General features: G+C 71.6%; 59 protein-coding genes and 2 pseudogenes (1 of these 61 running past the window's edge). 41 read left to right on the forward strand and 20 right to left on the reverse strand.

Annotation, left to right across the window (positions count from 1 at the left end):
- Window positions 1–110: 110 nt before the first annotated feature.
- The 4 genes and pseudogenes from ACPYO4_RS13305 to ACPYO4_RS13320 all read right to left on the reverse strand — a co-directional run.
- Window positions 111–452 (reverse strand): transposase, encoded by a 342-nt coding sequence (locus tag ACPYO4_RS13305; RefSeq protein WP_425709733.1) that lies wholly within the window; start codon window positions 450–452, stop codon window positions 111–113.
- Window positions 453–914: 462 nt separating this feature from the next.
- A pseudogene (locus ACPYO4_RS13310) lies at window positions 915–1,400 on the reverse strand (IS3 family transposase); the annotation flags it as partial.
- A gap of 7 nt (window positions 1,401–1,407) precedes the next feature.
- Window positions 1,408–2,715, reverse strand: coding sequence for an ISL3 family transposase (locus ACPYO4_RS13315; RefSeq protein ID WP_425709734.1), 1,308 nt, complete (start codon window positions 2,713–2,715; stop codon window positions 1,408–1,410).
- Between the two features lie 142 nt (window positions 2,716–2,857).
- Window positions 2,858–3,124: pseudogene (locus ACPYO4_RS13320) on the reverse strand (transposase); the annotation flags it as partial.
- A 433-nt stretch (window positions 3,125–3,557) separates the two neighbouring features.
- Here ACPYO4_RS13320 and ACPYO4_RS13325 point away from each other — a divergent pair.
- The 4 genes from ACPYO4_RS13325 (at window position 3,558) to ACPYO4_RS13340 (ending at window position 6,926) form a co-directional block, all read left to right on the forward strand.
- Window positions 3,558–3,905, forward strand: coding sequence for a DUF1801 domain-containing protein (locus tag ACPYO4_RS13325; RefSeq protein WP_425709735.1), 348 nt, complete (start codon window positions 3,558–3,560; stop codon window positions 3,903–3,905).
- A 105-nt stretch (window positions 3,906–4,010) separates the two neighbouring features.
- On the forward strand, window positions 4,011–4,823 hold the full coding sequence (locus tag ACPYO4_RS13330; protein ID WP_425709736.1) for an aminoglycoside adenylyltransferase domain-containing protein: 813 nt from the start codon (window positions 4,011–4,013) through the stop codon (window positions 4,821–4,823).
- Window positions 4,824–5,024: 201 nt separating this feature from the next.
- The gene (locus ACPYO4_RS13335; RefSeq protein ID WP_425709737.1) at window positions 5,025–5,606 is read left to right on the forward strand and encodes a DUF6357 family protein; all 582 of its coding nucleotides are present in this window, start codon (window positions 5,025–5,027) and stop codon (window positions 5,604–5,606) included.
- 3 nt (window positions 5,607–5,609) lie between these two features.
- Window positions 5,610–6,926 (forward strand): DUF6630 family protein, encoded by a 1,317-nt coding sequence (locus tag ACPYO4_RS13340; RefSeq protein WP_425709738.1) that lies wholly within the window; start codon window positions 5,610–5,612, stop codon window positions 6,924–6,926.
- A 112-nt stretch (window positions 6,927–7,038) separates the two neighbouring features.
- Here ACPYO4_RS13340 and ACPYO4_RS13345 read toward each other — a convergent pair whose 3' ends face one another.
- Entirely contained in the window at window positions 7,039–7,449 is a 411-nt protein-coding gene (locus ACPYO4_RS13345) for a hypothetical protein (RefSeq protein WP_425709739.1), read from the reverse strand.
- 32 nt (window positions 7,450–7,481) lie between these two features.
- Here ACPYO4_RS13345 and ACPYO4_RS13350 point away from each other — a divergent pair, with 32 nt between their 5' ends.
- A complete protein-coding gene (locus ACPYO4_RS13350; RefSeq protein WP_425709740.1) occupies window positions 7,482–7,628 on the forward strand; it encodes a hypothetical protein in 147 nt (48 codons plus the stop codon).
- Between the two features lie 120 nt (window positions 7,629–7,748).
- Entirely contained in the window at window positions 7,749–8,189 is a 441-nt protein-coding gene (locus tag ACPYO4_RS13355; protein WP_425709741.1) for a YtoQ family protein, read from the forward strand.
- A gap of 34 nt (window positions 8,190–8,223) precedes the next feature.
- Here the strand turns inward: ACPYO4_RS13355 and ACPYO4_RS13360 are convergent, their stop codons facing one another.
- Window positions 8,224–9,000, reverse strand: coding sequence for a DNA alkylation repair protein (locus ACPYO4_RS13360; RefSeq protein WP_425709742.1), 777 nt, complete (start codon window positions 8,998–9,000; stop codon window positions 8,224–8,226).
- A 160-nt stretch (window positions 9,001–9,160) separates the two neighbouring features.
- Between ACPYO4_RS13360 and ACPYO4_RS13365 the strand changes: the two genes are divergently transcribed.
- Window positions 9,161–10,231: an ankyrin repeat domain-containing protein gene (locus ACPYO4_RS13365; protein WP_425709743.1), complete on the forward strand. Its 1,071-nt coding sequence runs from the start codon at window positions 9,161–9,163 to the stop codon at window positions 10,229–10,231.
- 199 nt (window positions 10,232–10,430) lie between these two features.
- A complete protein-coding gene (locus tag ACPYO4_RS13370) occupies window positions 10,431–11,252 on the forward strand; it encodes an alpha/beta fold hydrolase (protein WP_425709744.1) in 822 nt (273 codons plus the stop codon).
- On the opposite strand, the gene ACPYO4_RS13375 is transcribed toward ACPYO4_RS13370, so the two are convergent.
- On the reverse strand, window positions 11,249–12,169 hold the full coding sequence (locus ACPYO4_RS13375; RefSeq protein WP_425709745.1) for an EamA family transporter: 921 nt from the start codon (window positions 12,167–12,169) through the stop codon (window positions 11,249–11,251). The two genes, ACPYO4_RS13370 and ACPYO4_RS13375, sit on opposite strands and share 4 nt — an antisense overlap.
- 51 nt (window positions 12,170–12,220) lie before the next feature.
- On the opposite strand from ACPYO4_RS13375, the gene ACPYO4_RS13380 reads away from it, so the two are divergent.
- From ACPYO4_RS13380 to ACPYO4_RS13405, 6 genes are all read left to right on the forward strand, one after another.
- Window positions 12,221–13,114, forward strand: coding sequence for a LysR family transcriptional regulator (locus ACPYO4_RS13380; RefSeq protein ID WP_425709746.1), 894 nt, complete (start codon window positions 12,221–12,223; stop codon window positions 13,112–13,114).
- A gap of 39 nt (window positions 13,115–13,153) precedes the next feature.
- Complete coding sequence (locus ACPYO4_RS13385) at window positions 13,154–13,699, forward strand: hypothetical protein (RefSeq protein ID WP_425709747.1); 546 nt, start codon at window positions 13,154–13,156, stop codon at window positions 13,697–13,699.
- A gap of 180 nt (window positions 13,700–13,879) precedes the next feature.
- Complete coding sequence (locus tag ACPYO4_RS13390; protein WP_425709748.1) at window positions 13,880–14,800, forward strand: alpha/beta fold hydrolase; 921 nt, start codon at window positions 13,880–13,882, stop codon at window positions 14,798–14,800.
- 136 nt (window positions 14,801–14,936) lie between these two features.
- Window positions 14,937–15,275, forward strand: a complete 339-nt coding sequence (locus tag ACPYO4_RS13395) for an ArsR/SmtB family transcription factor (RefSeq protein ID WP_425709749.1) — start codon at window positions 14,937–14,939, stop codon at window positions 15,273–15,275.
- Window positions 15,272–15,703 (forward strand): SRPBCC family protein, encoded by a 432-nt coding sequence (locus tag ACPYO4_RS13400; protein WP_425709750.1) that lies wholly within the window; start codon window positions 15,272–15,274, stop codon window positions 15,701–15,703. The genes ACPYO4_RS13395 and ACPYO4_RS13400 overlap by 4 nt, the downstream gene beginning before the upstream one ends.
- Window positions 15,696–16,091, forward strand: coding sequence for a hypothetical protein (locus tag ACPYO4_RS13405; RefSeq protein WP_425709751.1), 396 nt, complete (start codon window positions 15,696–15,698; stop codon window positions 16,089–16,091). Before ACPYO4_RS13400 ends, ACPYO4_RS13405 begins: the two co-directional genes overlap by 8 nt.
- Window positions 16,092–16,128: 37 nt before the next feature.
- Here the strand turns inward: ACPYO4_RS13405 and ACPYO4_RS13410 are convergent, their stop codons facing one another.
- Window positions 16,129–16,530, reverse strand: a complete 402-nt coding sequence (locus ACPYO4_RS13410) for a TraR/DksA family transcriptional regulator (RefSeq protein ID WP_425709752.1) — start codon at window positions 16,528–16,530, stop codon at window positions 16,129–16,131.
- Between the two features lie 64 nt (window positions 16,531–16,594).
- Between ACPYO4_RS13410 and cmtR the strand changes: the two genes are divergently transcribed.
- The 7 genes from cmtR (at window position 16,595) to ACPYO4_RS13445 (ending at window position 20,455) form a co-directional block, all read left to right on the forward strand.
- A complete protein-coding gene (cmtR, locus tag ACPYO4_RS13415; protein WP_425709753.1) occupies window positions 16,595–16,954 on the forward strand; it encodes a Cd(II)/Pb(II)-sensing metalloregulatory transcriptional regulator CmtR in 360 nt (119 codons plus the stop codon).
- A complete protein-coding gene (locus ACPYO4_RS13420; RefSeq protein ID WP_425709754.1) occupies window positions 16,927–17,634 on the forward strand; it encodes a cation diffusion facilitator family transporter in 708 nt (235 codons plus the stop codon). Before cmtR ends, ACPYO4_RS13420 begins: the two co-directional genes overlap by 28 nt.
- Window positions 17,635–17,656: 22 nt before the next feature.
- Window positions 17,657–18,118 carry a methyltransferase family protein gene (locus ACPYO4_RS13425; protein WP_425709755.1) on the forward strand — a complete coding sequence of 154 codons (462 nt, stop codon included), beginning with the start codon at window positions 17,657–17,659 and terminating at the stop codon, window positions 18,116–18,118.
- A gap of 217 nt (window positions 18,119–18,335) precedes the next feature.
- On the forward strand, window positions 18,336–18,590 hold the full coding sequence (locus ACPYO4_RS13430) for a type II toxin-antitoxin system Phd/YefM family antitoxin (RefSeq protein ID WP_425709756.1): 255 nt from the start codon (window positions 18,336–18,338) through the stop codon (window positions 18,588–18,590).
- Window positions 18,587–18,976, forward strand: a complete 390-nt coding sequence (locus ACPYO4_RS13435) for a type II toxin-antitoxin system VapC family toxin (RefSeq protein ID WP_425709757.1) — start codon at window positions 18,587–18,589, stop codon at window positions 18,974–18,976. The genes ACPYO4_RS13430 and ACPYO4_RS13435 overlap by 4 nt, the downstream gene beginning before the upstream one ends.
- A gap of 74 nt (window positions 18,977–19,050) precedes the next feature.
- A complete protein-coding gene (locus ACPYO4_RS13440) occupies window positions 19,051–19,512 on the forward strand; it encodes a VOC family protein (protein WP_425709758.1) in 462 nt (153 codons plus the stop codon).
- Window positions 19,513–19,588: 76 nt separating this feature from the next.
- The gene (locus ACPYO4_RS13445) at window positions 19,589–20,455 is read left to right on the forward strand and encodes an AraC family transcriptional regulator (protein ID WP_425709759.1); all 867 of its coding nucleotides are present in this window, start codon (window positions 19,589–19,591) and stop codon (window positions 20,453–20,455) included.
- A gap of 63 nt (window positions 20,456–20,518) precedes the next feature.
- Here ACPYO4_RS13445 and ACPYO4_RS13450 read toward each other — a convergent pair whose 3' ends face one another.
- Window positions 20,519–20,935: a GNAT family N-acetyltransferase gene (locus ACPYO4_RS13450; protein ID WP_425709760.1), complete on the reverse strand. Its 417-nt coding sequence runs from the start codon at window positions 20,933–20,935 to the stop codon at window positions 20,519–20,521.
- Window positions 20,936–21,466: 531 nt separating this feature from the next.
- Between ACPYO4_RS13450 and ACPYO4_RS13455 the strand changes: the two genes are divergently transcribed.
- The 3 genes from ACPYO4_RS13455 (at window position 21,467) to ACPYO4_RS13465 (ending at window position 23,721) form a co-directional block, all read left to right on the forward strand.
- Window positions 21,467–21,967 (forward strand): GNAT family N-acetyltransferase, encoded by a 501-nt coding sequence (locus ACPYO4_RS13455; RefSeq protein ID WP_425709808.1) that lies wholly within the window; start codon window positions 21,467–21,469, stop codon window positions 21,965–21,967.
- A 115-nt stretch (window positions 21,968–22,082) separates the two neighbouring features.
- On the forward strand, window positions 22,083–22,436 hold the full coding sequence (locus tag ACPYO4_RS13460; protein WP_425709761.1) for a YciI family protein: 354 nt from the start codon (window positions 22,083–22,085) through the stop codon (window positions 22,434–22,436).
- A 40-nt stretch (window positions 22,437–22,476) separates the two neighbouring features.
- Entirely contained in the window at window positions 22,477–23,721 is a 1,245-nt protein-coding gene (locus ACPYO4_RS13465) for an RNA polymerase sigma factor (protein WP_425709762.1), read from the forward strand.
- Between the two features lie 9 nt (window positions 23,722–23,730).
- Here ACPYO4_RS13465 and arfB read toward each other — a convergent pair whose 3' ends face one another.
- Complete coding sequence (gene arfB / locus ACPYO4_RS13470; protein WP_425709763.1) at window positions 23,731–24,168, reverse strand: alternative ribosome rescue aminoacyl-tRNA hydrolase ArfB; 438 nt, start codon at window positions 24,166–24,168, stop codon at window positions 23,731–23,733.
- 187 nt (window positions 24,169–24,355) lie between these two features.
- Between arfB and ACPYO4_RS13475 the strand changes: the two genes are divergently transcribed.
- Complete coding sequence (locus ACPYO4_RS13475) at window positions 24,356–26,149, forward strand: BCCT family transporter (protein WP_425709764.1); 1,794 nt, start codon at window positions 24,356–24,358, stop codon at window positions 26,147–26,149.
- Window positions 26,150–26,166: 17 nt separating this feature from the next.
- Here the strand turns inward: ACPYO4_RS13475 and ACPYO4_RS13480 are convergent, their stop codons facing one another.
- The 4 genes from ACPYO4_RS13480 to ACPYO4_RS13495 form a co-directional block, all read right to left on the reverse strand.
- Window positions 26,167–27,552, reverse strand: a complete 1,386-nt coding sequence (locus ACPYO4_RS13480) for a DHA2 family efflux MFS transporter permease subunit (protein ID WP_425709765.1) — start codon at window positions 27,550–27,552, stop codon at window positions 26,167–26,169.
- Window positions 27,553–27,659: 107 nt separating this feature from the next.
- The gene (locus ACPYO4_RS13485; protein ID WP_425709766.1) at window positions 27,660–28,310 is read right to left on the reverse strand and encodes a TetR/AcrR family transcriptional regulator; all 651 of its coding nucleotides are present in this window, start codon (window positions 28,308–28,310) and stop codon (window positions 27,660–27,662) included.
- A 90-nt stretch (window positions 28,311–28,400) separates the two neighbouring features.
- Window positions 28,401–28,679 (reverse strand): acylphosphatase, encoded by a 279-nt coding sequence (locus ACPYO4_RS13490; protein WP_425709767.1) that lies wholly within the window; start codon window positions 28,677–28,679, stop codon window positions 28,401–28,403.
- Between the two features lie 95 nt (window positions 28,680–28,774).
- Complete coding sequence (locus ACPYO4_RS13495) at window positions 28,775–29,536, reverse strand: MerR family transcriptional regulator (protein ID WP_425709768.1); 762 nt, start codon at window positions 29,534–29,536, stop codon at window positions 28,775–28,777.
- Between the two features lie 250 nt (window positions 29,537–29,786).
- On the opposite strand from ACPYO4_RS13495, the gene ACPYO4_RS13500 reads away from it, so the two are divergent.
- A complete protein-coding gene (locus ACPYO4_RS13500; protein WP_425709769.1) occupies window positions 29,787–33,398 on the forward strand; it encodes a metallophosphoesterase in 3,612 nt (1,203 codons plus the stop codon).
- A gap of 298 nt (window positions 33,399–33,696) precedes the next feature.
- On the forward strand, window positions 33,697–34,914 hold the full coding sequence (locus ACPYO4_RS13505; protein WP_425709770.1) for a multidrug effflux MFS transporter: 1,218 nt from the start codon (window positions 33,697–33,699) through the stop codon (window positions 34,912–34,914).
- A 96-nt stretch (window positions 34,915–35,010) separates the two neighbouring features.
- On the opposite strand, the gene ACPYO4_RS13510 is transcribed toward ACPYO4_RS13505, so the two are convergent.
- On the reverse strand, window positions 35,011–35,634 hold the full coding sequence (locus tag ACPYO4_RS13510) for an HAD-IA family hydrolase (RefSeq protein ID WP_425709771.1): 624 nt from the start codon (window positions 35,632–35,634) through the stop codon (window positions 35,011–35,013).
- 80 nt (window positions 35,635–35,714) lie between these two features.
- Here ACPYO4_RS13510 and ACPYO4_RS13515 point away from each other — a divergent pair, with 80 nt between their 5' ends.
- Window positions 35,715–36,170, forward strand: a complete 456-nt coding sequence (locus ACPYO4_RS13515; RefSeq protein WP_425709772.1) for an SRPBCC family protein — start codon at window positions 35,715–35,717, stop codon at window positions 36,168–36,170.
- A gap of 59 nt (window positions 36,171–36,229) precedes the next feature.
- Here ACPYO4_RS13515 and ACPYO4_RS13520 read toward each other — a convergent pair whose 3' ends face one another.
- Window positions 36,230–37,141, reverse strand: coding sequence for an SDR family oxidoreductase (locus ACPYO4_RS13520; RefSeq protein WP_425709773.1), 912 nt, complete (start codon window positions 37,139–37,141; stop codon window positions 36,230–36,232).
- A 127-nt stretch (window positions 37,142–37,268) separates the two neighbouring features.
- On the reverse strand, window positions 37,269–37,805 hold the full coding sequence (locus tag ACPYO4_RS13525) for a CarD family transcriptional regulator (RefSeq protein WP_425709774.1): 537 nt from the start codon (window positions 37,803–37,805) through the stop codon (window positions 37,269–37,271).
- A 234-nt stretch (window positions 37,806–38,039) separates the two neighbouring features.
- Here ACPYO4_RS13525 and ACPYO4_RS13530 point away from each other — a divergent pair, with 234 nt between their 5' ends.
- Both ACPYO4_RS13530 and ACPYO4_RS13535 read left to right on the forward strand, forming a co-directional pair.
- A complete protein-coding gene (locus ACPYO4_RS13530) occupies window positions 38,040–38,474 on the forward strand; it encodes a hypothetical protein (RefSeq protein WP_425709775.1) in 435 nt (144 codons plus the stop codon).
- A gap of 222 nt (window positions 38,475–38,696) precedes the next feature.
- Window positions 38,697–39,344 (forward strand): TetR/AcrR family transcriptional regulator, encoded by a 648-nt coding sequence (locus ACPYO4_RS13535; protein WP_425709776.1) that lies wholly within the window; start codon window positions 38,697–38,699, stop codon window positions 39,342–39,344.
- Window positions 39,345–39,377: 33 nt separating this feature from the next.
- On the opposite strand, the gene zupT is transcribed toward ACPYO4_RS13535, so the two are convergent.
- Window positions 39,378–40,178, reverse strand: a complete 801-nt coding sequence (gene zupT, locus ACPYO4_RS13540; RefSeq protein ID WP_425709777.1) for a zinc transporter ZupT — start codon at window positions 40,176–40,178, stop codon at window positions 39,378–39,380.
- 180 nt (window positions 40,179–40,358) lie between these two features.
- Here zupT and ACPYO4_RS13545 point away from each other — a divergent pair, with 180 nt between their 5' ends.
- The 4 genes from ACPYO4_RS13545 (at window position 40,359) to ACPYO4_RS13560 (ending at window position 45,832) form a co-directional block, all read left to right on the forward strand.
- Entirely contained in the window at window positions 40,359–40,793 is a 435-nt protein-coding gene (locus ACPYO4_RS13545) for a DUF4870 domain-containing protein (protein ID WP_425709778.1), read from the forward strand.
- A gap of 209 nt (window positions 40,794–41,002) precedes the next feature.
- Entirely contained in the window at window positions 41,003–42,937 is a 1,935-nt protein-coding gene (locus ACPYO4_RS13550; protein WP_425709779.1) for an ABC transporter family substrate-binding protein, read from the forward strand.
- A gap of 157 nt (window positions 42,938–43,094) precedes the next feature.
- Window positions 43,095–44,627 (forward strand): ABC transporter permease, encoded by a 1,533-nt coding sequence (locus tag ACPYO4_RS13555; protein WP_425709780.1) that lies wholly within the window; start codon window positions 43,095–43,097, stop codon window positions 44,625–44,627.
- Window positions 44,627–45,832 carry an ABC transporter permease gene (locus ACPYO4_RS13560; RefSeq protein ID WP_425709781.1) on the forward strand — a complete coding sequence of 402 codons (1,206 nt, stop codon included), beginning with the start codon at window positions 44,627–44,629 and terminating at the stop codon, window positions 45,830–45,832. The genes ACPYO4_RS13555 and ACPYO4_RS13560 overlap by 1 nt, the downstream gene beginning before the upstream one ends.
- Window positions 45,833–45,849: 17 nt before the next feature.
- Here ACPYO4_RS13560 and ACPYO4_RS13565 read toward each other — a convergent pair whose 3' ends face one another.
- Window positions 45,850–46,461 (reverse strand): PH domain-containing protein, encoded by a 612-nt coding sequence (locus ACPYO4_RS13565; RefSeq protein WP_425709782.1) that lies wholly within the window; start codon window positions 46,459–46,461, stop codon window positions 45,850–45,852.
- A 71-nt stretch (window positions 46,462–46,532) separates the two neighbouring features.
- On the opposite strand from ACPYO4_RS13565, the gene ACPYO4_RS13570 reads away from it, so the two are divergent.
- From ACPYO4_RS13570 to ACPYO4_RS13590, 5 genes are all read left to right on the forward strand, one after another.
- A complete protein-coding gene (locus ACPYO4_RS13570; protein ID WP_425709783.1) occupies window positions 46,533–48,488 on the forward strand; it encodes an ABC transporter ATP-binding protein in 1,956 nt (651 codons plus the stop codon).
- Between the two features lie 202 nt (window positions 48,489–48,690).
- Window positions 48,691–50,604, forward strand: coding sequence for a translational GTPase TypA (gene typA / locus ACPYO4_RS13575; protein ID WP_425709784.1), 1,914 nt, complete (start codon window positions 48,691–48,693; stop codon window positions 50,602–50,604).
- Entirely contained in the window at window positions 50,604–51,179 is a 576-nt protein-coding gene (locus ACPYO4_RS13580) for a hypothetical protein (protein ID WP_425709785.1), read from the forward strand. Before typA ends, ACPYO4_RS13580 begins: the two co-directional genes overlap by 1 nt.
- Window positions 51,176–51,730 carry a flavin reductase gene (locus ACPYO4_RS13585; RefSeq protein WP_425709786.1) on the forward strand — a complete coding sequence of 185 codons (555 nt, stop codon included), beginning with the start codon at window positions 51,176–51,178 and terminating at the stop codon, window positions 51,728–51,730. The genes ACPYO4_RS13580 and ACPYO4_RS13585 overlap by 4 nt, the downstream gene beginning before the upstream one ends.
- Before the next feature lie 105 nt (window positions 51,731–51,835).
- On the forward strand, window positions 51,836–53,563 hold the full coding sequence (locus ACPYO4_RS13590) for a VanW family protein (protein ID WP_425709787.1): 1,728 nt from the start codon (window positions 51,836–51,838) through the stop codon (window positions 53,561–53,563).
- 23 nt (window positions 53,564–53,586) lie between these two features.
- Here ACPYO4_RS13590 and ACPYO4_RS13595 read toward each other — a convergent pair whose 3' ends face one another.
- Entirely contained in the window at window positions 53,587–53,847 is a 261-nt protein-coding gene (locus ACPYO4_RS13595) for a hypothetical protein (protein WP_425709788.1), read from the reverse strand.
- Between the two features lie 118 nt (window positions 53,848–53,965).
- Between ACPYO4_RS13595 and fdxA the strand changes: the two genes are divergently transcribed.
- Together fdxA and dapC are read left to right on the forward strand one after the other, a co-directional pair.
- A complete protein-coding gene (fdxA, locus tag ACPYO4_RS13600; RefSeq protein WP_425709789.1) occupies window positions 53,966–54,307 on the forward strand; it encodes a ferredoxin in 342 nt (113 codons plus the stop codon).
- A 1-nt stretch (window position 54,308) separates the two neighbouring features.
- Window positions 54,309–54,980: the 5' portion of a succinyldiaminopimelate transaminase gene (dapC, locus tag ACPYO4_RS13605; protein ID WP_425709790.1), read on the forward strand. 450 nt of this gene lie beyond the right edge of the window; only the first 672 of its 1,122 coding nucleotides appear in the window; its start codon is at window positions 54,309–54,311; its stop codon lies beyond the right edge, outside the window.

Genomic DNA, 54,980 nt, shown 5'->3' on the forward strand with positions numbered 1-54,980 from the left:
AGGGCTGGCACTCTTCGAGCGATGCTCAGGGGCGTTGCTGTTTCGCCGAGGCGTCAATCTGCTGTCTCAATATCTGACGCGTCTCAAAAATCGGAGCCAGCCGTCGATGATCAGGTTTCGCCGAGCATTCGCATGATCTGCTCCCATCGGCCGTCGGTGACGAGCTGTCGATATCGACGCGCCACCGTCTGCCACGACCCGAATGACGGTGGGAGCTCACGCCAGGGGATGCCGTAGTGCGCGCGGTAGCGGATAGCGTTCACGATGGTGCGTGCGTCCGCACTGGGGCGGCCGCGGTGCGCTGGGTTCTCCGGCTGCACGATGCGCGCGACCCGTTGCCATTGCTCGTCAGTGAGCGGCTGAAAATGGGGACTGGCTGTCTCTGTGTTCTCAGCTGCCCCGGGCGAGGCGTCGTCGGCACGCTGATTGCTGCTGCGAGCGGCGACGATCACGCCGCGCGTCGTGTCGCACTCCGTGCATCGGGCTGTGTGTGGAGGCTCGTCTGCTCGACCGGTTGTCACGAACTCGGCGTGCTCGCACGTGAGCTCGACGTACCAGCTGAACAGTGGGCCAGATGAGGCGGGGGACAGGAGCTCGCGCAGAACGTCGATCTGGCGAGGGCTCAACGGTGGTGGAGGGCAGCATCGATGGCAATGGTCCGTCGAGCAGTCCTGAATCCTCCAGAACCCGAACCCGCACGCCGTGTGTGCTGAGCGGAAGGCGTCGTCGTCGGACACGGCGTCGAGTGTTGGCGGCTCTTCGGCCATGCCTTCCACATCGCGCAGTGCTCGGTGGCACGCGCGGCATGGCTCGCCGGCGGCGAAGGCGTCATACGGCTGGTACAGACCTTCCGATGACCATCGCTTTCGTCCGGCCTCGAACGGGTCTGCTGCACGGATACGTGACAGGTGTTCTCAGGCCGCGAGTGCGATCTGAGTGGTCATGATGGTCTCGTACTCGATGGGGGTCAGGCGACCGAGCCGGTCCTGTCGCCTTCGGCGGTGGTAAGTCCGTTCGATCCAGGTCACGATCGCGATCCGCAGCTCGGCCCGAGTGGCCCAACGACGGCGGTTCAGGACGTTCTTCTGCAGGAGCGAGAAGAAGGACTCCATCGCGGCGTTGTCCCCCGCGGAGGCGACCTGGCCCATCGAGCCCACGAGGTCGTGGCAGCGTAGGGCGGCCAGGAATCGGCGCGACCTGAATTGGGAGCCGCGGTCCGAATGCACAACGCAACCGGCGACATCACCGCCGCGGCGGGAGACCCCCGATACCAGAGCGTCGACCGCGAGGCGGGTCTTCATGCGATCGCTGATCGAGTACCCCACGATCCGTCCCGAGTAGACGTCCTTGACCGCGCAGAGATAGATCTTGCCCTCACCGGTGGGGTGCTCGGTGATATCGGGCTCTTCACAATCGAGGGTGTAGTTGGGGTCTGAAGCCGCCGGTCTCGAGGAGCGCGCGGGCGATGTAGTTGGTGAGGTTGCGGAAGCCCAGGGCGGAGCCGCGCAGGTGCTCGAGCCGCCCGTTGATGGCCTCCGTGGGACCGTTGCTCGTGCCGGGCCGGTCGAAGTAGGCCAGCACGTCAGCGGCCCGACGTTTGAGGGTCCGGCCGAGCCGACGGATCTCGGCCAGCACCGCCGGGACACCCCGGCTGAGCGAGTCGATCAGCTGAGTCATCAAGACGCGACCGCGAGCCCGGTCGGGCTCGCGGTAGGCAGTGACCATCTGCTGGTAGACGGCCCAGGTGGCCTCGACCTCGACGTGCGTGTCGCCGGCGAACAGTCTGTTCAGGCGCTGGTGCTGTCTCTCGGTGAGCAGGCCCAGACCGGTGTGCAACGTCCGGCGGGCGGCGTAGAGCGGGTCCCCGGAACGGCCCCGATGCCCATGAGTGTCCTGCTGGACACGGCGCCGGGCGTCATCGAGTGCCTCGCCGGCGAGACGGACCACGTGGAACGGATCCAGGACAGCGACCGCGTCGGGCAGCTCTTCGGTGGTTGCGGTCTTGAAGCCGGAGAACCCATCCATCGCGACGACCTCCACGCCGTCTCGCCAGGCCTGAGGGCGGCCGGCGAGCCACGTCGTGAACGCCTGCTTCGAACGGCCCGCGACCATCTCCAGGAGCCTGGCCGGCCCTGTCCCGTCACGGATCGGGGTCAGGTCGATGATGACGGTGACGTACCGATCGCCGCGCCTGGTGTGGCGCCACACATGCTCATCGACCCCCAGGACCTGCACGCCGTCGAACCGGGCCGGGTCGTTGATCAATGCCCGGTGTCCTTCGGTCAGGACCGCGGCGTTGGCGGTGTTCCACGAGACCCCGAGCCCCTCGGCGACCCGAGCGACCGTGAGGTGCTGGACCACGACGGCCTCCAGCGCCCACCGGAGCCCGCGGCGGGAGAGCCGAGCTCGCGGCTCCGCAGCCGCGGTGGTGTCCTGGCGCCACACGTGCCCGCACCCAGTGCACCGATAGCGACGCACCGTGACAAGCAGCGTCGTGGGGCGCCAACCCAACGGCTCATGGGCCAGCTCGCGGGTCACCGTGTCACGCGGGACGCCCTCGCAGCCGCAGCACCGGCACCACTGATCGGGCTCGACGACGCGGCAGGCGATCACCGCACGATCGGGCTCGAGACACTGCCCGACGGCCTCGAGGCCAAGCTCGTCGAGCCGAGCGAACGTGGTCAGGTCCGGGCAGGCGAAGGTAGCGTCAGACACGTCGAGGTCTTCCCGATGGGAGGCGTAGGAACCCCCATCATCGGAAGACCTCGACCCCTACCCAGGCACCGACGCGCCACCCCGCCCCCTCACGGCACTACACCCTCGATTGTGAAGAGCCTCATTTCCCCGACAGGTTCGCCTGAGAGAGGTAGGCCGCTGCGCGGCGCAGGACCTCGTTCTCCTGCTCGAGCAGGCGGACACGCTTCTTCGCTTCGCGCAGCTCGGCCGACTCGCTCCGGGTCACGCCGGGGCGGTTGCCGTCCTCGACATCGGCGGCCTGTAGCCAGTTACGCAGGCAGGACTCGCTGATCCCGAAGTCTTTGGCGATGTCCTTGATCGGAGCGTCCCCGCGGCGGGCCACGGCCACGACATCGTCGCGGAACTCCTTGGGATGAGGTCTGGGCACGATCGACATCCTTCCAGCAGCACCTTCCGGCACCACAGATCAGGTGTCACCTATCCGTGCAGCAGACCCGAACGTGGTGGAATTCCGGTTCAACGTCTGACCGGTCTCGCAGATGAGCGAACCGAAGGTGGGACGACACGCGGTGAGCGGGGCGGTTGTATTCGTTCGAGCCCGACGATCCGTGTCGTCGCGCACGACGGCCTGATCCCTGACGAGCAGCGGAGCCCGCGCGCAACGAATCGGACTGGACCCGCTGACTCGAGGGCAGGTACCTTTGCCGCTCGGTGGCATGCCACCGACTGCGCTTCCACGTGAGGACACGTGAATCATCGCGGAGAGGCCTGAGACGCTCAGGACATGTCCGGATGGGGTGCGGCGCACGATGCGCCAACTTCATTCCGCCGATGCGACATCGGCCACGAAAGGACATGACATGTCGTCGAAGGACGAGAAGAACCTGACTCAGGTCATCGACAGGATCTCAAGCATGGAGGAGCGGTCGATCGTGCGGCGTGTGCACGACATCATCGTGACTGCCGCCCCCGATCTCAAGCCGCGGATCTGGTACGGAATGCCCGCTTATGCGATGTCGGCGAGCACTCCCGCACTCGTGACGCTGCGCAACGACGAGCGATTGAACCTCGCGCTCACCGAGAAGGTCGACCACCGGCCGGCGGGAGGCGCCGACGGGACGCTGATGCCGGCCGCCTGGTACTTCGAGGCGGTGGACGCGCACACGGAGAAGCGCATTGCGGAGATCATCCGCTCGGTGGTCGGCTGAGGCTGGCACGCCCCTTCTCGGACTCTCCGAGGGAGAGTGTGCGCCCGTGGATCAGATCGCCGCGATGGTGCCTCTGGAGGTGGCGTGAGCAGTAGCCCCGTCGCGGTGGACGACGATCTCATCCGATCCGTACTCGGTCATCTGCGCAGCCAGGACCCCGGCGGCGTGGTCGGCGTGTACCTCTGTGGCTCGGGTGCGACGACCGGGCTGTATCCCGACAGCGATGTCGACCTGCTCGTCCTCACCCGCAGATCGCTGACCACAGCGGAGCGGGCCCCGTTGGTCTCGCTCCTGCTCGACGTCTCGGGGTGGAGTGGGCACGAGGGCGAGTTCCCCGCGGTCGTCGACCGTCGGCCGTTGGAAGTGACCAGCGTGGTCGTGGACGACGTGGTCCCCTTGACTGAGCAGCCGCGTCGCGACTTCCAGTTCGGGGAATGGATGCGCAGCGAGCTCGTCGACGGCGTCGTTCCCGTGCCGGAGCGTGATCCGGATGTGGTGGTCCTCCTGTCCGCAGCGCTGGGTGCGCACCGGGTGCTGCAGGGGGCGTCGCTGCGTGACGTCGTGCCTCGCGTCCCTCCTGCTCTGCTTCGGCAGGCTCAGCTCGATCTTCTCCCCGACGTGCTCGACGGCCTGGTCGGCGACGAGCGCAACGTCCTGCTGACCCTGGCGCGGATGGCCGTGACGGCTGAATCGGGACAGCTGCTTCCGAAGCGCGATGCTGCTGAGCGGATTCGCCATCGCCTGGATGAAGCTGGGGCCGGTCTGCTGGCGCTCGCCAGGGAGGAGTACCTCGGGCGGGTCCGGGTGGACTGGTCCCGGGAACGACACCGGACGCTCGGTGTCGTGCAGACACTTCGACGTCTCGTTCACGACGCCGCGGACGACCCGGTGCCGGGTTCGGCATCGGGCTCCACCTGACAGGTCGTGCATGGAGTCCGGTCTGCTGCACCCGAGGAGGTGCACACCTTTCGCGCGTACGCCACCTCAGGACGCTGCCCCCCAGCACCCCGAGCCGCCCTTGCGCTGAACGACATCCCAGGTCGCAGACCCGCGTCCATCGCGTGGTGGGAGCAGCGTCCTCAGTCGGTCATCCGTGACGGACCCGAGTACGTTGGCGTCATGACCGAGGTCGTGTTCGCTCGTGGCCGCTGGTTGCCCGACGTGCTGCGCGAGGACGGACGGCTGCGTCTGGAGATCATCGGCGGCGCCGATGCTCTCGGCGACGCTCGGCGGTTCACCATCCCCTTCTCCGAGGCGCACGTCGCGCGGATCCGGGAGGACCTGCCTCGACACGTGCTGCTGCGCGCTGCTCTGCTGCCGCTGTGCTACGCGGCAGGAAGCATGGGTCGTATGGACGAACCAGCGGCGGTCCGACTGCTGGAATCGGTTCTGTACGGCGACGAGGGCGAGGTCGACGCCGTGTTCGAGACCTCCCCCGGGGACAGCACGCACACGCTCATCTCCCACGGCGCGGACCCGGTGCTCCTCGATGCGGGGAAGGCGTATGCCGCGGCGCAGTCGGCAGTGGCATCGACCTCGTGGGACCTCGTCCGCGAGTACGAGGAGCGTCGACGAGGACCCCTGGCCACGCCGCGACCGCGGCATCATCGCCAGGCAGGCGAGGGGGCACTGCTCGCCGACATGAGTGCGGAGCAGCGCTGTAGGGTTCGTGGCGATCACGCCTTAAGTCATGGGGGTTGACTCGTGGGACACGCCGTTCGCGACGACCGCATCGACCTCGACGAGCTCGAGAACAGCCTGGCGAGGCAACGTGAGTGGATCGACCGGGACCGTCAGGGAGTCATCGAGTCCCTGGCGCGGATCGATGCGGATCCTGCCTCCGGAGCTGCGGCGCTGAGGGGATCGGTGGGGGATGCGCCCGGTCTGTGCCGTGGTTACGTGACGTACTTCAGCCGGTGCTATGCGGCGGGGGTGCCGGTTCCGGAGCTGGCGGCGGACCTGTGTGACGCATGGCGTGACGACCTGCTGCTCTCGTTGCGGCTGCAGACCCTGATGGCCGGGGCAGATCCGAACCTCCGGGCGGTGTTCCAGGACAGGGACATACACCGGGGGGCGATTGATTGTGCTCTGATCGCGACGAGCCTCGGCCGCGCGGATGTCGCGACGACCGTGCTGTCACATCCCTCGGTGGCGGCGCTGCCTTCGCGCGTCCTCGATGCGCTCGCGGTCATCCAGGGGGTTCCGCGGCCGGTGAGCGAGAACGACACCCTGTCGCGGGCGTACGAGGGGTGGTTGAAGGTCGGAAGCGCGACGCGTGGTCGCCGACAGGTCGCGTTCGAGCGCTATGTGCGACGTTGGCGCGCGGACAACGAGAAGGTCCGCCGGCTGATTCCACCCACCAGTGAGTTCTTCACCGGTGAGTGGGTGTTCGAGGCGGTCGTTCTGGCGCAGGCGTACGGGCTCGACGACGGGCCGGTGCGTGACGTGCCGGAGTACCCCGTCGATCTCGCCGATCACGCGCGTGAGGCGGGGCTCCCGCGTCTGGGTGATGACATCCGGTTGCCCGGTCCGTGGAAGAAGCCCAAGCCGCCGAGAGTCATCGAACCGGAGGTGGCCCGCGAGCCGGTCGAGCTGTCCGGGACCGTGTCGCGCGACGACCTGGCCGCGCTGCTGACGCCGGTCGGCGGTGGCCCGCTGGGCGCGACGACCGACCACGCGCTCCTCGATGCCGCGGTCGAGGCGGGGACCGTGCTCGTCATCGACTGGAAGGGCGTGGTGCCCGAGGAGACCGGTGAGCTGCTGAAGTCGGCGTGTCGCGATCTGGGCATCCCGGTTCCGGGTCGCGTGCCGTGGAAGGCCACGATGACCGTGCCCGACGGGGTGCAGAAGTTCGATGAGTGGCTGACCGTCAACGGCGCGCGACTCGTCACGCTCGACCTGGACTCCGACGACCTGATCGTGGCGCCCGTGCTCGTTGCGGATCACGAGAGCTTCGCGGATCGGGCGAGCGACACGATCCGGCTGCGGTCGGTCGAACAGTTCGTCGCCGACCATAGATAGCTGTCGGCGTCGACGATGTCCTGTGGGACGGGCCGATGCGATGGTCTGGCCGCAGACCGCGCACCGTCCGCCGTCGCCCCGGTCGCCCGCCTCATCGGTCGTGCCTGAGGCCTCACAGCGGCGGCGCACCGCCGGCGGCGAGGTGGTTGACGAGCGCGACGACGTGCTCCGACCACTTGCGGTCGGCGACCTTGACCGTGAGCGGGTCGCCGCCGTGCCGGTGCACGTGCAGTCGCCAGGAGAGCAGTTTGGGCTCGAGCTCGGCGCCGGCCACCTGGGCGGCCGGCACCTCCTCACGCACGTGCCACCAGGCGACCATGCGGTCGACGGTGTGGACGATGCGGCGGTCGGTGACGACCAGGAGTGGCCACGAGTCGCCCTTGAGTGCGCAGAGGAGGTACTCGTAGACGACCTCGTCGGGCTCCAGCACCTTCGTGGCGACGTCGAGCTCATGCTTCCCGCCGCGCTGCGGGTTGCGCAGAGCGGCGTTCATGAAGGTCTCCTGAGCACGTGTCCACGCCATGGGCCGCACCGTACCCAGCGCCACATCGGGGTGTGCCCACGACATCCGCGCCCCTCGTCACCAGTGCGGTCGTGGTCATCTGGTGCTTCGCGGCCTGGCTCGTGCCGGTGCTCGTCGGCTCGGTGATCTGGTGCCGTGCCGTGCGGGTGCTGACGGGTCGGGGCGCGCGTGCGGCGTAGGTGGGACCGCCGCGCGGAGAGCCGGGCATCGACCGCGTTGGCTCCTCGTGTCGAACCCGTGGCATGGTGGGGACGAGAGCGGGCCGCACCCGACCGCACGCCCCCGAGGAGTCTTCGACGATGAGCTTTTCCGTCTACCTGTCCGGCGAGATCCACACCGAGTGGCGTGATGAGATCCGGCGGGGTGCGGAGGCCGCCGGCCTGGACGTCGCCTTCACCGCCCCGGTGACCGACCACCCTGCGAGCGACGCCGCCGGCGACCACCTGGGCCCGACGGACAGCCAGTTCTGGCGCGACCACCGGTCCGCCAAGGTCAACGCCATCCGCACGCGCACCCTCATCGAGCAGAGCGACCTGGTGGTGGTGCGCTTCGGGGATCAGTACAAGCAGTGGAACGCCGCCTTCGACGCCGGTTACTGCGCCGCGCTCGGCAAGCCGTACGTGACGCTCCACGACGCGGACATCATCCATGCGCTCAAGGAGGTCGACGCCGCGGCCCAGGCCTGGTGCACGACCACCGACCAGGTGGTCGAGACCCTGCGGTACGTCCTCCGGCCCTGAAGGATCCGTATCGACGGTCACGGCGTCGGACCTTCTAGATGCCTCGTTCCCACAGGATGACCTCGAACAGCTCGCCGACCTGGCGCTTCCCCATGCGGGCGAAGCCGAGGCTCTCGTAGGAGCGTCCCGCGAGCCGCGCGAGTGGTTGCGCGCCGAGGGCTGGTCCGCCGAGGCCGAGGGACACGCCGACCGGCTTGCACCGCATGACGACGACGCGCCTCTTACCCGACGCGTGCTTGCGGTAGATCGTCACGGCGGAGGCAACGCGTGGGTGCCGGTCCTCCGCGAGGCGGTCGGCGATCTCGAGCCCGCGCCTGACGTCGGCATCGGACCCCTTCTTGATGAACCACAGCGGGGCGGTGATCGCCGACCGTCGCCTCAGGGGGTCCCGCGATCGCGTGAGGTCCTGAAGGACGGAGAAGGCGGTCGCGCCGACGAGGACCGGCCAGCCGAGCACGCGGGGCGCTGCGCGATCGACCATGTCCCACGTGCTGACGGCATCGTGGTGGTCGAGGTAGAGGCCGGCGAGATCCGCCCGCCCCTCGTCGTCGAGGCGTCGTCGGGCGCGGAAGTCCAGGATGCAGAAGGCGGCGAGGCGAGGCTCGTACGCAGGGTGCGCAAACAGTGCCTCGAGCTCCGTCCGCGGGACGTCGGTGGCCCGCTTCGCGATGTCGAACAGCGTGCCCATCCGGACGCCGATGACCGGTTCGTCGTCGGCCACGCGGGCGCGGATCCGAGAGACCTCACCGGCGTCGGCCGCGCCGTGCAGCGCGTCGACCAGGTCGTCCGCCGTGCTCAGGGAGTCACCCATGCCGAGAGGCTAGCCAGTGTGTCGGGCCGAGCCGTCGTTGCCGGACCGATGACCGGGTGCGATACTCCGTGCGAGAGCGCGTCGGGCGGGGGAACCATGTCGCTGGAGGACCGTGCCTCTCCACGACCTGCGACAGCCGCCGACGGAAAGGTGTACGCGCATGGCACGGAAGCGCAAGACGCTCCCCAAGGACTTCCAGCGGATGCTCACCTCGGCATCGCTGACGGAGCTCGTCGCGGTGTACGACACCTGCGAGCTCGACGCGTACGGCGGGTACCGGAGGTCGACGGCCCTGGGCTTCCGGGACTGTCCCGACGAGCTCATCGTGTGGCTCGTCGAGCAGGGGCTCGACGTCGACTCCCGTGACTCCGCGGGTCGCACGGCCCTGGCCGATCGGGCGCAGTCCGCCATGCCGGGGCATGTCCGGCAGATCGGGCTGCTGCTGTCGCTCGGGGCGGACATCGAGGCGACCGGGACGGACGGCCGCACCCCGTTCCAGAATGCCGTGCTCCTCCTGAGGGCCCGCGCCGCCGAGCTGCTCGCCGAGTACGGGGCGGCGGTCTCCGGCGACGGCTGGGACCCGACGACGCTGCTGGAGCTGGCCCTCGGTCGGGTCGAGAACGCGACCGTCACCGAGGCCGTGCCGATCGCCCGCCTGCTCGTCGCACGAGGGGCGTCGGTCACTGACGGGATGCGGGACCGGGTCGAGCGGATCGGCGCGAGCTTCGAGCACTATCGCGATGTCTTCGCCGCGGACAAGGTCGACGAGACCGACGCGGCCCTGCGTGAGCTGTACGCGATGTTCGACGTCGAACCCGTCGCGAGGCGGGTGATGCACGACGGCTCCTCCCCGATCGTCGTCCCGGCCGGCAGCTGGCGGGAGCAGCACGCCGCGCTGTGGGAGCTCCTCGTGCCCGGGACGGGGGCCGCGGCGACCCGTCAGGGGGAGGTCATCCGCATCACCGGCAAGGTCGCCGACGAGATGTTCCGCAACGGTGGGGCGAACTGGGGCCCCGACTACCGGGCGATGATCGATGCGGTCGTCACCACGATCGGTACTCAGGCACCGCTCTCCCCGGACGCCCTCGCCGAGGCGCGGGACCTCGGCGAGCGGACCCGCACCGGCCGGGGCGCCGACGCCGACCTCGCGCGCCTCACGGAGCTCGCGGTCGATTGGGTGACGCGGAACCCCGAGCCGCTCCCGCTCGGCGACGTGCCGTACGCCCGCTGAGCAGCCCCCGTCAGGGCGTCGGATGCGGCGGACGCCGAACACCGCGCGTGCTGCGCTCGGTGGCGAGCCCGAGCCGACCCACCTCGCAGAGCGACCGCCGCCGGCCGCCAGGAGTGCGAGCGTCGCTGCTCGATGTCGACGCCGCGGCGTATCGTCCCGCCGTGCCGGCGTCCGCCGCGCACCGACCGGAGGGAGTCACGTGAACCCCGAGGCGTCCGTGGTGCGACGCGGGACCGGCATGCCGTTGGTGGCGATCCATGGCAACGGCGTGGATCATCGCCTGCTCCTGCCGCTCGACCCGTGTTTCGACGACGGGTGGGAACGCCTCTACCTCGACCTCCCGGGGTTCGGCGGCGCGCCCGCGCTGACCGGCCACGGCGACCTGCCGGACCTCGCGCGGTGGCTCGTCGACGCGGTCCGCGGGCTCGTCGGGACGGCTCCGTTCGCCCTGCTCGCCAACTCGCTCGGCGGGCTGCTCGCCCGGCACCTCGTTGCGCAGCTGGGCGAGCAGGTGGTCGGGATCGCGCTGATCGCGCCCGTGGTCGACCCGGACCCGGCCCGGCGCACCCTGCCGGACCGTCTCGTGGTGGAACGGGACGACGCGCTCCTCGCGTCGCTGCCCGCTGACGACCGCGCAGAGTTCACCGGGATCGCCGCGCGCCAGACGGCGGAGTCGTGGCTGGCGTTCCGCGACCACGCGCTGCCGGGCATCCGGTCCGCCGACCCGACGGCGATGTCCCGGCTCGCGGCCCGGTACGTCCTCGACGACGTGCCGGAGGCGGTGTCACCCCCGTTCGTCCGCCCCGCTCTCGTCGTCACGGGCCGGCAGGACCACGTGGTCGGGTACCGCGACCAGCTCGGGCTGCTCGACCACTACGCGGCCGCGACCTACGCGACTCTCGACCGGGCCGGGCACAACGTGCACCTCGAACAGCCGGACGTCGTCTCGGCCCTGGTCCGGGAGTGGTCGCGCCGGGTCCGGGGTGCTGCGCGTGGCCCCGGTGTCGCCAGGCAGCGCTAGCCGCACCGACGTCGTGACGATCGGCCCAGCCCACGTGCGGAGACGACCGCGTTGCCGAGGACGATGAGCGCGATACCCGCCCACTCGTTCACCGCGAGCTGCTCACCCAGCAGGACGAGCCCGGCGAGCGCCGCCCAGACCGGGTTGATCGAGGTGAACGTCCCGAACAGCGCCGCCGGGACGCGGCGCAGGGCCTCCAGGTCGGCGACGTAGGGGACGATCGACGACAGCAGCCCGCAGGCGGTCGCGAGCAGCAGCGCGGACGCGGTGGGTGGACGGGCGGCGAACCAGAGCACCGCCACCGGGAGCCACGCCAGCGCGGTCACGGCGGCTGCCACCGCGGTGCCGTGGAGTCCCGGCAGCCGCCGACCCACGGAGCGGTTGAGCAGGATGTAGGACCCCCACGCCACGGCGGCGACGAGAGCGAGCGCGATGCCGAGCACGTCCGTCGTCGGGCCCGGGCTCGTGAGTACGACGACGCCCGCCCCCGCGAGGATCGCGCAGGCGACGTCGAGCGCCCGCCGCGAGCCGGCGATCGCCACGGCCAGGGGTCCGAGGAACTCCAGCGTGACGGCCAGACCCAGACCGATGCGCTCGATGGCCAGGTACAGACTGAGGTTCATCACGCTGAACACGACCGTGAGCCCGAGGACCGGGGACCACTGGGCCCTCGTCAGCCCGCGCAGCGGCGGTCGGACGGTCGGTAGCAGGACCGCCGCCGTGACCAGCTGGCGAACCGCGACGACCCCGACGGGCCCGATCGCAGGGAACGCCGTCGCCCCGAGGGCGGCTCCCGTCTGGTTGGAGGCCGAGCTGCCGAGCATCGTCGCGATCCCCGCCGCACGCCGGCGCGGGCTCGCGGTCGCTGACGAGCGGGCGGGGTCCTGCTGCGCATCTGCGACCGACGACCGACTCATGCCCGTCACGCTAGGAAGGCCGTTCCGATCCACCACATGCATGGAGCGGTCGTGCCATACGCTTTCCTCATGGAGTGGTCGTTGCGCGAGCTGGGGGTGTTCGTCGCCGCGGCCGAGGCGGGGTCGTTCACGGACGCCGCGATCGAGCTGGGCGTGTCCCAGGCCGCCGTCTCCCGGACGATCGCCTCCCTCGAACGGACCGTGGGAACCCGCCTGCTGCGCCGAGTGTCGCGGGGCTGCGAGCCGACCGGGGCCGGCAGCCGGCTCCTCCCACCCGCCCGCCGGGTGCTCGCGGAGGCCGACCGGTTCGAGGAGCTCCTGCGTACGCGGCACGAGCGGCTCCGCCTCGGGTACGCGTGGGCCGCGCTCGGGGCCCACACGGCCACGCTGCAGCGGTCCTGGGTTCGCGAGAACCAAGAGATCGAGCTGGAGCTCGTGCGCCACAGGTCGCCCACGGCGGGACTGGCCGAGGGGCTGTGCGACGTCGCGGTCGTGCGCCGCGACGTCGACGAGAAGCGCTTCGGGTCCGTCGTCGTCGGCCTGGAGCGTCGCCTCGTCGCCTACGCGGACGACGACGCGCGCTGGGCGAGGAGGCGCAGGCTGACCCTGGCCGAGATCGCCGGACGCACGGTGGCCGTCGACCCCCGCGTCGGTACCACGACCCGTGACCTGTGGCCCGACGGAGGGGGCCGCCCCGAGCTCGTCGAGACGTCCGACGTCGACGTCTGGCTCGACACGATCGCCGCCGGGCGCGCCGTCGGCGTCACGGCCGAGGCCACCGCGCACCACCATCCCCGGCCCGGCATCGCCTATCGGCCGGTGACGGACGGGCCCCGAATAGCGGTCCGCCTGGCCTGGTGGCGCGATGCACGTCCGAGCGGTCTCACCGAGCTCGTGGATGCGGTGACCCGGCTCTACGCCGGCGGACGCGTTCCGGCGCCCTGAGTACCCTCGGGCGATCACGACCACCGACGGGGGAGGGGCATGCTGACGGACTACCTGCGCGATCACGCGTTCACGATCGCCTGGTTCGGCCTCATGGCCTTCGTCTGGTTCGGCTGGGGCCAGGAGGACCCGCCCGCGAGCTGGCGGTGGCGCCTCGGCGTCGGGTCCGGGCTCGGCCTCGTGCTGGCCGGCGCCTTCGGCGCGTCCGTCGCCGTGCACTGGGGCGGCGGCTCGGCGCTCGAGGGGCGATACCCGTGGTTCGGGGCGCTCGTCGCCGCCGAGGTGCTCCTCGCGGGCGCCGGATGCCTGTGGCTCTGGCGCGTGCGCCGCACGCGCTGGATGGCCTGGTGGGTGGCGGTCTTCGTCGCCCTGCACTTCATCCCGCTCGCGTTCTTCCTCGGCGACGCCTCGCTCGCCGTCCTCGGCCTCGTCCAGCTGGTGGCGCTCGCCGTCCTCGTCCCGCGGCTCGCCCGGGACTCAGTGGCGACCAGCCGCCTCGTCGGGCCGACGATGGGTGTGACCCTGCTCCTGCTTGCCGCGGTGTCCGCCGTCGTGCTCCTCGTCAGGTACGGCTCGCCCTGGTGACGCGTGCCCACCGGATACCCACTCCCGCCGGTGGGTCGGACGGGTGGCGAGGCCGCCCCGACCCCTGACGCCGTCGGAATTGCGGTGGACCGTGCCGACCCCGGGCCGCACGCTGGGTGCCGTCCGCGCCGTGCCCCACGGCGCTGCCGACCCGGCCGGACCCGACCTGAGGAGACACGCATGGCGAGCCGCCGCACGCTGCTGATCGGAGCCGCCGTCGCGGCCGTCGTCGTCGGGGGAGTCGTGGCTCGCTCGCGGGTCGGGCGGCGGTCGGGTCCGCCGGAGCCTGCCGTGCGGCGGACCTTCACCACTCCGACCGGGATGGACGTCGTCGTCCTCGGCGACGGTCCGCGGACGATGCTCGTCATCCCGGGCGGCCCGGGCAGCGAGATCTCCGACGGCGGCATCGGGCGGATGATGGAGAAGGGCCTGTGGCCGTACGTCGAGGCCGGCTGGACGGTGTGGATGGCGACCCGGCCGCGCCACATGCCGCCCGGGCACACGGTCGCGGACATGGCCGCCGACCACGCGCGTCTCATCGACGACGAGATGGGCCACGCGGACGTCGTCCTCGGGCAGTCGTTCGGCGGGATGATCGCCTTCCACCTCGGGGCGGACCACCCGGGCGTGGCCGATCGATTCGTCGTCGTCGGTGCCGCCGCCACCCTGAGCGACTGGGCGAAGAGCCTGGACCGCCGGCTGCTCGCCGCCGATCGTGCCGGACATCCCCACGAGGCCGACGCGGTGCTGGTGGAGCTCCTCGTCGACCTCCCGGACCTGCCCGGGGTGCGCGCGCTCGCCGGGCGGGCGATGGGCGCGATGCTCGCGCGGGGGCGCACCCCGAGGTCCGACCTTCTCGTCGAGGTCGCCGCGGAGGTCGCCTACGACGCGCGCGAGACGCTCGCCCGCATCGCCACGCCCGTCCTCCTCCTGGGCGGGGGGGCGGACCGCTACTTCCCCGTCGAGGCGCTCACGGCGACAGTCCAGGGCATCCCGGGGGCCGACCACCGGATCTACCCCGGCGTCGGGCACGTCCAGCTCTTCGGCGACCCGCGGGTCCCGCGCGACGTGCTCGACTGGCTGGCCGGTAGCGCCGATTGACCGCCTCTGCTCCGGACCTGGCGCCGGTGCCGGGTCCGGCGCAGGACACCCCGTGCGGCACGTTTCGGCCGCCACGCCGCACGGCCATGCGGCGCACCCTTGATTCATCGGTAACAACCGATGTATTATGCGTGCCATGGGGAGGCCGACGGCACAGCCGGACGTGTTCACGGCGATCGCCCACCCGCGGCGCCGCGAGATCCTCGCGCTGCTCGCCGCCGAGGACCGGGCCGTCCGTGACCTCGTCGAGCCGCTCGGACTGGCGCAGTCCACCGTGTCCGAGCACCTCGGCGAGCTGCGGAAGGTGGGGCTCGTCGTGAGCCGCACGCACGGTCGGGAGCGCGTCTACAGCCTGCAGGTCCGGCCGTTGGGCGAGGTGACCGACTGGCTCGCCTCGCTCGACCGGTTCTGGACGGAGCGGATCAGCCTCCTCGGCCACGTCCTTGACGACCTCGAGACGAAGGACCAGACATGAGTCGCATCCACAAGACCGCGGACTTCGACGTGCCGGCATCGACGCTGTGGCGCGCACTGACCGAGCCCGAGCTGCTGGCCACCTGGCTGATGCCGAACGACTTCAGGCCCGAGGTCGGCCACCGGTTCACCATGACGACCGAGCCGGCGCCGATGTTCGACGGCACCGTCCACCTCGAGGTCCTCGAGATCGAGGCGCCGCACCGCATGCGCTGGTCCTGGCGGGGCGGGCCGATCGACACCATCGTCACGTTCGAGGTGGTCGAGACCGGGCCGGACTCCTGCCGCTTCGAGTTCCTCCAGGAGGGCTTCTCCGGCCTCGGTGCCGAGTTCGCCCGCGTGTTCCTCAGCGGCGGCTGGAAGAAGACGACGCCGCTCCTGCGTGCGGTCGCCCGCACGCTGCGCACGACGGCGGCGAGCCATGACTGACGCCGCCGCGCTCGCGCGCAAGCTGCAGGCCAAGCCGGGCGCCACCGTGTGGACCTGGCCCGAGTCGGACGACCTGCCCGAGGCGCTGCGCGGCGCCCACGAGGTCGTGCCCGGTCCGGTGACGGAGGCCGACGTCGCCGTGCTGCTCACCGAGGACCGCGCGGCGGTCGACACCGTCCTCGCCGACCACCTCGAGGAGCTGACCGACGTCGGCGCGGTGTGGATCGTCTACGCCAAGGGCAACCGGACCGACGTCAACCGCGACACCCTGTGGGTCCAGCTGGCCGAGTACGGATGGCGCGCCGTCTCCCAGGTCTCCTGGTCCGACACCCGATCGGCCCTGCGTGTGCGGCCGCTGCGCGAGGGGGAGGTCCCGCGCACGGCTTAGGAGTAGCCGGCCAGGACGCCGGTGGCGTGCTCTCGGTTCAGCGCGCGCACCCGACGCAGGTGGTCGCCTCCGGCCGGACCGCGAGCCGTGCCGGCGGGATCGGGTTCCCGCAGACCGTGCACCGCCCGCCCTCGCCCCGCTCGCGGCGGGCGAGGGCGTCGTCGATCGCCGCCAGCGCCTCGAGCCGCATCCGTCGCAGGCCCTCGAGCCGCGACCACTGCGCCGACAGGGGTTCGCCCTCCGGGTCGTGCTCGTCGTCGTCGGACCCTGCCCGGCGTGCGCTGCGCAGGGCGTCCAGCTCCTGCTCCACCTCGGCGAGCCGCGCGGCCGCCTCCGCCCGGCGGGCGTCGAGTCCGCCCGCGGTCGGTGCGACCTCGAGCGCGCCGTCCGCGGCCGGCCTGCGCGGTTCGGTGGGTCGCGACGACGATGTCCCGTTCATCGGCCCAGTCTGCCCCGTTGTCGCCCTCTTCCCCTCAGGTCAGCGCTCACTGTATGGTCAGCGCATGCTGACCATTGCTTCGCGGGTGGACGCGATGAACCGGCTCGGTCGGGCCATGGCGGACCCGACCCGGTCCCGCATCCTGCTCGCGCTCCTCGACGGGCCCGGCTACCCGGCTCGCCTCGCCCGCGACCTCGACCTCACGCGTCCGAACGTGTCGAACCACCTGTCCTGCCTGCGCGGCTGCGGCATCGTCGTCGCCGAGCCCGAGGGTCGGCAGACCCGGTACGAGATCGCCGATCCGCACATCGCCGCCGCGCTGACGGCACTGGTCGACGTCACACTCGCCGTCGACGAGAGTGTCCCGTGCGTGGACCCGCGGTGCCCGGTGCCGGGATGCTGCGAGCCCGAGGCGGCGCGGTGACGGTCACGGCGCTCAGCCCGGCCCGCACCGAGATCCTGCGACGGCGGATCCGGATCGTCGTCACGATCACGATCAGCTGGAACGTCATCGAGGCCGGCGTCGCCCTGCTCGCCGGTCGGGCGGCCTCGTCGGCCGCGCTCATCGGGTTCGGGCTCGACTCTCTCGTCGAGGTGCTCTCCGCCGCGGCCGTCGCCTGGCAGTTCGCCGTGCCGGACCACGTGCGGCGCGAGAAGATCGCGCTGCGAGTGATCGCCGTGTCCTTCTTCGCCCTGGCCGCCTACGTCGGGGTCGATGCGGCACTGTCGCTGCTCGGGGCGCGCGAGCCGGAGCACTCACCGGTCGGTATCGCGATCGCGGCGCTCAGCCTCGCCGTCATGCCGTTCCTCAGCTGGTTCGAGCGGCGCACCGGACGCGAGCTCGGGTCGGCCTCCGCCGTCGCCGACTCCAAGCAGACGCTGATCTGCACGTACCTGTCGGCGGCGCTCCTGGTGGGACTGGTGCTCAACAGCTTGCTCGGCTGGGCCTGGGCCGACTCCGTCGTCGCGCTCGTCATCGCCGCCGTCGCCGTCCGCGAGGGCGTCGAGGCGTGGCGGGGCAACGCGTGCTGCGCTGCGCCGGCCGCCGTGCTGTCCGGCGAGCAGGAGGCCGACCCGTGCACGGACGGCTGCTGTGCGCGCTGACGGGAGTGCCGACGAGGTGCCGGTGACGCCGAAGGGCCGGATACCGCCCCTCGTGCTCATGATCGGTGCGTTCGGCGCGCAACGGCTGATCGCTCGCAGGCGCGTTGCGACCGGAGCGACGCGGGCCGGGGCTTCGGCTCTGCTGGCGGCATCGGCCTGGCTGATGGGCCGGTCGATCCATGAGTTCCGGCGCCGGCGCACGACAGTCAACCCGGTCGCCATCGGTGCCGGCTCGTTGGTCACGTCGGGACCGAACCGTCTCACCCGCAATCCCATGTACCTCGGCATGGCTGGAGTCCTTGTCGCTCACGCGCTCAGTCTGAGATCGCCGGTGGCAGTCCTACCGGCCTGTCTGTTCACGGCAGTCATCGACCGCGTCCAGATCCCCGCCGAGGAGGCTGCGCTGCGGTCGCTCTTCGGGGACGAGTACGACGCCTACGTCCGGGCGACGCCGCGCTGGCTGATATCTCGTCTCCCGGCGTGACCTGTCCGGCACGGCCTGTCCGGCACGATCACCGACCAGCTGGTGACGACCCTGCGTCAGGGCCCGCTCCTTCTCGTCGAGCGCAGCGTCGAGGCGGTCGAGCGGCGCGGTCGCGGTGCGCCGCGGTGTCGCCGGCCGCCTCGGCCCGCTCACCGGCACGCGGGATCGACAGGAACGCGCAAGGTGCTACGGGTGCTACGGGTGCTACATTTTCCCTGTGGTCACCAACGTCTCGCACCGCGACCTTCGCAACCGCAGCGGCGAGGTCCTGCATGCCGTCGCGGCAGGTGAGTCGTACACCGTGACGAACCGGGGGAAGCCCGTCGCGCGGCTGGTCCCGATCGCCGAGGCCGCCGACTCCCTGCCGCTGCACCGTCCGGCATCGATCCGCGGAGAGTTCTCCCACCTGCCCCGGCACGTGATCGCGACCCCGAGTGCCGACTCGATCGACGACCTTCGGGGCGAGCGTTGACGAGGTTCTATCTCGATACCTCGGCAGCGGCCAAACTGCTGGTCGAGGAGCCCGAGAGCGTCCCGCTTGCAGCGTGGGCCGACGATGCCGAGGTCCGCCTGGTAGCCACGCACCTCCTCGAGACCGAGCTGCGTCGGTTCGCAACCCGACACGACCTGCCGCAGGCCGCAGTGTCATCGATCCTCGACCGGGTCGACCTCCACGATCTGCCGCCGAGCCTCTACCGCGAGGCAGGGCTGCTGGCCGGTGCGACGCTGCGCTCTCTCGACGCCCTGCACCTGGCCGCCGCGATCCGCCTGGACGTCGAAGCCCTGGTCACCTATGACATCCGCCTCGCAGAGGCGGCCGAGGAGCTGGGCATTCGGGTCCGTGCGCCGGCACCCTGATTGCCGCGCCGCACCGGGCCGGGCCGGGCCGGGACCGCGCCGGCTGGCGCACGGCCGCCGACTACGTTGGAGAGATGGTCGTCGTCGCCCAGATCAACCTCATCGTCGCGGACATCGAGGTTAGCCGCGCCTTCTACGCACGACTCGGGGTCGAGTTCCGTAGCCGGAACCGGCACGGGGAGGGCGTTGCCGAAGCATGGGTGGCCACCAACACGGGCGTGACGATGGTGATCCACTCGACCGCGTTCGCCGCATGGTGGGACGAGACGGCGCCACGGCCAGTAGCCGGCGGCCCTCAGATCGATCTGGAGCTCGGGTCCGCGCGGCAGCTCGACGACCTCGTCGCCGAGCCGGACGGCGTCGGTGCCGACGTCATCAAGGTGCCGACCGACATGCCGTGGGGCCAGCGCTTCGCCATCGTGCGTGACCCGGACGGGCATCGTGTCGGCCTCAAGGCGCCGATCGAGCACGAGCGACCAGCCTCGGGGTGGCGCGGGCCGACCGTCTCCGACGACGATCGCGCCGCTCGTCGGTAGGCACGATCGGATCGGGCCCGTACGGTCGGGCGGCCAGGGTGCCGGGTGACGATGCTGGAGGCCGAAGGGAGCCGCAGTGATCGATCAGCTCAACCGCCTCGTCGACGAGATCGAGACGCATCTCGGCGACGGCGTCGACCTCGACGGGTGCGCCCGGGGACTCGGGACCACCGGGTACCACCTGCGCCGGATGTTCTCGTCGTTGGCCGGGATGCCGGTCTCGGAGTACGTCCGGCGCCGGCGCATGACTCTCGCCGCGGCCGACCTGGTCGGTGACGACGACGTCCTGACGATCGCGGTGCGCCACGGCTACGGGTCCACCGAGGCGTTCGGCCGGGCGTTCCGCTCCGTGCACGGCGTGAGCCACAGCGTGGTCCGGCGTGCCGGCGGCCCCCTTCGCAGCCAGGTCCGTCTCAGGTTCCACCTGACCGTCGAAGGGAGCATCCCCATGGACGTCCGCATCGCCGACCGCCCCGCCTTCCGCCTGATCGGGCACGCCGCCCGGGTGCCACTCATCCATGTCGGCGTCAACCCGCACATCCAGGAGCACGTCGCCGCGATCCCCGCCGAGGAGCACGACAGGCTCAAGGCGATGAGCTCGACCGAACCACCGGGGCTGCTCCAGGTCAGCGCCGACGTCGACGTCGACTACACGGAGGGCACCGCGCTGACCTACCTGCACGGCGTGGCGGTCCGGGCCGACGCGCGCGTGCCGGACGACCTCGACGCGATCGAGGTGCCGGCCGGGGCGTGGGCCGTCTTCCGAACCTCGGGCGAGCATCCCTCTGCGCTGCAGGACGTCTGGGCGGCGACCGCCACCGAGTGGTTCCCGTCGAACCCGTGGCGCCTACGGCCGGGACCGTCGATCGTCGCGGTCCTCGAGCGGTCGGACGACTTCCGCACGGCCACCTGCCAGCTGTGGCTGGCTGTCGAGCGCGACTGACCGCGAGCTACGCCGGGTTCCCGGCCGCGCACGCGGGGTCGCGCTGGGCCCCGCGCGGGGCCGTCACGAGAACCTGACGAACGCGCGGACCGGGTGCTCGAGCTCGTGGGCTGCGCGAAATCCCATCGCCTCGTAGAAGGCGCGCTGTCCGGGCTCGTCGTCGGTGATGAGGACTTGCTGCCGCACATGCGCGAACGGGGCGAGGACCCGGCGGAACAGCTCCCCGGCGATGCCCCGGCGCCGGTGGCTGGGGGCGACGAGGATGTCCTGCAGGTAGGCGATCGTGTGCCCGTCGCCGACGACCCTCGCGAGACCGACGAGACGCCCGGAGTCTCGGGCCGTCGCCACGGCGGCGGAGCCGGCGACGGCGGCAGCAAGGCGGTCGGGCTCCCTCGTGTAGGCGGTCCAGCCGACGGCGTCGTACAGCTCGATGAGCTCGGCCCGCGTCGGGGTGTCGTCGAGCTGGTAGGTCGGTGGCATCCAGCAATGGTGTCAGCAGGCGTGACGGACTCCGCGGTCAGGCGTGGTCGACGCTGCAGGACCTGACTGCGGGCCTCGACGGGAGCTCGTCGGGGGCGCGGCCCGCCCATCGGATGTTCGAGGGGGCGGTGCGATGGGCCGACGATGGGTGGGACGCGTGGGTCCGTGCAATCACCCCCGGCGAGGCGGCAATGGTTCTGCCTGACCTGCGAGAGCTGTTCGGCGAGTACCTCGCCCGTGCGCACGAGTGCGTGACCGGCGTGGTGGCGGACGGTCGTGGGTTCGCCTACCTCATCGGCTGATCGGCTCCGTGTCGTGGCGATCGCGTCGAACGGGCTCGGTGCGACGGACTCGGTGCGACGGACTCGTCGCCGCGACGGGTGCGAGCCAACCGAGGACGACCACCACGGCCGTAGCATCTACGGCAACACCAGGAGGTGAGACCGTGGCATCGATCGTCGTTCGTGGGGTCGACGAGCTCCCCGCGCCGGAGCGCACCGACGTTGTGCGGGCAGTGCGCCTGACGTGACCATGCCGGACTACGCCGACGTTCGCCTCCGCCCGCTCGCCGTCGAGGACGCCGAGGTGATGGCGACCGTCCTCTCGCATCCCGACCTCTACCGCTTCACCGGCGGCGAGCCACCGACCGCCGCGGACCTGCTGCGCCGCTACACGGCGCAGGTGCGCGGCGGCCCCGCGGACGGGAGCGAGGAGTGGCTCAACCGGATCGTGCTCGTAGGGCCCGGCGTGGAACCTGCCGGGTACGTCCAGGCCACGATCACGGACGACGGCGCGACCGCCGAGATCGCCTGGGTGATCGGGTGGGCCTGGCAGGGGCGCGGGTACGCCCGACGGGCGGCGGAGCTCCTCCGGGACGAGCTGGTGCTGCGGGGAGTGCGCACCCTGATCGCCCACGTCCACCCCGACCACCGTGCCTCGGCGCGTATCGCCGAGCGCCTCGGCCTGGTCCGCACCGACGTCGCCGTCGACGGCGAGATCCGCTGGGCCGGCGCCGTGGGCGGGAGAGCCTGAGAACTCCTCGCGCCGGGTTGTCGAATCGAGAGGTGCTCGTCCGTCATGCTCATGAGGTCGCGACCGCGGCCCGGCCGGCGGACCGCGCCTGCCGCAAGCAGAGAAGGTGGGAACGATGAGCAAGTTCGTGGTGCTACTGATGGCCGACGGCGACGAGAAGGCGTGGGACGAGCAGTCCCCCGAGGAGCAGGCGGCGCTGATGGAGAAGTTCGGGGCGTTCGGCGCCGCGTGCGAGGCGCGCGAGGGGGTGACGATCCTGGCGGGGGAGGCGCTCGCCGACCGCGACGCCGCCAGCACCGTGCGCACCCGTGGCGGGCGGCTCTCGCACACCGACGGCCCCTACGCCGAGGCCGTCGAGCAGCTCGGCGGCTTCTACCTCATCGAGGCACCCGACCGGGAGACCGTCGTCGACCTCCTCGCCGTCCTCCCGGCCTACGACATGCAGATCAACCCGGTGGTGGAGATGTGACCGTTCGGCTCCCCGGGAGTCGCCCGGTGGTCGACGTCGCGTGACGGCAGCGGAGCTCGAGCGCGTGGTGCGCGAGGAGTGGGGCCGTCTGGTGGCCCTGCTCCTCGCGCGCTACCGGCGTCTCGACCTCGTCGAGGACGCGCTCGGCGACGCCGTCGAGGCCGCCGCGCGCACCTGGCCCGCCGGTGGTGTCCCGGACAACCCCGCCGGCTGGCTCCATCGCGCCGCCGGTCGCCGCATGGTCGACCAGCTGCGGGCCGAGGCGATGCGACAGCGACGGGCGCCGCTCCTCGTGACGGAGGCCGAACGAGGTGCCGAGACAGGAGGCGTGATGGCCGACCCGGGCGACCTCCTCGAGGACGACCTGCTGCGGCTCGTCCTCATGTGCACCCACCCGGCGCTGCGGCCCGAGGCGGCGGCCGCGCTCGCCCTGCGCCTCGTCCTCGGCGTGACCACGCACGACGTCGCGCGGCTCTTCCTCGTGCCCGAGCCCACGATGGCGGCGCGCCTCACGCGCGCGAGGAAGACGATCGTGGCGGCCGGCATCCCGTTCGCGGTGCCCGCGGCGAGCGAGCTGCCCGAACGGATCGACACCGTCGCACGGACCGCCTACCTCGCCTTCACGGCCGGGTACGCCCCCGGCAGCGGGACGGACCTCCTCCGTGCCGACCTCGCGGGAGAGGCGGTCCGCCTCGCGAGGGTGGTCCGCGCGCTGTCTCCGGACGAGCCGGTGCTCACCGCGCTGCTCGCGCTCGTGCTCCTGCAGCACTCGCGCCGCGACGCACGGGTCGGCGAGCGCGGCGAGCTCGTCCTCCTCGCCGACCAGGACCGCGCGCTGTGGCGCCGTGACGAGATCGACGAGGGGCTCGCGCTGATCGGCGAGCTCGCCGGGCCCACGCCGATGACCCCGGCCGCGGCCGGGTACCTCCTGCAGGCGCGGATCGCCGCCGAGCACGCGACCTCGGCGACGCCGGACGACGTCGACTGGCGGCGCATCGTCTCGCACTACGACCTGCTGCTGCGGGTCGCGCCGTCGCCCGCCGCCGAGCTGGCCCGCACGGTCGCGGTCGCGGAGGCGGACGGGCCCGGAACCGGGCTCGCCGCTCTCGACGCGGTGCGCATGCCCGGCAGCCATCGCCCCGCCGCGGTCCGGGCCGACCTCCTCGCCCGGCTCGGCCGGACGGGCGAGGCGCGGGCGGCCTACGCCGAGGCGATCGGACTGTGCCGTAACGAGGGCGAGCTGGCGCACCTGCGCGAGCGTCTCGACCGGCTCGACCCGGCCTGATCCGCAGCCTCAGTCGCTCGGGCGCCGCCTGTTGCGCTTGATCTCCGACCGCTCCCGCTTGGCCTGGAGCCGACGGCGCTGAGAGCCCCGCGTCGGACGGGTCGGCCGGCGCACGGTGGGCGGCATGACTGCGTCGCGCAGGACGGCGGCGAGGCGCAGGCGGGCCGCGGTGCGGTTCCGGTACTGCGACCGGTGCTCGGCCGCGGTGATCGTCAGGACCGTCCCGTCGGCCCGCGCGGCGAGGGCCCGCAGGACGCGCGGGCGCTGGGTGTCGGTGAGCGCCGTCGTCGTGGCGAGGTCCAGGCTCAGCTGGACGCGCGAGTCCGCGGTGTTGACCCCCTGTCCGCCGGGTCCCGACGCGTGCGAGAACTGCTCGACCAGCTCCGCTGCGGGCACGACCAGGCCACGCGGGGCGCCCGGGCCGGGAGGCACGCGCAGATCGTCCATGCCCTCAGCATGACGCACGGCGCTCGGGCCACGTCTGTGCCACCGGGACGGCGGCGCAGACACGCCGCGCGGACGACCGCCGAGAGTTCGCGTCATCGGTCACAGGTGTGGGACTGTTCCGTGCACCACATTATTCGGTCGCGCCCCCGGGCGGCCGAGACAGGACTGACGAAGGAGCGGACGACCGATGCTCGACAAGCTGCACGACCTCCTGCGCCTGCGCACCTCGCCGGGGATCTTCTTCGGGGCGGCCGCGGTCCTCATCGGCTTCGTCATCGTGACGATCGTGTTCACGGGGCCGCTCGACTCCGCCGTCGGGGCGGGTTCCGAGTGGTTGATGACGAACCTCGGCTGGTTCTACATCTTCGGCGTCACGGTCTTCCTCGCCTTCCTGCTGTTCATGGCGGTCGGCCGCTTCGGCCGGGTCAAGCTGGGCCCGGACGACGAGCCGCCCGAGCACTCCGGCGCGTCGTGGTTCGCCATGCTGTTCGCCGCCGGCATCGGCAGCATCCTCATGTTCTGGGGCGTCGCCGAGCCGGTCAGCCACTTCGGGGACCCGCCGCGCGGCCCGTCCGGCATCGAGGCCGAGAGCGTGGCAGCGGCCGCGGACGCCATGAACTTCACCTTCTACCACTTCACGCTGCACACCTGGACGATCTTCACCCTGCCCGCGCTGTGCTTCGCGTACTTCATCCACAAGCGCAACCTTCCGCCGCGCGTGAGCTCGATCTTCCAGCCGCTGCTCGGTGAGCGCATCCACGGACCGATCGGCAGGACCATCGACGTCGTGGCCATCGTCGGCACGGTCTTCGGCATCGCCGTCTCCGTGGGCCTGGGCACCCTCCAGATCAACGGCGGGCTCGCCGAGCTCTTCGGCATCGGCGAGAACGCCTTCTGGCAGCTCGTCATCATCACGGTGGTCTGCGGCGCGGCGCTCATCTCGGTGGCGCTCGGACTGGAGAAGGGCATCAAGGTCCTGTCGAACATCAACATCGTCATGGCCGTGGGTCTGCTGCTGTTCGTCCTGTTCGCCGGCTCCACGCTGTTCGTGCTCAAGGGCACCATCGAGTCGATCGGCACCTACCTCGTCAACCTCCCCGAGCTCGCGTTCTGGAACGACACGTTCGCGAACTCCGGCTGGCAGAACACGTGGACGGTCTTCTACTGGGCGTGGACGATCACCTGGTCGCCGTTCGTCGGCATCTTCATCGCCCGCATCTCCAAGGGACGCACCATCCGGCAGTTCGTCGCCGGTGTCCTCGCCGTGCCCGCCGGCTTCTCGGTGCTGTGGTTCGGGATCTTCGGCTACTCGGCCTTCGACATCGAGCTCAACGGCGACGGCGGGCTCGTCGACCGCGTGGTCGGCGACGAGGACATCCCGGGCGCGTTGTTCGCCTTCCTCGACCACTATCCGGCGGGCTTCCTCGTGTCGGTCATCGCCATCGTGGTCGTGGTGATCTTCTTCGTCACCTCGGTCGACTCGGCCGCGCTCGTCACCGACACCATGGCCAACGGCCACGAGGACTTCAACCCGCTGGGGCAGCGCATCTTCTGGGCGGTGGCGATCGGCGTCATCACCGCCACGCTCCTCGTCTTCTCGGGAACGGGTGGCCTGGAGGCGCTGGAGTCGACGATCATCCTCGTCGGCCTGCCGTTCTTCATCATCGCCTACTTCCAGATGTACGCCCTGCTCAGAGCCCTGCGCGAGGACGCCGGCGAGCTGCCGCCCATGCGCACCCGTCGGTGGAAGAAGGTCCTGCCGCCCGAGGAGCTCGAGCGGCGGCACGGCGAGGACGAGCACGACACGAGCGACGTCGTCGTCGCGCCCGAGGCCGTCGACGAGGTCCCCGAGATGCGCGACCCTTACGTGGACACGGGCACGCGCAAGCGGCGCCGCGAGCGCGGCAGGACCCTGCCCGCGCGCACCGGCAGCACCCCCAAGACCTACGGGAGGGCCAGCGACGTCGACGACCCGCGCTGACGCCACGCACGCCGGCCCTACGCGTGCGGCTCGGCGGGGAGGCCCGGCGGCGCAGCGCGGGGCCCGGGCCGGGAGTCGCGGACGAAGAACGAACCGACGATCCCGAGCGCGGCCACCGCACCCGCCACGGCGAACGCGACGTTCGCTCCGTGGACCGCGCCTGCCTGCCCGTGGACCTGGGGGTCGCGGGCGGCCCCGGCCATGACGGTGACGAGCACGGCGGTGCCCACCGACGCGGAGACCTGGCGCAGGGTGTTGTTCAGCGCCGTCCCGTGCGGGATGAGGCCGGGTGGCAGGACGTTCAGCGCCGCCGTCGTCACCGGCATCATCACCATCGCGGTGCCGAGCATCCGCACCGCGTTGACCGACGCGATGTAGGTGAAGGAGGTGTCGGTCGTCAGCCGGGCCAGCATGAGCGTGGTCGCCGTGAGCAGCACGAACCCGACGATGCTCAGCACCTGTGCGCCGAATCGGTCGAAGATGCGTCCGGTGATCGGAGAGACGATCCCCATGACGGCGGCACCCGGCAGGAGTGCGAGGCCGGACTCCATGGCGGAGTAGTCGCGCATCTCCTGCATGTAGAGCGGGAGGATGAGCATCCCGCCCACCATCGCCATGAACACGCACATGCCGAGCGCGGTGTTGAGGGTGAACATCGGGTGGCGCAGGACGCGGAGCTCGAGGATCGGCTCCTCGATGGTCAGCTGCCGGTGGACGAACGCCACGAGCGTGACGGTCCCGACGACGAGGGGCACGATGACGTGGGCGCTCGTCCAGCCCGCGTCCCCAGCCGCGCCGAAGCCGAACAGCAGCCCGCCGAACGCGAGGGTCGACAGGACGACCGACGCCACGTCCAGGCGCGGGAACGAGCGTTCGGTGACGTTCTTCAGGATCGCGTACGCGACGATCATGTCGACCACCGCGATCGGCAGCATCATGACGAAGAGCGTCTGCCACGGCAGATGGTCGACGATCCACCCGGACAGGCTCGGTCCGATCGCCGGGGCGAACGCGATGACGAGCCCGAACGTGCCCATCGCGGAGCCCCGCTTCTCCAGCGGGAAGATCGCGAAGAGGATCGTCTGCGCCAACGGCATGATGATCCCGCCGCCGGCGGCCTGGACCACGCGCCCGACGAGTAGCACGGGGTACACGGGAGCCACGGCGCAGACGACGGTCCCCACGGTGAACAGGCCCATGGCGGCGAGGAACAGGGCGCGCGTGGAGAACCTCTGGATGAGGTACGCCGTGACCGGGATCATGATGCCGTTGACCAGCATGAAGATTGTCGTCACCCACTGGACCTCGCTGGCGGTGATCCCGAAGTCCGCCATGAACGCCGGCAGCGCGGTGTTGAGCAGCGTCTGGTTGAGGATGATGACGAACGCGCCCGAGATGAGCACCGTGAGGAGCACGTTGCGGTTGACCGGCGCGGGGGAGCGTCCGTCGTCGCGCGGGACCCGCTCCTCGGGGGAGTCGGGGCCGCGCGCGGAGCCGGTGTCGTCGCCGGTCAGGAGAGCACCTCCGGTGGCGCCGGCACCGGTGGCGCAGCCACGTCCTCCTGCTCGAGCTCGGCGAAGGCCGCGTCGATCTGCTGCTCCAGGGGGTGGCTCGGGTCGACCGTCCACCGACGGATCGAGACGCGCAGGATGCCCACGGCGACGGCCGCGAGCAGGGCGGGCCGCAGGTCGTCGGGCTCGGCGTCGAGCCGCTCGGCGAGCACCTCTGCGAGCCCCTGCTCGAGGCTCACGTACTGCGCCAGCTGGCGCGTGAGCAGCGGGAGGTGCTGGTGGACCAGCCGCTGGCGGGCCTGCAGGCGCTCTCGGTCGAGCCGGACCTCGCCGAGGCGGTAGCAGCGGACGATGCCGGCCCGCAGCGCGCGCACCGGCGGTTCCTCGGGCGGGCGCGCGAGGATCGACCGGCGGAACGCGCTCGTCGCCTCCGACGTCTCGGGGACGAGGGCGTCCTCCTTGCAGGAGAAGTAGTTGAAGAACGTGCGCGGGGAGACACCGGCGGCGTCGGCGATCGCGTCGACGGTCAGCGACTCCATGCCGTGCGCGAGCGCCAGATCCAGGGCGGCGTCCCTGATGGCCCGATGCGTCTCCTGCTTCCGCTGCTCGCGCCGTCCCAGCGGGGCGGGTGCCGTGGTCGCGTCGTCCATCGGAGCGACCGTAGGGCGAAACGTGCAGCGTCTGCAAGTTTTCCTCGGCGGCCGACGGGCGGGCCCGCCCGTACGGCAGCGGCCGGTCGTTCAGCGCACCTCGAACCGTTCGGGCAGGTCGCCGGCCTCGTCGGCCCGGACGGCCCGGACGTCGACGGAGTCGACGCGGGCAGCGCGCGGACCGGTGCGGCACCACTCGAGAAGAGCATCGACGCGCGTACGCGTGCCGGACACGAGCGCCTCGACGCGCCCGTCGTCGGTGTTGCGCACCCAGCCGGAGACGGACCGCTCCCGCGCCGCCGCCCGGCAGGCCGCGCGGAATCCCACGCCCTGCACGCGTCCGCTCACGACCACCCGGACCGTCGTCATCGATGTCCCTCCCGCTCGTCGCGCCGAGACCCCGGGCGGGGACGGCCTCGCGGCCGTGCCCGCCCGGGGGTCCGACCGGTACGCGGACCTCACGGCTACTCGAGGTTCTCCTGCGCGTAGACCGTCATGGCGTCCCGGACGTAGGCCGCGTAGGAGCGGCCCCCGCTCGAGTATGTCTGTCCGAACCTGGGGTCGTCGACGTACATCTGGCCGAGCTGGGCGAACGCCTCGCGGCCGGGCGGCGTGCCGCCCCAGCCGGCTCCCACCCACTCGTGCTGGCGCCGCGCGAGGTCCTGGACCTCGGCGCTGCGGACGTCGAGCCCGCGGGCCGAGGCGTCGCCGAAGCCCTCGGCGACCGCCTGGATCTCGCCCTGGAACGCCTTCTTCTCGTCCTCGCCGAGCGAGCGCCACCAGGCGTCGGAGTCGGCATACGCCCGCCGACCCCATCGCTCCTCGACCTCGCCCCGGTACCGCGTGTGGTCGAACCCGTCGAACATGTCGCGTGCCACGAGCTCGCCTCCCTTCTCGATCATGGTGATGGTGGACCGCACCGACCTCGCGACGGCCCCGAGCCTCGTCCGCTCACGCTCGAGCCGTTCGGCATGGCGGCGGAGCGACTCCGCCACCGGCACGTCCTCCTCGAGGACATCCCGGATGTCGCCCAGTCCGAGACCGAGCTCGCGGAGCACGAGGATCCGCTGCAGGCGCAGCAGCCCGTCGGCGTCGTAGTGACGCGTCCCGCCGGGACCGGTCCGGGACGGCCGGAGCAGCCCGCGCGCCTGGTAGTGCCGCAGGGTCCGGCTCGTCGCGCCGGTGAGCCGGACGACCTCCTGCATCGACCATTCCTGGCGTGGCATGTCGCTCCCTCCGTCCGTGCGTCGCGATCGGTGCACACCTCACTGTGGTCGTTGACGTGGCGTCAACTGCAAGCGCATTCGTCCTCGAGGGGGCGTGACGTGGACAGCGGCCGTCCGGAGTTCACCCGGGTCACCCGTCGACCTCACCTCCGGTTCACCCGCGCGTGACACGGTCCGACCGGCCCGTCGGTGGGCCTGTCCGCGCCTGCCCCCCTGGTGCGGGACGTACTGATCAGGAGTGATGTCGACGATGCGTAGATCACGTCTGCCGGGCTGCGTGGCCTCGGCCGCAGCCCTCGCGGTGGTGGCGGCCACGGTGCCCGCCGTGGCCAGCCCCGACGACGGAGGGGCGATCCCCCTGCCGTCCGCGCCCGGCGCCGCCACGCCGAGCTACGCACCGGTGGAGCCCGACCCCGACCAGGTGGAGGCCGCCGAGCCGACGCTGGGCCTCGACGAGGGCGAGCGGCTCAGCGGGATGCGCACGGTGGTCAGCACGCCCAGCGTCGCGGGCGCGAACCCGACCGCGATCGAGGTCGACGGCACCGCCGACGCCTCCGCCCGGGTCACCCTCGGGGCCGAGGCGCTCGCCGAGACCGACGCGGCCTTCGTCCTCGACGTCACCGCTGCGGTCGAGATCGCCTACAGCAACTACCTCATGGTCAACGGCGAGCGGGTCGGCATCCTCGAGCAGATCGCCAACGTCGACGACCACCCGATCGACGTCCCCGCCGACCTCCTCACGCTCGGGCACAACGAGGTCGTGTTCCACACCGGGACGCGCGCCTCGACCTGCGGCATCAACCACGACGACGTCGTCATCGGCAACTTCCGCCTCCAGATCCCCGGCGGCGAGCAGTTCACCAACCCTGACAACCCCACGACCGGCCCCGCCCCGGGCGCGGACGGCCTGTACAACATCGGCGACGGCAACTGCGGGTCGAGCAACAAGCCCCGCTTCCTCACCACCGAGTTCACGGTCGACGCCGAGCCGAACGAGTACTCGGGGCTCCTCCTCGAGCTCGACACGACCGTGCTGGAGGACGGCGAGCACTCGATCGCGGCCGTGACCGAGGCGGGTGCGCGCACCGAGCGCACCGTCGTCGTCGACAACACCGGACCGGCGCTCGTCTCGTCCTCGATCGCCGACGGCGACCACCTCCTCGGGGAGGTCGCCCTCACCGCGGAGGTCTCCGACGACGCCGGCGTCGACGCCGGCCCCACCCTCACGCTCGACGGCACCCCTGTCGCCCAGGGCACGACGATCTCCTCCGACACGCTCGCCGCCGGCGAGCACGAGCTCGTCGTCGAGTCCACCGACTCGCTCGGCAACACCTCGCGCCACGTCGTCACCTTCACCTCCGCCCCGAACACGCCGGGGATCACGGACCTCGACCCGGCCGACGGCGAGACGGCGCTCGGCCTCGACGCCCCGCTCACGGCGACCGTGACCGACCCGCACGGCGACGACGTCGACGCCACGTTCTACGTGGCCGAGCCCTCGCTGCCCACGGCAGCCGCCCAGGGCACCACGGACGAGCTGCCGCTCGGCCAGCTCGACCTCACCGGTCAGCAGGAGGCCGACGCCACGCTCCTCGCCCCCGGTGACGGCGAGGTGCTGCGCAGCCCGGCGGCCGAGGGCGTGACCTTCCAGCGCTTCGACGTCCCCGTCGAGTCGGACGGCGAGCAGGTCGTGTCCTGGTCCGGCGAGGTCGACCCGGCGCGCGGCGTGCGCCTGTACGTCTGGGACGCCGCCGACCTTGGATGGGACCTCCTGCAGGACGCCCGTGGCACGGCCGACGGCGCGACCGAGCTCGGCGGCGTCGCCGAGGCCGCCCACGTGGACGACGGCGTCGTGCACCTCCTCGTCGAGGGCTACGACCCGTTCGCGGACGACATCGAGGACCCCATCGCCGATGAGTTCCGCGACCCGGACACCTACGACTTCGCGATCGCCCACAACACCGACACCCAGTACCTGTCCGAGGGGGCGGTGGACCAGGAGGGTGCGGCGGCCGACCGCTTCCGGGACGCGTACCTCGACACCACGCGGTGGATCGCGGACAACGCCGAGGAGCGCAGCATCGCCTACGCCCTGCACACCGGTGACCTGGTCAACGACGACACCGTCGTGACCGAGGACCCCGAGTGGCTCGCACACGCGCGGGCCCAGTACGACGTCGCCGACGAGGCGCAGTCGATCCTCGACGACGCCGGCATCCCCAACGGGGTCCTGCCCGGCAACCACGACAACCGGTACGGAAACGACAACAGCCTGTACAACGAGTACTTCGGGCCCGAGCGGTACGAGGCCCTGTCCGAGGGCTGGGAGAACGCGGAGTACGGCGGCCCGTGGCGCGAGGGCGACAACCAGAACCACTACGACCTGTTCACGGCCGGCGGCCTGGACTTCGTCGTCGTGCACCTCGGGTACCTCGCGACCGCGGAGGAGCTGGCCTGGGCGAACGAGATCCTCGCGCAGTACCCGGACCGCAACGCGATCCTCGCCTCGCACGAGTACATCAACGCCTCGACCGCTCCCGATGCCCGTGGCTCGACGCACACCGCGTTCTGGGGCGAGAACCTCTGGAACGACGTCGTCACGCAGAACCCGAACATCTTCCTCGTGCTCTCGGGGCACGTCCACGGCGTGGGCACCAACGTGCGGCACGACGTCGCCGAGCCCGGCCACCACGTGGTCGAGCTGCTCGCCGACTACCAGGAGTACCTCGTCGACGGCGAGAAGACCGCGGGCTTCTTCCGACTGCTGCAGCTCGACGTCGACAGGTCCGAGATGACCGTGGACACGTACTCCCCGCGCCTCGACAACTTCGGCGCGCACGAGTTCGACTCGGCCACCAACCGTGACTACGACGGCACCGAGGACGACTTCACGGTGCCGGTGGACCTCACCTCGCGCACCACGTCGATCGCGACCGACTCGGTCCTCGTCACCGCCTACTCCGAGACCGAGATCGGGACCGACACGGTGGCCTCGGGCGAGACGGCGTCGGTGGAGTGGTCGGGTCTGGAGCCGGGCACGACGTACGGCTGGTACGTGGTGGCGGAGAACGCGACCGGTGGTCGTGGGGTCTCGCCGCTGGCGACGTTCACCACCGTGGGCGACGCCGAGGAGCCTGGCGAGCCCGAGGAGCCGGGTGAGCCCGGTGAGCCGACCGATCCGGCACCGGGAATCGGGTTCTTCCTCAACAACGAGTGGGACACGATCGCGGACACGGTGTTCGAGTTCGGCCGCGTCAGCGATGAGGTGTTCGCGGGGGACTGGGACGGCGACGGCACCGACACCCTCGCGCTGCGGCGGGGGAACGCGATCCACGTGACCAACGACCCCGCCGCGGCGACCGCGGAGCCGGCGTTCACGTACGGGCGTGCGGGTGATGTGCTGCTGGCGGGGGACTTCGACGGCGACGGCACGGACTCCTTCGCCGTGCGGCGGGGGAACGAGTACCTCGTGCTCAACACCCTCGTGTCCGGGGACGCGGACGTCGAGGTGGCCTACGGGCGAGCTGATGACGAGGTGCTGGTCGGTGACTGGGACGGGGACGGCCTGGACACCTTCACCGTGCGGCGGGGCAATGAGTTCTTCGTGGCCAACGAGGTCCGGGACGGGTGGGCCGACCAGGTCATCTCCTACGGCCGCGCCGGCGACGTCGTGCTGGTCGGTGACTGGGACGGTGACTCGGTGGACTCGTTCGCGGTGCGTCGTGGGAACGCGTACTTCGTGAAGAACCAGATCGCCAGCGGGAACGCGGACATCGAGCTGACCTATGGCCGCGCGAGCGACCAGGTCCTCGTGGGCGACTGGGACGGCAACGGCACCGACACCCTCGGAGTCCGCCGCTGACCACCTCTCACGAGTGAGGGGAATCTTCCCCACGAGCGCGGGGAATCTTCCCCACGAGTGAGGGGAGTTTTCCGCTAGCGAGCGGACGTCCTCCTCACGAGTGAGCGACGTTCGTCGACAGCAGTGGGCGCCGCCCGGACCACCGTCCGGGCGGCGCTCGCGTGGCGGGCGAGAGACAGACCGGCTCGCGCTCACTCGCCGGACCGAGGTCCGCTCACTCGCCGACCGCATCATGCCGCCGCGGCGCGAAAAATCCCCTCACTCGTCAGAATGGGGGGGCCGACCGCTAGGAGCTGTGTTGAACGACAGGACCGCGCCGGGTCCCACCGCCTGGCTCGTCGCCACCCTGGCCCTGCTCTCGGCGGTCTCCCCGCTCGCGACGGACATGTACCTGCCGGCGTTCCCGCAGATGCAGGGCGACCTCGAGACGACGGCGGCATCGGTCCAGCTCACGCTCACCACGTTCATGGTGGGGCTCGCGCTCGGCCAGCTCCTCATCGGCCCGCTCTCGGACGCGCTGGGCCGCCGGGGCCCGCTCCTGGTCGGCACGCTCGTGTGCCTGGCCGCGAGCATCGCGTGCGCCCTCGCGCCGAACGTCGCGGTGCTCGTCGCCATGCGGTTCGTCCAGGGCATGAGCGGCGCGGCGGGGATCGTTCTGGCCCGCGCCGTCATCACGGACCTGACCCGCGGGCCGCGGACCGCCCGGCTCATGAGCCTGATGATGGTGCTCGGCGGCCTCATGCCGGCCCTCGCACCGAGCATCGGCGGCGGCATCCTCGAGGTCGGGGACTGGCGCACGATCTTCTGGGTCGTCTGTGCGCTCGTCGCCGTCATGGTGGTGCTCGTCGTGGCGGTCGTGCCCGAGTCGCTCCCGGTCGAGCGCCGCGAGCCCGGCGGTCTGCGCCGCCTCGTGGCGGGGGCCGGTGAGGTCCTGCGCAACCGCACCTACCTGTTCGCCACGGGCGTCTTCACCCTCGGCTTCTCCGCCTTCTTCGGCTACATCTCCGCCTCGCCGTTCGTCCTGCAGAACATCCTCGGCCTCGACGAGCTGCAGTTCGCCGTCGTCTTCGGGGGCAACTCCCTGGGGATCATGGCCACCGGCGCGCTGGCGATCCGGCTCGCGGGGCGCGTACCGATCCTGCCGGTGGTCGGCGTCGGCCTGGCCCTGCTCGCCACCGGCGCCGTCGCGCTGCTCGTCCTCGCGCTCATGGGCCCGACCCTGGTCCCCACCCTCGTCGCGATGTTCGTCACCGCCGCCTCGATCGGCCTGTTCATGGGCAACTCCTCCGCGCTCGCGATGCAGGCCCTGAGGTCCTCCGCCGGCACCGGGTCGGCCATCCTCGGCGCCGCACAGTTCCTGCTCGCGGGGCTGATCTCGCCGATCGTCGGCATCAACGGCGAGAACGACGCCGTCCCCATGGGAGCCGTCCTCGTCGTCGGTTCGGCCCTGGCCTGGCTCTCGTACCTCGCGCTGCGCCGCGAGACGGCCAGGAACGATGCCCCGACGGCGGGCTGACCCCGCTCGAGCGGGTCCGCGCGCGGTCGCCTCTTGCGCTCCGGCGTCGAGCCGCCCCAGCCGGTACGTGGCTGCCGGCGCGTTGCCGCGACGCACTCACCCGAGGAGGCCGGCCACGTCGTCCAGGGAGGTGATCCGCCAACGGGCTCCGCCGTCGTCGAGGTCGAGGCCGGGCGTGACGAGGACGGCGCTGTCGATCCCCGCGGCCGAGGCCGCCTCCGCGTCGATCGGCCGGTCGCCGACCGCGAGGCAGGTGTCCGCCTCGAGCCGGTGCCGGCCCAGCATCTCGCGGTACATCGCGGGATCCGGCTTGCGCGGGTGGCCGTCGGGCGCGCACAGCATGTCGTCGACCTCGAGCCCGAGGCTGGTGAGCAGGCCGGTCGCGCTCGCCCGGTCCCGGTGGGTGACGACGAGGTTGAGGCCGCCGAGCGCGCGGGCCGCCGCCATGGCCTCGCGGGCTCCCGTCATCACCGGCGGGGGAGTGCGGACCCAACCCGCCTTGAGGTCGGTCTGGGCGGCCTCGAGGTCGGCGGCAGGGATGCCGAAGCGGTCGGAGAGAGCCTCGACGGCGGCGCCGGTCGACCTGCGGGTCAGCGCCGCGACCTCGCGCTCGGTGATCTCGCCGCCGCGGTCGCGCACCACCCGTGCCAGCGCGGCGTCGACCGCCGGGTAGGTGTCGACGAGCGTGCCGCCCATGTCCCAGACGAGGTGTCGCCGCATCCGGCAAGTGTGCATGCCGAGCGGTCCGCGCGCACAGCCGGGCCCTGGGCAGGCACGGGCACCGGTGGTTGGATGTCGCCATGAGCGCACCCAAGGACGAGAGCCGCGTGGTGACGGCGAGCGCGGAGGTGGTGGCCCCGGCGTCGGAGATCTTCGAGCTCATCGCCGTCCCCGCCAACCAGCCCAGGTGGGACGGCAACGAGAACCTCGTCGCCTCGCACCGCAGCGAGCCTCTGACCGAGGTGGGAGACGTGTTCGAGATGCTCAACACGAGCGGCAGGACTCGCGCCAACACGGTCTCCGAGTTCGAGCAGGACCGCCTCGTCGCCTGGATGCCCGGCGGCGTGGGGGAGGAGCCCGCGGGGCACGTCTGGCGCTGGGAGCTCGAGGAGATCGGCGAGGGGCGCACCCTCGTGACCCACACCTACGACTGGACGCAGCTGCACGACGAGAGTCGCCACGAGCGAGCCCGCTCGACGACGAGCGACAACCTCCTCGCCTCGATCGAGCGGCTCAAGGCACTCGCCGAGAGCTGAGCCGGCACGTCCGGGCGGGCGCGGTCCCGCTGCTCCTGACCGGAAGCCTCGCGGCCCGGTCAGAAGACCGGCTTGCCGCCCGTGACGCCGAGCACCGTGGCGGACACGTAGCTCGCCTCCTCGGGCGAGGCGAGGAAGACGAAGGCGCCCGCCAGCTCGGCCGGCTGACCGGCCCGTCCGAGCGGGGTGTCCCCGCCGAAGCCGGGCATCGAGTCCCCGCCCTTGGTGGCGGGCTGCAGCGGCGTCCAGATCGGGCCGGGGGCGACGGCGTTGACCCGGATCCCGCGCTCGCCGAGCTCCTGGGCCAGGTTGACCGTGATGTTGTTGATGGCCGCCTTCGTCGACGCGTAGTCGATAAGGCTCACCGACGGGTCGTAGGCCTGGATCGAGGCGCAGTTGATGATGGAGGACCCCGCCCGCAGGTGCGGCAGCGCCTCCTGCGTGACCCAGAACAGCGCGTAGAGGTTGACCTTGACGATGGAGTCCATCTGCTCGGTGGTGACGTCCTCGATCCCGTTCTCACGCCGGGCCCACTGGGCGCCGGCGTTGTTGACGAGCACGTCCAGGCCGCCGAGGCCGGCGACGGCGTCGCGCACCATCGCGCGCGCGGTCTGCTCCTCGCGGAGGTCCCCGGGGAGGAGGACGGCCCTGCGGCCGGCCCGTTCCACCCACGCGGCGGTGTCCTCGGCGTCGGTCTGCTCCTCGGGCAGGTAGGAGATCGCGACGTCGGCGCCCTCCCGCGCGTAGGCGATCGCCACGGCACGCCCGATGCCCGAGTCCCCTCCGGTCACCAGCGTCCGGAGCCCCTCGAGGCGCCCGTGGCCGCGCCAGGTCTCCTCGCCGTGGTCGGGTCGCGGGTCCATGGCTCCCGTGAGGCCGGGCGGCGCCTGCTCCTGCGCGGGGAACCCGCCCTGCTCGCCCGCCAGGCGGACCGCATTCTCGCTCACCTGCTGCAGATCGGCGTCGCTCATGACACCAGCGTGACAGGGGACGCGTCGTTCGGCGACCCGGGGGACTCCGGCGGCGCCCCAGGACGCAGTGCCGGGTGCCGTCGGACCGGGCCGGCGGCGGGCAGTGGCCGACCGCCGGCCGGGTTCGTCAGCTGGCCGGGGCGAGCGTGGCGCGCGCGGCGGGTGTGAGGTCCGGCGAGACCTGCTCGAGGATCGCGCGGTCGACCATCTGGTCCGCCGCCTCCTCGTCGATCTCGAGACCGATCGCGAGCTCGCTGACCAGCGGGAGGAGTGCGTCCCGCATGAGCGTGCGCTCGCCGAAGGAGATCCCGGGCTCCTCCTCGCGGCGACGCAGGTCCCGCACGACCTCGGCCACCTTGAGCAGGTCGCCCGTGGCGACCCGGTCCTGCGCCGACTTCATCCGACGCGACCAGACCTTCTCGAACGGGAGGGACTCGGCCACGAGGACCTCGAAGATCGTCCCGATCCGGTCCAGATCCATCACGTCACGGACGCCGACCTCGTCGAGCATGTCGACCGGGACCGCCACTGTGAGGTCCTGACCGAGGACCTGGAGACGCGCGTAGGACACCTTGGCGCCCTTGACCGTGCGCGTGAAGACCGTGTCGACGGTGCTGGGTCCGTGGTGGGGGTGGACGACGGTCTGACCGGGAACGACGGGCATGGATCTCCTCTGCTCGGGACGACCGATCCGGCCGCCCGCTCGCGCGGCGGTCGTCCCGACGGCGGCACAGGCACTCGGCGCACGTGAGGACATGGGCACGAAAGCCTCGACGAGGCGTCCGAAACCCACGGACCTGGAGACTGATTATCGCACGGATCCGCGGAAAATGCCAGTGTGATGTCGTCCGCTACCCGGTGACGAGGTGCGCGCGCCGGGCACTGGCAGGCTGGGGGCATGGCGGACGCGAAGATGTACATCGTCAACCACGAGTGGGCGGGCGCCGGTCCGGAGCCGTGGGACGAGACCTCGATCGTCACCCTGCGGGCCGACCTCGTCCCGTCCTCGGGCGACGACGCGGTGTGGTCGGCGATCCGTGACTGGTGGTCCGGCTCGCTGGAGCGCGCCGAGAGCGACTCGCCGGTCGCCTACGAGGGCGGGTGCGTCGTGCCCCGCCCGGTGCGCGACGGGAACGTCGTCACCGTGCTCCTGCGCTCGCGCGGGGAGGCGGCGTTCGACGAGATCGCCGGGTTCGCCGCGTGGGTGCACAGGCTCGCGACCGTGGCCGACCCCGAGGTGGGTATTACCTGGACCGAGCTCCCGCACACCAACGCCGGCGGCGAGGAGGCGGCTCTCGCCGTGCTCCACGGGCCCGCCGGACCGACGGTCTGATCCGTCGTGCGGCGCTCCGCCGCCGGGCCGGCGTCCGGGCCGGTGCTCGGCCCTCGTGGGTAGGCATGCTCGAACAGCTGGTCGACCGGGTCGGACCGCCTCTCGGGGGGCCGTCCGGCGGGTGCGCATTTGTGCAGAACTCCGGCCGTAACGCCTGTCTTCTTTATCTCGATCGTCGGGCGCGTGACTCAAACGGCGCTGCATGTACTTACAGTGTGTGGCATGGCTAGACAGCGCACGTACGACGACACCCTGCGGGACCGCCTGATCGACGAGGCGGCCCAGGTCATCGCCGACCACGGGGTCCAGGCACTGTCCGTGCGCGACGTCGCGATGCGTGCCGGGACGACGACCAACGCCATCTACACGTTCTTCGGTAGCCGCGGCTCCCTGGTGGCCGAGGTCGTGGCCAAGGCCGATCAGTCCTTCGTCCAGGCCCACCGCGAGGCTGCCGGCGAGGGCGCCGACCTGCTCGACCTGTACCGGATCGGCAAGGCCTACGTCACGTGGGCGGTCGAGTTCCCCACGATGTACGTCATCCTCACCGACCGGGCGGGGGCCCGGCTCGACCCGCCGCCGTGGGCGCCGCACATCGAGCACGGCTCCTCGGATGAGGGCGCCCCCATCGTGCGCACCGTCGCCCGGCTCATGGCCGAGGGCGTACTCACGGCGGGCGACCCGGTGCTCGTCAGCACGTACCTGTGGGCCGGCGTGCACGGGTACGTCGAGATCCTGCGCATGCTCGACGGCCAGGAGCCCGCGGGCTACGACCTCGTCGAGTACCTGCACGCGCTCATCGCCCCGTGGGTCGCCCACGACGCCGACGGGCACCCGGTCGTCGATCTCGACGAGGTCGGCCGCGGGGTCTGACGACCTCCCGCGAACCCCGGGCGGACGAGGGCCTCAGGACAGCAGCAGCAGGCTGAGGGCCATCACCGCCATGCCGGCCAGGAGGCCGTAGATCGACCGGTGGTGGTGCCCGTACGCCTCGGCCGTGGGCAGCAGCTCGTCCAGCGAGATGAACACCATGACGCCGGCGACCGCGGCCAGCGCCAGCCCCGTGACCGTGGGCGTGAGGAACGGGGCGAGCAGGAGGTAGCCGAGCACGGCGCCCGCCGGCTCCGCGAGACCGGCGAGGAACGCCCACCGCAGTGCGGTGCGCCGCGAGCCGGTCGCACGTCGGATCGGCACGGCCACGGCGATGCCCTCGGGAACGTTGTGGATGGCGATCGCCACCGCCACTGGGATGCCGATCTCCGGATGCTCGAGCGCGGTGATGAACGTGGCGAATCCCTCGGGGAAGTTGTGCATGCCGATGGCCACGGCGGTCAGCATGCCCATGCGCAGCAGCGCGCGCGCCTCACGGTCGGCCGCGTCACGCTGGGTCGGCGGCACCTCGTGCGGGTTCGCCGGGCCCGGGACGAACCGGTCGATGAGGCCGATGACCGCGATGCCCCCGAAGAATCCGGCCGTCGTCGTCCAGGCCGCCTGCTCCGCACCGAGCACCTCGCCGATCTGCCTGCCCGCCTCGGGCAGGATCTCGACGAACGACACGTAGATCATCACGCCCGCGGAGAAGCCCAGCGCGGTCGACAGGAACCGGTCCGAGACGGGCCGGCGCGACATCGCGACCAGCGCGCCGAGCGTGGTCGAAAGTCCGGCGCCGAGCGTCAGCAGGAAGGCGAGCACCGCACCCTCGGGCACCGTCCACCTCCTTCGGGTCCGTTGCGGCGCCAGTCGTGCCTTCGTCGTGCGGGCGGGCCCCGCCCCGGGGGCGCTCCGGACAGGGTAGGCGCGTGACGAGGCGTGCGACGCCACGGGCGCGCCGCACGCCCCCCCGGCTACGCTCGGGCCTGCACGCCCGGCCGACGAGGAGCAGCGCACATGACCCACGACAACCCGTACGCGCGCCACGACGGCCCCGGCGGGCCGGACCGACCCGGGGCGGCGGGCGGTGGCGGTCCGAGCTCGGACGAGCGGACGTTCGCGATCATCGCGCACCTGTCCGCGCTGGCGGCGATCCTGCTCTCCGTCGGGTGGCTGACCTTCGTCGGTCCGCTCATCGTGTGGTTGGTCCTGCGCGAGCGCGGCCCGCTCGTGCGGGCGGCGTCGGCAGGTGCCTTCAACTTCGCGATCGGCATCACGATCCTCGGCATCATCGCCTGGATCTGCTTCTTCACGATCCTGCTGATCCCCGTGGCGATCGTGCTGTGGATCGTCGCCTTCATCGCGCAGATCTGGTGCTCGATCCGCGGGGCGCTCGCGGCGTCGCGCGGCGAGTACTTCTCCTACCCGTTCCAGGTGCGCATCCTCAGCTGACTCGGCCGGCCCCCGGCGGGCACGTTCTCGCAAGTCAGCGCGGTTACGAGAAGATAACGAAAGAAACTCAGATGTCCCCGGGATGCGCGCGGGCCGGAGCGGACATGGTTACAGTGCGCCTCAACCGCGGAGAACAACGACCCGTTCGCGCGGACAGACGGCTGGTCAGGCCACCCCCGTGGCGGTGACCACCATCCCGAGGAGGAACATTGAAGATCCGGCGCTTCACCGGGCTCGTCGCGGCTTCCGCCGCCACCGCCCTGGTCCTGGCCGCGTGCGGAGGGTCGTCCGACGAGGACGACAACGGCGGCGACGACGACACCACCCAGACCGACGGAGCGGGCGGCGACGACCCTGACGCCCCCGACGACGACCCGGACGCCGGCGGCGACGCCGCGGGCCTCAACGAGTCGACGCAGATCAGCCTCGGCTGGAACCAGCACTTCTACGAGTACAACGACAACACCTCGACCGGCAACGCCACGGCCAACGCCAACATCCTCTACCTGATGAACGACCGTTTCGCGTACTTCGACGAGAACCTCGAGTTCGTGCGCAACGAGGACTTCGGCACGATGGAGCTCGCCGAGGACGAGGTCACGGTGACCTGGACGATCGCCGACGGCGTGACCTGGTCCGACGGCACGCCCGTCAGCGCGGTCGACGTGCTCCTGCAGTGGGCCGCCACCTCCGGGCACCTCAACACGGTCGAGGAGGAGCTCGACGAGGAGGGTGAGGTCACCAACCAGGAGGAGGTCGACGCCGGCGTCTTCTTCAACGGCACCTCGCCGACGGTCGCCTACTTCCAGCCGACCCCGGAGATCTCGGACGACTACACCACGCTCACCGCGGAGCTGAGCGAGCCCTTCGCCGACTGGGAGTTCCAGCTCGCATCGGGCTTCATCCCCGCCCACGTCGTCGCCATGCGCGCGCTCGACATCGACGACCCGCAGGAGGCGCTCGACACCCTCGTCGAGGCCATCCAGACCAACGACGCCGAGGTGCTCGCCCCGGTCTCGACCTTCTGGAACGAGGGCTTCCAGTTCGACGGGACGCTGCCGGACGACGAGCTGCTCTACCTGTCCAACGGCCCGTACCTGCTCTCGGAGATCAGCGGCGAGGAGTACGTCGTCCTCACCGCCAACCCCGACTACACCGGTGCGAACCAGGCGGCCTTCGAGACCGTGACGGTGCGCTTCAACGGCGACCCGAACGCTCTCGTCGACGCCATGGAGAACCAGGAGATCGCGGTCGTCTCGCCCCAGCCCACCTCCGACCTGCTCACGCGCGTCGAGGGTCTCGGCGAGCCGTACACCTTCAGCCAGGAGGACACGGCGACCTATGAGCACGTGGACCTCGCCCAGAACAACGAGGGCCCGTTCGACCCGGCCACCTACGGGGGCGACGAGGAGACCGCGCGCAACGTCCGTGAGGCGTTCCTGCGCGTCATCCCGCGCCAGGACATCCTCGACCAGCTCGTCATCCCGCTCAACCCTGACGCCCAGATCCGCAACAGCCAGACGCAGGTCCCCGGCTCGCCGAACTACGACGCGATCGTCGAGGCCAACGGGATGACGTCCTACGACGAGCCGGACGTCGAGCTGGCGACCCAGCTCCTCGAGGAGGCCGGCGTCGAGACGCCGATCGAGGTGCGGTTCATGTACGACACCGCGAACACGCGGCGGTCGAACACGTTCCAGCTGCTCGCCTCGGCGTACGAGGAGTCCGGCCTGTTCACGCTCGTCGACGCGGGCTCGACCGACTGGGGCTCGCTCCTGTCCGACACCAACGTCTACGACGCGGCCCTGTTCGGCTGGCAGTCCACCTCGACGGGTGCGACGAACGCCCAGGCGAGCTTCTACACGGACGGCATCAACAACTTCTACGGGTACTCCAACCCCGAGGTCGACGCGCTGTGGGACCAGATCGCCGTCGCGGTCGACACCGACGAGCAGGCCGAGCTGCTCGGCCAGATGGAGGCCCACCTCGTCGAGGACGCCTTCGGCCTGGTGCTCTACCAGCACCCCGGCCTGACGGCGTGGAACAGCGACGTGGTCGAGGAGATCACGCCGATCACCATGTCCCCGACCATCTTCTGGAACTTCTGGGAGTGGACCCCGGGCGGCGCCGCTGCGGCGAGCTGACCTGAGCCGTCACGCCTGACGGGCCGACGAGAGGCGCCGGGACCCCGGTTCCGGCGCCTCTCGCGCGCCCGGAAGACACTCCGACGAACGCCGTTCTCCACCACAGCGCCGCGTGTAGGCTCCCAAGCCACATGCCCCAGCGAGAAGGTCTCACCACATGATCAGGTTCCTGGTTCGGCGGACAGCCACCGGGCTCGTCGTCCTGCTCGTCTCGAGCTTCCTCATGTTCGGCATGCTGTCGGTCTCGATCAACCCGCTGCAGGATCTCGAGGAGTCGACGGCGCCGAACAAGGCCCAGCTCATCGCCCAGCGCATCCAGGAGCTCGAGCTCGACCGGCCGTGGATCGCCCGCTTCTGGGACTGGCTGACGGGCTTGCTCACCGGTGATCTCGGCGTCGCGTGGCGCAGCGGCCGGGCGGTCGAGTCCGTCATGGGCGACGCGCTCATCGACACGCTCCAGCTGGTCACCGCGGCGACCTTCCTCGCCATCGTCCTCGGCGTCGCCATCGGTATCGCCTCGGCGCTGCGCCAGTACTCGACCTTCGACTACGTCATCACGCTCGCCTCGTTCGTGCTGTTCTCCCTCCCGTCGTTCTGGGTGGCGGTGCTGCTCAAGCAGGGCGGGGCGATCTGGTTCAACTCCTTCCTCGCCGAGCCCAACCTCAGCTACACGACGATCATCGTCGTCGGCCTGGTCACGGGCCTGTTCTGGTCCCTCGCCGTGGGCGGCGACGCGCTCCGGCGCCTCGTGGTCGCCGGCGTCGCGGCTGCCGCGTCGATCGCGATGTTCGCCTACCTCCAGGAGAGCGGGTGGTGGAGCGAGCCGCACATCTCGGGCGGCCTGTTCCTGCTCCTCTCGCTCGCCACGGCGATCGTCATCACCCTGCTGACCACGGGGCTGTCGAACCGTCGTGCGCTGCTCACCGGCGTCGCGGTCGTGGTGATCTTCCTGCTCCTCCACGGCTGGATCACCGAGGGCCTGTTCGTCGACCTCACCGACTCGATGACGTGGGGGATCATCGGCCTGTTCGTGCTCGGCGCGATCGCCCTCGGCATGGCGGTCGGTGCGGCGTTCCGGGGTCCCGACTGGGGGCAGTCGATGCGCGTCGGCGGCATGACCGGCGGCATCGTCATGGTCTTCCTCGTGCTCGACCGGTGCATGCAGGCCTGGCCCGCCTACTTCAACGCCAACGCGATCAGCGGCCGGCCCATCGCCACGATGGGCTCGGACACCCCGAACCTGGGCGGCAACTTCTGGATCCAGGCGATCGACATGTACACGCACCTGATCCTGCCGACCCTGGTGCTCATGCTCATCTCGTTCGCCCAGTACACGCGCTACTCGCGCGGATCGATGCTCGAGGTCCTCGGCCAGGACTACATGCGCACCGCCCGCGCCAAGGGCCTCAACGAGCGCACGGTGATCATGCGGCACGGATTCCGCAACACGCTCATCCCGCTCGCGACGATCGCGCCGGTCGATGTCATCACGCTCTTCGGCGGCGCCATCATCACCGAGCAGATCTTCGGGCGTCCCGGGATGGGCCGACTGTTCGTCGACTCCCTCAACGGTGCCGAGATGGACCCGCTCATGGCCTACATCGTGCTCACGGCGGCGCTGGCCGTGCTGGCGAACATCGTGGCCGACATGCTCTACGCCGCCCTCGACCCCCGGATCAGGCTCAGCTGATGACTACTCCCAACCCGTCCGAGGTCCCCGACGAGTCGCGGTCGAGCCGTGAGGAGAACGAGCTCGAGCTCCGCGACGTCGCCGGCCTCACGCAGGGCCAGATCGTCCGACGTCGGTTCTTCCGCCACGTCGGGGCCATGGCCTCGCTGGTCTACCTCGCGCTCGTCACCATCCTCGCCTTCACCTCCGTCGGATTCTTCGGGATCGACGGCTGGTGGAGGTGGGGGGCCAGGGACCGCAATCCGGAGGGCAACGTCAACGAGCTCGGTGCGCCGACCCTCGAGGTGCTGCCCGAGAGCGGCGGCCTCGTCTCGTTCGGCCCCCACCCCTTCGGTCAGAACGAGATCGCCCAGGACCTCTTCGCCCAGGTCATGTACGGCATCCAGACCTCGCTGCTCGTCATGGCCATCATCGGCGTGATCGCCGCGGTGATCGGCGTGCTCGTCGGCGCGCTGGCCGGCTTCTTCCGAGGCTGGCTCGACAACCTGCTCATGCGGATGACGGACCTGGTCATCACGGTGCCGACGGTCGTGCTCGGTGCGGTGCTGGGCACGCTGCTGGGCAACCCGCACACGATGGACAACATCTACGGCATCCCGCTGTTCGGGACCGTGCTCGGGTGGATGTCGTTCCCCGTGCTCTTCGCGATCGTCCTCGGCCTGGTCCTGTGGACCGGCATGGCCCGACTGGTGCGCGGCGACTTCCTCGCCCTGCGCGAGCGTGAGTTCGTCGACGCCGCCCGGGTGGCGGGCGCCTCGAACGCTCGCATCATCTTCAAGCACATCCTGCCCAACGCGATCGGCGTGGTCATCGTCAACGCCACCCTGCTCATGGCGTCCGCCGTGCTGCTCGAGACGGCGCTGGCGTACCTGGGCTTCGGCATCCTCCCGCCGGACTACTCGCTCGGCTGGATCATCTCCGAGTACCAGGGTGCGTTCGCCACCCGGCCGTGGGCCTTCTGGTGGCCGGGCTTCTTCATCATCACCATCGCCCTGTCGATCAACTTCATCGGCGACGGCCTGCGGGACGCGTTCGACCCGCGGCAGCGCAGGAAGCCGTCGGCCGGCGCGATGCGCCGCGCCGCGCAGAAGTCGCAGGCGCGGAAGGACGAGCAGGTCGGCGCCACGAGCGGCGGCGCCGCGGCCGGCGTCACCGCGACCGGTGGTACCGGGTCGGCCGGGACCGGGACGGGTGAGCAGGCATGATCGCCGCGCGGGCCGGATCAGCCGACGACCAGCGCCAGCACCACGAGCCCCGCGAGCGCGGCGAGCGGCGCCACGTTCCAGCTGCTCGTCACCGGGGGCACGGGCGCGTCCTGGCGCAGGTGGCCGTCGCGCCGCAGGGCGTCCCGACGTGCGGCGATGACCGAGGCGACGACCTCGGCGGTGCCGTAGCGCCGCTCGACGGGGGCGGCCCCCGCGTCCCGCACGGGCGTCTCGTCGCCGCCGGACCGGGCGTCGCCTGCCGGGTCGTCGCCGCGCCCGCGGCGCAGCCGACGTGCGGACGGCGACGGGGCGGGAACGGCCCACGAGCCGAATCGCCCGTCGTCGGTCACGACGGTCAGCGACCAGCGCGACTCGACGTCACGCAGGGCCGGCCAGGGCACGTGGACGTCGCGCAGGAGGTCACGCACGCCGACCCCGCCGTCGGAGACCTCCACCGCGGGACGCCACCACACGACGTACAGCACCAGAGCGGCGCATGCCGTCCACGCCAGCGGCGCCGGGCCGACGCCGTCGACGAGGATCATGACGGCCGCCAGGGCGCACACGACCCATCCGGCGACGGCGATCGGGCGGGCCGCGCGCGTACGGAAGACGAGGGTGGGTCGCATCCGTCGATCCTCCCACCCGGGCACGGCACCGCCACCGACCCGCTCGCCGGCACGACCCTGAGGATGAGCACGTGACTGAGACCATCGAGACCACGCCGTCCGCGAGCCGGTTCGCGGACCAGGACCCCATCCTGCGGGTCCGCGACCTGTCGATCGAGTTCCTCGTCGACGACGAGTGGTTCACGGCCGCGGACAGCCTCAGCTACGACGTCCACCCCGGTGAGGTCCTCGCCATCGTCGGCGAGTCCGGCTCCGGCAAGACCCAGTCCTCGATGTCGTTGGTGGGGCTGCTGCCGCCCAACGGCCGCACGACCGGCTCGGCGAAGCTCGGCGACACCGAGCTCGTGGGCCTGCGCGGACAGCGACTGCGCAACGTCCGGGGCGACGAGATCGCGGTGATCTTCCAGGAGCCGATGACCGCGCTCAACCCCGTCTACACGGTCGGCTTCCAGATCGTGGAGACGCTGCGCACGCACCAGTCCCTGCTGCCCGCCGCGGCGAAGAAGCGCGCCATCGAGTTGCTCACGCTCGTCGAGATCCCGGAGCCGGAGCGCCGCTTCGGCTCCTACCCGCACCAGCTCTCCGGCGGTCAGCGGCAGCGGGCGATGATCGCCCAGGCGCTCGCCTGCAACCCCCGGCTGCTCATCGCCGACGAGCCGACGACCGCCCTCGACGTCACCGTCCAGGCGGAGATCCTCAAGCTCATGCGGGACCTGCGCGAGCGGATCGACGCCGGCATCGTCCTCATCACCCACGACATGGGTGTCGTCGCCGACATGGCCGACACGATCCTCGTGATGAAGGACGGCGTGATCGTCGAGCGCGGCGTCGCCGACGAGATCTTCCACCGCCCGCAGCACCCCTACACCCGCCAGCTGCTGTCCTCGGTGCCCCACCTCGGCTCCCACTCGTCGGCGGACGAGTCGTTCGCCCCCGAGGACGAGGTGGGCGGGGCGGCGCGCTGGCCCGACCGACCTCAGGTACGCGACCGCGACGCCGCACCGACGCCGACCGGCGCGCGGGCGGGCGATGCCGAGATCACCCCGGTGATGAGGGCGGAGAACGTCGTCCTCGAGTACCCCAAGCGCGGCCGGCAGAAGGCGTTCGTCGCCGCGGAGGACATCAACCTCCACATCCAGCCGGGTGAGGTCGTCGGCCTGGTGGGGGAGTCCGGCTCCGGCAAGACGACGATCGGCCGCGCCATCGTCGGCCTGCTCCCGGTGAAGTCCGGGTCGCTGGTCGTCGACGGCATCGAGATGCGCGGCGCCGGCCGCGGAGACCTCAAGCCCCTGCGGAGCAGGGTCGGCATGGTCTTCCAGGACCCGGGCTCCTCGCTCAACCCGCGGCTGCCGATCGGCGAGTCGATCGGTGAGCCGCTGCTGCTGCACACGGACCTGTCCAAGACGCAGCGCAACGGACGGGTCGAGGACCTGCTCGACAAGGTCGAGCTCCCGCGCGTCATGCGCAACCGGTACCCCCACGAGCTCTCCGGCGGTCAGCGGCAGCGAGTCGGCATCGCCCGCGCGCTCGCGCTCGAGCCGACGATCCTCGTCGCCGACGAGCCGACCTCCGCGCTCGACGTCTCCGTGCAGGCGCGCGTGCTCGAGCTGTTCAGCGAGCTCCAGCGGGAGACGGGCTTCGCCTGCCTCTTCATCAGCCACGACCTGGCCGTCGTCGAGATGCTCTCCTCGCGCATCGCCGTCATGCACAAGGGTCACCTCGTCGAGACCGGCCACTCCGGCCAGGTCGTCAACGACCCGCAGCACCCGTACACCCAGCGGCTCATCGCCGCCGTCCCGGTGCCCGACCCGGACGCGCAGGCCAAGCGGCGCAAGACCCGCGACGCCGTCCTCGAGGCCTACGCGAGGTCCGGCGGCGAGGACGGGGAGCCGGCCGTGGACTCACCGGCCGACCGGGAGGAGGAGGTCCGCCGCTCGGAGGAGCGCGAGAGCGTGGCGGCCCTCGACCGGCTGGACAACGAGGGCCACGACCCGCAGGACCCCGGCACGTCGGAGCGCAAGAACTGACCGGTCACGGGGACCGACCCGGTCGGTGAGCGGGCCCGCGTCGGGGGGATCACCCCCGCGGGGCGGGACGGCGGTGCGCCCACGCGCGTAGGATCGCGGTTCGGGGCGCGTGACGTGACCTGCGAGCCGGCGCCCCTGCCGATCGGTATGCGCGTGCGCGTGGACGCCGGAGGTAGACACCGGACCCGAAGGAAGCCCTCTCATGCCCCAGCGCCAGGACCTGCGCAACGTCGCGATCGTCGCCCACGTCGACCATGGCAAGACCACGCTCGTCGACGCCATGCTCTGGCAGTCCGGAGCGTTCGGGGAGCACGACCACGTCGACGAGCGGGCCATGGACTCCGGCGACCTCGAGCGCGAGAAGGGCATCACGATCCTCGCGAAGAACACGACGGTCGCCTACCGGGGGCCGTCGGCCGCTGTCGCGGGCGCGCCCGAGGGCGTGACGATCAACGTCATCGACACCCCCGGTCACGCCGACTTCGGCGGCGAGGTCGAGCGCGGCCTGTCGATGGTCGACGGCGTGGTCCTCCTCGTCGACTCCTCCGAGGGCCCGCTCCCGCAGACCCGGTTCGTCCTGCGCAAGGCGCTCGCCGCCAAGCTGCCCGTCATCCTCGTGGTCAACAAGGTCGACCGCGGCGACGCCCGGATCGCCGAGGTCGTCGAGGAGGCCACCGACCTGCTGCTCGGGCTGGCCTCCGACCTCGCCGACGAGGTTCCCGACCTCGATCTCGACGCCGTTCTCGACGTCCCGGTCGTCTACGCCTCGGCGCGCGCCCGCCGCGCCTCGCTGGAGCGCCCGCAGGACGGCGAGATGCCGGACTCCGAGGACCTCGAGCCCCTGTTCGCCACCATCCTGTCGACGATCCCCGGCCCGCGCTACGAGGAGGGTGCGCCGCTCCAGGCGCACGTGACGAACCTCGACGCCTCGCCGTTCCTCGGCCGGCTCGCCCTCCTGCGCATCCACAACGGCTCGATCCGCAAGGGCCAGACCGTGGGGTGGGCGCGTCAGGACGGGACCGTGGCGAACGTGCGTATCTCGGAGCTGCTGCGCACCGAGGCGCTCTCCCGGGTCCCCACCGAGTCCGCGACCGCCGGCGACATCGTCGCCGTCGCCGGGTTCCCGGACATCACGATCGGCGAGTCGCTCGTCGACGCCGACGACCCGCGTCCGCTGCCGCTCATCACGGTCGACGACCCCGCGATCTCGATGACGATCGGTATCAACACGTCGCCGCTGGCCGGACGCGTCAAGGGCCACAAGCTCACCGCGCGCCTGGTCAAGGAGCGGCTCGACCGCGAGCTCGTCGGGAACGTCTCGCTCAAGGTCCTGCCCACCGAGCGCCCGGACGCCTGGGAGGTCCAGGGGCGCGGCGAGCTCGCGCTGGCCATCCTCGTGGAGCAGATGCGTCGCGAGGGCTTCGAGCTGACCGTCGGCAAGCCGCAGGTCGTCACCAAGGAGGTCGACGGCAAGCGGCACGAGCCGATGGACCGCATGACGATCGACGTGCCCGAGGAGTACCTCGGCGCCGTCACCCAGCTCCTCGCCGCGCGCAAGGGCCGGATGGACTCGATGGTCAACCACGGCACCGGCTGGGTGCGCATGGAGTTCCTCGTCCCCTCCCGCGGCCTCATCGGCTTCCGCACGCGCTTCATGACCGAGACCCGGGGCACCGGCATCGCCTTCTCCATCGCCGAGGGCCACGAGCCGTGGCACGGCCCCATCGAGCACCGCAGCACCGGCTCGCTGGTCGCCGACCGGCCGGGTGCCGTCACCCCCTTCGCGATGATCAACCTCCAGGAGCGCGGCTCGTTCTTCGTCGAGCCCACCGCGGAGGTCTACGAGGGCCAGATCGTCGGTGAGAACTCGCGCAACGAGGACATGGACGTCAACATCACCAAGGAGAAGAAGCTGACGAACATGCGGTCGGCGACGGCCGACTCGTTCGAGAGCCTCGTGCCGCCGCGCCGGCTCACCCTGGAGGAGTCCCTCGAGTTCGCCGCCGACGACGAGTGCGTCGAGGTCACCCCCGAGATCATCCGCATCCGCAAGGTCCTCCTCGGCAGCACGGAGCGCGCCCGGGCCGCCGCGCGGGCGAAGCGGCAGGGCGCCTGATGACGGGCGCCGAGGGGGCGGACCTCAGCGCCGGGGCGAGCACCCCCGGCGCCACGCCCGCCACCCCCGCGGCGCCCGCCCGCAGCCCGGGGGAGCGGCTGCTCGAGGCCGTCGTCACGGTGCTCCTCGCGGTACTCGTCGCCGTGGCCGGCACCGTCGTCCACCGCATGGAGCACGACGGGCTGCCGCTCGGCGTGCTGCTCGGGATAGCGCTCGCGCTGACCGCCGCCGTGCTCGTGCGGGCGGTCGCCGGCACCGTCGCCCTCATCGTCTACGGGGCGTGCGGCATCGGCGTCGTCCTGCTGATGACCTACTGGGGGCCGGGCGAGGACGTGCTCGTCACCTCCACACCGCGCGCGATGCTGTGGATCCTCACGATGCCGCTGGCCGCCGCGCTCGGCTGGGCCGCGCCGCGGTCGTGGTTCTCCGCCGACCGCGTCCGCATCCGCCCCCGGCGCTCCGCGGGCTCCCGTGGGGTCGCGACGACCGACCGGGCGGGTGGCACCGGCTCGACCGGTCAGGCCGCCACGGTCGACGGCGGCGACCGCGAGGAGTCGGCCGGGACGCGGCCGTGAGCGTCGACGAGCTCGAGGAGGGGTTCCGGGCGGCCCTCGCCCGCAGGCCCGTGGGGGTCGCCGTGCTCGGTGTCCGCGCGGGCGGGCACGCCCTGCTCGTGCCGCTGACGGACGTCGCCTCCGCCTCGCTGCGTCCGCCGATGATCACCGTGTCCGTGCACGCCGACTCCCGTGCGTCGGAGGCGCTCGAGGAGGCCGAGGAGTGGGGGATCACGGTGCTCGACGACTCGGCCGGGGCCGCCGCGGCGCTCGCCCGGGTGTCCGAGCCCGGTCGTCCGCTGGTCGGCCAGGACGTCGGCATCTCGCTCGTCCCGCGGCCCGGGGACGCGGTCCTGCTCGAGGACGCGAGCGCACACCTCGTGCTCCGCACCGCCTGGGCGCGGCCGGCCGGCGACCACCTCGTCGTCGCCGCCGACGTGCTCGAGGCACGCGCGACCGGCCGGGCCGGCGCCCAGGTCCACGCCCTGGGCCGCGTGCGTCCCTGGTCGCCGGGCGGTCCCACGGGTGCCCGGCGCACGGCCGGGGACCGCCCGGTACGGGGACAGGGCTGACGTCCCCATCCCGGGGCCCGCGCGGCGCCTGCCCGAACCGGTGATATTCCCTACGATGGACCGGGCCGCAGCGAGGACGGCCCCACATCACGGAACGAGGAACGCATGACCCGCCACGCGCGCGACGCAGGGCACGACAACGGTCGGGGACGCCGGCGTGGACGCGGCTGGCTCATCGGCCTGGGCATCACCGTCGTGGTGCTCGCGGGCGCCTACTTCGGCATCGCGTGGTTCGTGGGGGACAAGGTGCCGAGCGGCACCGTCGTCGCCGGTGTGCAGATCGGCGGCCTGGAGGCCGACGAGGCGGTCGAGGAGCTGCGCGACGGGCTGGGCGAGGAGCTCGACGCCCCGGTCCGGCTCACGCTCGACGACAACGAGGCGGAGATCAGCTCGGCCGAGGCCGGGCTCACGTTCGACGCCCAGGGCACGGTCGACGGGCTCACGGGCTTCGCGCTCGACCCGCGCGTGCTCCTCGGCCACTTCACCGGCATGGGCGCCTACGACCCGGTCCGCAGCGTCGACGAGCCCGCCCTCCTGGCCGCGATCGAGGCCGTCGAGGACGATCTCGTCACCGCCCCGGTCGACGGCGCCATCGAGTTCTCCGGGTCCACGCCGCGGGTGACCGATCCCGTGGTCGGCACCGAGCTCGACATCGAGGCCACCAGTGAGCTCGTCGTCGAGGACTGGCTCGTGTCGACCTCCCCGGTCGAGGCCGTCGCGACCGAGGTCGCGCCCGAGATCGACGACGAGGCGGTGGCCACCGCGCAGTCCGAGATCGTCGCCCCGCTGACCTCCGGACCGGTCACCGTCCAGGTCGGCGAGGACGAGGTGCCCCTCGAGGTCGCACAGCTCACCGAGGCCGCCACGATCGAGCCCGTCGACGGGGCGCTCGCCCTGACCATGGACGGCGAGCTGCTCGCCGACCAGGTCCGCGAGTCCGGTGGCGACATCGGCTCCGAGCCCGTCGACGCCCAGGTCACGCTGCGGGACGGCGCGCCGTACATCGTGGGCAGCGAGGCGGGCGCGGTCCTGGACCCCGAGGGCCTGGACGCGGCCGTGTCGGCCGCCGCGACCTCGACCGACGACCGCGTGGCCGTCGCGGAGGTCGTCGAGGAGGAGGCCGAGTTCACCACGGAGGACGCCCAGGAGCTCGGCGTCGAGGAGGTCGTCTCCGAGATCAGCACCCCGCTGACGTCGGACGACGTGCGCACCCAGAACCTCGTCAACGGCACCGCGCTCGTCACGGGCACGCTCGTCCTGCCCGGGGAGCAGTTCGACCTCGCCGAGGAGCTGGGCCCGATCACCGAGGAGAACGGTTTCGTCTCCTCCGGCGTGGTGGAGAACGGCTTCAACGCCACCGCCCTGGGCGGCGGCGTCTCCCAGCTCTCGACCAACATGTTCAACGTCGGCTGGGAGGCCGGGCTGGACGACATCGAGCACCGCCCCCACAGCAAGTACTTCGACCGCTACCCGATGGGCCAGGAGGCGACCCTCTGGGTGGACGAGGACAACCCCGAGAACTCGATCAACATGATCTGGGAGAACAACACGCCCTACGGCGTGCTCGTCGAGGCCTGGGTCGCCGACGGCCAGGTCCACACCCGCCTGTGGTCGACCGAGTACTGGGACGTGACCACCGAGACGGTCGGCCCCTACAACGTCACCCCGCCCCAGGACGTCGTCAACGACTCGCCGTCCTGCGTCCCGGAGTACGGCGGGGTCAACGGCTTCTCGGTGACCGTCTCGCGCGAGCGCAGCCACGGCGACGAGGTGCTGCCGCGCGAGGAGTACGAGTGGACCTACTCCCCGCACCACCGGGTCACCTGCGGCTGACCGGTCGACCGGCCGACCCCGGCTCAGCCCGTCTCGGGCCGCCGGCCTCGCCCGTCGGGGGGCGGGGGGACGCGCCGACCGGACAGGATCGCCGACGTCGGGACCACCACGTGGCCGCGGCGCGTGTCCACCGTGAGCTCCGCCTCTCCGGCCCCGACCAGGTGACCGAGCGCGTCGCGGGCGCGGTCACCGTCGCGGAACCGCACGGAGACCCGCTCTCCGACCCGCCACGAGCGCCAGGCGACGCCGTCGGGTCCGGGGTAGCCGGCGAACGCGTGGGCCATGGTCCGACCCTCCCACACCTGCCGGGCGCGTCCGGTTCGTCCGGCCCGCGCACGTCGGGCGTGACGGACCGGGCGAGATCGGCTGCCCGCCGTGGCCCGGTCGTGGGACGATGGGGGCATGACGTACGTGATCGCTCAGCCCTGCATCGACATCCTCGACCGCGCCTGCGTCGACGAGTGCCCGGTCGACTGCATCTACGAGGGCGACCGCATGCTCTACATCCACCCCGACGAGTGTGTCGACTGCGGTGCGTGCGAGCCGGTATGCCCGGTCGAGGCCATCTACTACGAGGACGACACCCCGGCCGTGTGGTCGGAGTACTACGACGTCAACGTCAACTTCTTCTCCGACGTCATGCCCGGTCAGAAGGAGCCCGTGGGCTCCCCGGGCGGTGCCGCGCGCACCGGGCGGCTCGGCTTCGACCACCCGATCGTGGCCACGGCTCCCTCCCAGGCGTGACGTGACCCTGCACGGCGAGACGCTGCCGGACTTCCCCTGGGACTCGCTCGCCGGCGCGCGTGAGCGGGCGGCCGCCCACCCGGGCGGGATCGTCGACCTCTCCGTGGGCACGCCGGTCGACCCGACCCCGGCCGTCGTCCAGGAGGCGCTCCGCGCCGCGGCCGACCGCCCCGGCTACCCGACCACGATCGGCACCGACGAGCTGCGCCGCGCGATGGTGGGGTGGTTCGGCCGTCGGCGCGGCGTCACCCTCACCGAGCGGGCGGTGCTGCCGACGATCGGCTCCAAGGAGGCGGTCGCGCTCGTGCCCGCGATGCTGGGCATCGGCGCGGGCGATCGCGTCCTCCACCCGGCGGTGGCGTACCCCACCTACGACGTCGGGGCACGCCTGGCCGGCGCGGAGCCCGTCGCCGTCGACCCGACCCGCCCGCAGGACTGGCCGCGCGAGGGAGTGCGGCTGGTCTGGCTCAACTCCCCGGCCAACCCGCACGGGCACGTGCTGGGCGTCGAGCAGCTCGCCGCCGCCGTGGCGTGGGCGCGCGAGGTGGGCGCCGTCGTCGTGGCCGACGAGTGCTACGCGGAGCTCGCGTGGGACGAGCCGTGGGCGATCTCCGGCGTGCCCAGCCTCCTCGACCCGCGGGTGACCGGCGGGGACCACTCCGGCCTGCTCGTC

This window comes from Georgenia sp. Z1491 (assembly GCF_049856175.1).
Lineage (GTDB): Bacteria > Actinomycetota > Actinomycetes > Actinomycetales > Actinomycetaceae > JB111.

Excerpts from the sequence above, each read along its gene's own strand:
- ACPYO4_RS13500 (WP_425709769.1), top strand. The coding sequence starts at position 29,787 with ATGCGTAGATCACGTCTGCCGGGCTGCGTGGCCTCGGCCGCAGCCCTC.
- ACPYO4_RS13360 (WP_425709742.1), bottom strand. The coding sequence starts at position 9,000 with ATGGGTGACTCCCTGAGCACGGCGGACGACCTGGTCGACGCGCTGCAC.
- ACPYO4_RS13555 (WP_425709780.1), top strand. The coding sequence starts at position 43,095 with ATGATCAGGTTCCTGGTTCGGCGGACAGCCACCGGGCTCGTCGTCCTG.
- ACPYO4_RS13440 (WP_425709758.1), top strand. The coding sequence starts at position 19,051 with ATGGTCGTCGTCGCCCAGATCAACCTCATCGTCGCGGACATCGAGGTT.
- ACPYO4_RS13375 (WP_425709745.1), bottom strand. The coding sequence starts at position 12,169 with ATGAGTCGGTCGTCGGTCGCAGATGCGCAGCAGGACCCCGCCCGCTCG.
- ACPYO4_RS13345 (WP_425709739.1), bottom strand. The coding sequence starts at position 7,449 with ATGGCGTGGACACGTGCTCAGGAGACCTTCATGAACGCCGCTCTGCGC.
- fdxA (WP_425709789.1), top strand. The coding sequence starts at position 53,966 with ATGACGTACGTGATCGCTCAGCCCTGCATCGACATCCTCGACCGCGCC.
- ACPYO4_RS13475 (WP_425709764.1), top strand. The coding sequence starts at position 24,356 with ATGCTCGACAAGCTGCACGACCTCCTGCGCCTGCGCACCTCGCCGGGG.
- ACPYO4_RS13355 (WP_425709741.1), top strand. The coding sequence starts at position 7,749 with ATGAGCTTTTCCGTCTACCTGTCCGGCGAGATCCACACCGAGTGGCGT.
- ACPYO4_RS13490 (WP_425709767.1), bottom strand. The coding sequence starts at position 28,679 with ATGACGACGGTCCGGGTGGTCGTGAGCGGACGCGTGCAGGGCGTGGGA.
- ACPYO4_RS13530 (WP_425709775.1), top strand. The coding sequence starts at position 38,040 with ATGGCGGACGCGAAGATGTACATCGTCAACCACGAGTGGGCGGGCGCC.
- ACPYO4_RS13510 (WP_425709771.1), bottom strand. The coding sequence starts at position 35,634 with ATGCGGCGACACCTCGTCTGGGACATGGGCGGCACGCTCGTCGACACC.
- ACPYO4_RS13365 (WP_425709743.1), top strand. The coding sequence starts at position 9,161 with ATGGCACGGAAGCGCAAGACGCTCCCCAAGGACTTCCAGCGGATGCTC.
- ACPYO4_RS13410 (WP_425709752.1), bottom strand. The coding sequence starts at position 16,530 with ATGAACGGGACATCGTCGTCGCGACCCACCGAACCGCGCAGGCCGGCC.
- ACPYO4_RS13395 (WP_425709749.1), top strand. The coding sequence starts at position 14,937 with ATGGGGAGGCCGACGGCACAGCCGGACGTGTTCACGGCGATCGCCCAC.
- ACPYO4_RS13335 (WP_425709737.1), top strand. The coding sequence starts at position 5,025 with ATGACCGAGGTCGTGTTCGCTCGTGGCCGCTGGTTGCCCGACGTGCTG.
- ACPYO4_RS13485 (WP_425709766.1), bottom strand. The coding sequence starts at position 28,310 with ATGGACGACGCGACCACGGCACCCGCCCCGCTGGGACGGCGCGAGCAG.
- ACPYO4_RS13460 (WP_425709761.1), top strand. The coding sequence starts at position 22,083 with ATGAGCAAGTTCGTGGTGCTACTGATGGCCGACGGCGACGAGAAGGCG.
- typA (WP_425709784.1), top strand. The coding sequence starts at position 48,691 with ATGCCCCAGCGCCAGGACCTGCGCAACGTCGCGATCGTCGCCCACGTC.
- ACPYO4_RS13565 (WP_425709782.1), bottom strand. The coding sequence starts at position 46,461 with ATGCGACCCACCCTCGTCTTCCGTACGCGCGCGGCCCGCCCGATCGCC.
- arfB (WP_425709763.1), bottom strand. The coding sequence starts at position 24,168 with ATGGACGATCTGCGCGTGCCTCCCGGCCCGGGCGCCCCGCGTGGCCTG.
- ACPYO4_RS13515 (WP_425709772.1), top strand. The coding sequence starts at position 35,715 with ATGAGCGCACCCAAGGACGAGAGCCGCGTGGTGACGGCGAGCGCGGAG.
- ACPYO4_RS13325 (WP_425709735.1), top strand. The coding sequence starts at position 3,558 with ATGTCGTCGAAGGACGAGAAGAACCTGACTCAGGTCATCGACAGGATC.
- ACPYO4_RS13560 (WP_425709781.1), top strand. The coding sequence starts at position 44,627 with ATGACTACTCCCAACCCGTCCGAGGTCCCCGACGAGTCGCGGTCGAGC.
- ACPYO4_RS13420 (WP_425709754.1), top strand. The coding sequence starts at position 16,927 with ATGCTGCGAGCCCGAGGCGGCGCGGTGACGGTCACGGCGCTCAGCCCG.
- ACPYO4_RS13595 (WP_425709788.1), bottom strand. The coding sequence starts at position 53,847 with ATGGCCCACGCGTTCGCCGGCTACCCCGGACCCGACGGCGTCGCCTGG.
- ACPYO4_RS13535 (WP_425709776.1), top strand. The coding sequence starts at position 38,697 with ATGGCTAGACAGCGCACGTACGACGACACCCTGCGGGACCGCCTGATC.
- ACPYO4_RS13520 (WP_425709773.1), bottom strand. The coding sequence starts at position 37,141 with ATGAGCGACGCCGATCTGCAGCAGGTGAGCGAGAATGCGGTCCGCCTG.
- ACPYO4_RS13495 (WP_425709768.1), bottom strand. The coding sequence starts at position 29,536 with ATGCCACGCCAGGAATGGTCGATGCAGGAGGTCGTCCGGCTCACCGGC.
- ACPYO4_RS13525 (WP_425709774.1), bottom strand. The coding sequence starts at position 37,805 with ATGCCCGTCGTTCCCGGTCAGACCGTCGTCCACCCCCACCACGGACCC.
- ACPYO4_RS13390 (WP_425709748.1), top strand. The coding sequence starts at position 13,880 with ATGGCGAGCCGCCGCACGCTGCTGATCGGAGCCGCCGTCGCGGCCGTC.
- cmtR (WP_425709753.1), top strand. The coding sequence starts at position 16,595 with ATGCTGACCATTGCTTCGCGGGTGGACGCGATGAACCGGCTCGGTCGG.
- ACPYO4_RS13405 (WP_425709751.1), top strand. The coding sequence starts at position 15,696 with ATGACTGACGCCGCCGCGCTCGCGCGCAAGCTGCAGGCCAAGCCGGGC.
- ACPYO4_RS13455 (WP_425709808.1), top strand. The coding sequence starts at position 21,467 with ATGCCGGACTACGCCGACGTTCGCCTCCGCCCGCTCGCCGTCGAGGAC.
- ACPYO4_RS13545 (WP_425709778.1), top strand. The coding sequence starts at position 40,359 with ATGACCCACGACAACCCGTACGCGCGCCACGACGGCCCCGGCGGGCCG.
- ACPYO4_RS13400 (WP_425709750.1), top strand. The coding sequence starts at position 15,272 with ATGAGTCGCATCCACAAGACCGCGGACTTCGACGTGCCGGCATCGACG.
- ACPYO4_RS13580 (WP_425709785.1), top strand. The coding sequence starts at position 50,604 with ATGACGGGCGCCGAGGGGGCGGACCTCAGCGCCGGGGCGAGCACCCCC.
- ACPYO4_RS13385 (WP_425709747.1), top strand. The coding sequence starts at position 13,154 with ATGCTGACGGACTACCTGCGCGATCACGCGTTCACGATCGCCTGGTTC.
- ACPYO4_RS13590 (WP_425709787.1), top strand. The coding sequence starts at position 51,836 with ATGACCCGCCACGCGCGCGACGCAGGGCACGACAACGGTCGGGGACGC.
- ACPYO4_RS13450 (WP_425709760.1), bottom strand. The coding sequence starts at position 20,935 with ATGCCACCGACCTACCAGCTCGACGACACCCCGACGCGGGCCGAGCTC.